Below are 56,882 nucleotides of genomic sequence, written 5' to 3'. Positions count from 1 at the left end.
ATAGGTTGTCTAAGTTCCTTCGGTAGGTAGATTTAGGTATAACTTTTTCTTTTCTTTGGTGTATTTAGTTTCATTTTTCTTATCTGCCGACACATTGAATCATAAGTTCTTCTATAGCCGGCATCTCTTGATTTACGGTAAACCTGTGCCAATCCTTCATGCCGATGATAGCGGTGTTTATGTCGAATCAAATCCAGCTCTTCTTGTGTATGTTGATTAGGATGTGAATGTGGCCTTCTGCTACCATTCGCTAAGGATTGGACCGTACCATCATATTTTTTCCTCCAACGCCATACTTGTTGCCTACTGGTATGATATCTCCTGGCTGCCTTGGCATTATTATTATATTTAATAGCATACTCAACTATCCTTTGACGAAATCTCATCTCTTCTGTTATAATTGTTTTCATAAGGAAAGATCCCTCCGATTTTTGTATGTTATGGTAAACAACATTATATCAGAGGTCTTTCCTTTTTTATTGTTTTCTTGTCACAAATGTATTATCTCATATCATTATTGAAAATATTCTAATATTCCTTTGACAATTCCCTCAGCCAAATTCTCCATATAGTTTTCATCTATAAACTTAATCTCCTCTTGAGGATTTGATAGATATCCAATTTCTATTAATAGAGAGTTGCCACTGATTCCTCTAAAGACATAAAAATTGCCTTCCTTTACTCCCCTTGTAGCTATTTGTCTATCTTTTAAATTTTTTAATATATATGAACCTAATTTTTCGCTATTATAATCCTTTCTAAAATGGAATATTTCGCAGCCTTTCATCTTTGAATTATAAAAATAATCCATATGAAGACTTATAAAAAAATCTGGGTCTAATTTATTGGCCTGCTCTATCCTTTCGGTGATTAGAACTTTTTCATCCTTTTCTCTAGTTAGATAGACTGTAACTCCCAGGTCTTCTAATTTAGATTTTAATTTAAGGGCTAGTTTAAGGACTAAATCCTTTTCCAGCAGCCCTAACGAATCTCCTCTATGTCCTTCATCTTCTCCCCCATGGCCTGGGTCTATTACTATTATTTTCCCATAAAGGGGTCTTTTTATACAGGGAAGCTGAAATTCTTTAATTTCTACCCCTGTGTAGTAATATTTCAATATTTCTATATGGGAATAGCCTTCTTGGGCCATCCTTTCTGCTCCATATTGGCAAAGGCCTATCCCATGCCCCTTGCCCCTAGAAACGAATTTAACTCCTGTTGGGAATATGGCAAATCTAGTAGAGTTTAGATCTAAAAGTTCCATCAATTCTTTACCCGAGAACCTTTTATTGCCTATTTTAATGGATATTACTCTCCCATATTCATCTCTTTCTATGTCCTCCATAAAACCTGATATTTCAGACTCCACATCTATATCCATTTTGGGAAAATTTATCTTTAACAGATTCTCTATTTCTTCTATACTAAAGTTCTTTTCATCTTTCCAATATATTGAACCTTTACAATAGTCACATAGGACTCGGCGTAGATAGATGATCTGATTATCTATGACATTTTCCGAGTTCTCCGTACTCCCTCCACAGGCTAGATGGTACTTGGCCTCTATAGGCTTGTCATTAAATAGGATTACTAAACCTTTAGTCTCCTCTACGGCTTTTATTATTTTTTCAACATTTTTATCCTCTCTATTATCCCAAATATTTTCAAAATTTCCCCCCTCTAAGGATTTGGAAGATTTTATTAGATTAGTCCTTATGACGATGGCCTGAGCCTTTAAAGCCTCTATATGAAAGTTTAAACCCATCTCCAAATTCAATAATATGCCAACCATTTTTTCTAGGGGCATTTCTATTTCCTCATTATTTTCCTTATTAATATATCTAATCTTATAATAGGTCTCCATCATATTACCCCCTATACCTTATTAATACATATTATGAAAAAAAGTTTGAGAAGTGATAAATATGGTATAATTGTTATGTATATGGAATAAGGGAGTGATGAGTTTATGAAAGGTACTATTGTATCAGCCTGGGTGAAGACTAGTAAGAATCTTTTTGGTGAAGATTTAGTTAATGAAGCCTTAACCCATGAGGGTATTAGCCCTAATAAGGTTTTTACTCCTTCAGAGGATATTGAAGATAGTAAAGCCTTGGGAATTGTAGATTACATAGCCAATTCTTTAGGAGAAAAGTCTTCAGAAATTTGGCGCCAGATTGGAATAGACAATATAAATACTTTTTCAAAGGATTATCCCGCATTTTTTAAGTTTAAAAATCTATATTCTTTCTTAAAGGCCATGTATGATATCCATGTGGTGATGACTAAAAGAATTCCTGGAGCAAAACCTCCCATTTTAAGTGTAGAGCCTTTGGAAAGAAACAAGGCCATAATGAGCTATTCTTCTCCTAGAGAGATGTTCGCTTATTTCCATGGCATGTTGGAAGGAGCTTCTAAATATTTTGAAGAGGATATTCAGGTTGAAACCTTAGAGAAAGGTAATAATTATACCAAGATATCTATTTCCTTTCCAGAGGAAGTCTATAATAAAAAGGTATATAAGCTAAACAAATTTTTATCCTTTGGTTTCATAAGGAGTTTTGAGACTAAAATAGGCTTGGCATCCCTTTTATTAGCTGGTATTCCTTTAGCCCTTTTATCCAATTATGTAGAAGGTAGAATCCTAGTGTCCCTTATATTAACTCTTTCCTTTTTAGTCCCTATAATAATAGGCAAAGTCCTTTTAAGACCATTAAAGAATGTATTTGAATCGATAGGTGATGTGGAAGAGAGGGATCTATCCTTTGAGAGAAACATTTCTACTAATGATTTTCTGGAGGATATCAATAATAGGCTAAATAATATTAAGGCTAGTATTAAGACTGATTTTGTAGGATATAAAGCTACTACTGATGAATTAAATGTATTTGGGGATAAGTTTAACCAGATATCTAATAATATGAGTATTACATCCCAGGAGATTAATTCGGTAGTAGAACAAGTAGCCCATGGTGCTATTAGCCAAGCTGAAGAAACAGAAGGTGCAGCCTATAGGTTGAATAGTAGTATTAAAGTTTTAAACAATATTGGGGAAAGAGAAAATAAAGGCAAAGAAGAATTAGAAACAGCAGTAAATAAAATAAGTAATGGATTTGAAAACCTAAAGTATAGTTCGGATAGTCTAAACAAGGTAATGGATGAATTTTCCCTTGTAAAGGAAAAGGGAATAATCCTCCAAGATAGGGCTAAAAATGTTACAGAAATAGTTGAAACCGTAGAAAGAATAGCAGAACAAACCAATTTGTTGGCTTTAAACGCTAGTATCGAAGCTTCTAGAGCTGGAGAATATGGTAAAGGGTTTACCGTTGTAGCCATGGAGATAAGGAAATTGGCAGAGGGTTCAAGGGAGGCAGTCCAAAGTATTAACGATATACTAAAGGCCTTCGTAATGGAGATTGATGGACTAGTAACAGATATAGAGGAACAATATAATGTGTTAGATGAAGAGAAATCTAATTTAAACCATCTTTCCATAGAAACTAGCCATACTGTGGCTTCTATCCAAAATGTAGCCAATTTAATAATTGAATTGATCAATGAATTGAATAAAGAAACTATGGCTATGAACCAAATATCTGAACATATAGAATCCTTAGCTGCCATAGCTGAGGAGAATTCTGCTTCTAGTGAAGAGGTAAGCGCCAATGTGACAACCTATACCGATGAGATAAAAAGCATGACAAAAAGGATAGCAGAATTTAAGAAGGTATCTGAAGACTTTAGTGAGGATTTAGAAAAATATGTGATATAAGAATAAAGTTGGTTTTTACAAATCCTTGTAAAAACCAACTTTTCATTTAAATATTTAAGAGCGAGGAGGCTATTGAAAAATAGACTATTAAGCTTAGAGCATCTACTATTGTAGTAATTAGTGGTCCAGCCATAATAGCTGGGTCTATATTTAACTTTTTAGCTATCATAGGCAATATACCGCCTATTACTTTGGATATTACTACCGTTACAAATAGAGTAGCAGATACTGTGAAGGCCACCAAGGCTCCTACATCATCAAATAGATAAATCCTAAAGAAGTTGACAATAGCTAAGGCTATTCCAACTACTGTACTAATTCTAAATTCCTTCCATATGACTTTTCCCGCATCCTTTAAATCTATCTCCCCTAATGCTAACCCACGAATAATTAAGGTTGAGGATTGGCTACCAGAATTACCTCCTGTATCCATTAACATGGGTATGAAAGCCGTTAGCACTACTACTGTTTGGAGTATATCCTCGAATTTCCTTATTATACCCCCTGTGAAGGTGGCAGAAATCATCAGGACTAATAGCCATATAATTCTATGCTTTGCAAGACTGAAAACACTAGCATCCAAATACTTTTCCTCTGTAGGAGACATGGCTGCCATCCTTTGAAAGTCTTCTGTAGTTTCTTGATCGATTACATCTATTATATCGTCGACGGTTATTATCCCTGTTAATCTATCTTCTTTATCTACCACAGGTAATGCCAAAAATCCATATCTTTTAAATATACCTGCTACAGTTTCCTGGTCATCATGGGTATGGACATATATTACATCCCTGTCCATTATATCCTCAATAGTTTCTTCTTCATCACTAATAACCAATTTTCGCAGGGATACTATGCCTTCCAATTTCCTATTTTTATCCGTCACATAACAAGTATAAACTGTCTCTTTATCTAGACCTGTTTCCTTGATATGATCTAAGGCGTCTTTTACCGTCATTCCCTTTTTCAAGTCTACATATTCTATGGTCATTATGCTGCCTGCTGAATCTGGTGGATACCTTAGGAATTCATTGATTAAATTCCTCTCTTCTTCTTTTGCATGTAATAATATCTTCTTCACTACATTAGCAGGCATTTCCTCTATAATATCTACCATATCGTCAAAAAACAGTTCTTCTACTATGTTTTTTAACTCTTTATCTGTTACCATACCAATTACGTTTCGCTGTTGTTCTACGGAAAAATGGGCAAATACATCTACAGCCAAATCTTTGGATAGCATTCTAAATATCAGTAAAGCAGTATGAACATCTAGTTCTTCTAATAGTTCAGCTATATCCACTACATTCATTTCTTCCAATTCTCTTTTTAACGTAACATATTTCTTTTCCTGGATTAATTCTTCTAATTTTCTTTCATCCATATTAACCCCCCTCGGAAGAACTCTAATCTATGGTAATGACTAGGGTTCTCCCTATTAAATTTTTGTCTAATAATATCTACACTAAACCTAGGCAAAGGACCAGAATCCACTAATCATCACCCCCAATGTTCCTCCTAGGGAAATTCATTTTTGTACAATTATAGATTATAAAATTTCTCTTAACTTTTCAAGAAAAACTTTTCTTTTATATTATTGTAACACATAATGTATCTTTTATTAAGTTTTTGCTTTTTAGAAAAAAATAAGGAATAGGCAATATTTAGTTGCCTATTCCCTTAGGGGTTATTAATTAACAGGATGAAGTTCCTCTATCTGGTATTATTGTGAAACCTTTCCTTAGCCAATTATCACTATAGTCTATAGTGAAAGAGCCAAAGCTCTCTGTTAAATAATCTTCTATTAAGAATGTATATTCGCCAACATCTACAGAGGCGTCTCCTTCTTTCAACTCATCCAGAGCCAAGCCAAATGATGGTCCACCTCAACCATAGCCTGCAATATAAATTCTTAAAGGTTTTTTATCTTTTCTTGATTCCATTACTTTTTTAAGCTCATTTTGAGCCAGTTCAGTTATTTCAACCTTCATTGTCAATCCCTCCTATATTTGTTCTACTATACCTTATATACCCCGCCTAGGTATCTTTAATCATTGTATACTATTTATAAAAAAATTTCAACCCTCTAACTAAAGTTAGAGGGTTTTTGTTATTTACATTGCTCTTCCTGGTATTATTACATCTATTATACCTATTACTAAAGCTCCAATTATTGCTCCCCATACGGATATGTTAAATCCTGGAACTATAAATTTGGTAGCATAAAGAATAATTGCGGCTACAATAAAACCGGTGATACCTCTACCAAAAGGTGTTGCGTTGACTCCAGTAAATTTTTGTATAAGGTAGTCTAATAAAGCTATGACTACTGCCGCTAAAATTAAACTCCATAAACTATTTATAGAAAATCCAGGTGTTAGGAATGCTGCAATTCCAACTACTATCGCAGTAACCAATATTCTTATTAAGATTTCACCTATGTCCCAATCATTAGTCCTATTGTCTGTCCTATCTCTATTTTTGTCATTATTATCCATTTCTTCACCTCCTGGTATAAGAATATCCATTTTTAAATTTTTTATACATTTTTAAATAAATATTTTATTTATTTTGAACATATGGTATATTTATACTGTAAAGGGTATATGATTTATGGTAAAATATAAATTAGTTTAAATGCAAGGAGGCGACAAGATGGAAATCACTAAAGATATGCTGATAGGGGAAGTAATCCGTAGTAAACCAGAATCCATAGACACTCTATTGAGATTTGGATTAGGATGTGTTGGATGTCCTGCCAGCCAAATGGAAAGTATAGAAGAAGCCGCAATGGTTCATGGTATAGATTTGTCTCAATTATTAAAAGCCTTAAATGAACAATAATAAAAAACAGTCTCCCCTTTTAAAAACAAAAGGGGAGACTGTTTTACTTACCTAATTATTTTATTTGTCTAGCAATTGATCTATTTTTGCTTTGTCAAAACCCACTATTTCTTCTCCATCAATTAACAATACTGGAACTCCCATATGTCCCATACTCATTAATTCTTTTCTTGCATCTCTATCTGTTTGAATATTTTTTTCTGTAAAAGACACACCTTTTTCTTCTAAATAATCCTTTGCAGCTACACAATATGGACAGGTATTGCTAGTGAAAATTACAACATTTGACATTTGAACTCCTCCTTAAATATACTCATTTCCTTTATAATACATATTATACCCCAGCCGGGTATATTGTGTCAAATTTTTTCTTTATGGTTATATGCTACCCTATAAGCAACCTGGTTAATCATAATAATTTATTAAATCCTCATGGATCCCAATTGACATGGCGGGAATATAGTACTATAATTAGTAGGACTACATAATCTCATTATGGTAATTTTTGGGATATTTTTATTAAAAGGATGATAGATATGGTAAAAAATTATATGGAAGTTTTAGTCGATGAAATTTATGAGGAAGTAAGGCATAATTATAATCCTTGTGAATGTGAAAATTGTGATGATAATATAAAATCCATTGCCTTAAATAACCTTCCTCCAGTATATTTCATGTCTACTGCCAGCGAAGGAGAGAAGAAGGCTTTTTTATTGGATAGGCAGAGGAGAATCACAGTTCTTGCGGCTCTTACCCAAGCTAAGGAACTTTTATGTAAAAAATGTAATAGTAATAAAAGTAATAAAAAGATGAGGGAAACTATATAACCCTCATCTTTCTTAATCATGTTTAACATGATCTAATCCTTGCTTAAATAGCTGGAGAACATGGTCATCATCTAAAGAGTATATGACGGTTTTACCTTCTTTTTTAAATTTTACAAGTCTTAAATTCCTAAGGAGCCTTAAATGGTGGGATATTGCCGATTGAGTCATGTCCAATAAATTTGCAATATCACATACGCAAAGAGAAGATTTTGATAAAACATATATTATCTTAAGCCTAGTAGGATCTGCCAAGGCTTTAAAGGTCTGGGCTAATTGATTCATCACTTCTTCTTTGTATAGACTATCCTTGATCTCTTTTAGCGTTGCCTCGTCGGTAACAGGTTCTTGACATATTTTCTTTTGAACTATAGTAATTTACCTCCCTTCTTAGGGTTTATGGTTTAATAGGATGGTACCATTGGATTTATAGGGTATATTACTTTGCCCGTTATAGGATCTATATATAGAATCCAATAACCTATCCCATCTAGGGAATCATACCAAGTATTAAACCCAGTAATACCTTTAAAAGGATGTTCTTCTTGTGTAAACTTTCCAGGTACTCCATAAACATAATATTTTGTTTCCTTTCCTTCTTTGTATAATCCAAATAGATAATGGCCATATTTTCTTATTTGGTTCATACAGGTAGCAGAATTATGCAAAAAAGGATATTTGTAGTCGGAACTCATCAAATAATTATAATAAGGTAAGAATCCTCTATAGGGTTCAGTGCCGTCGTCTTCTATTCTCCACCAACTATAATTGTGAAGGTATATCTTTAGGGGCTGTACCTGTGGAAAGAATCTCAATATGCTCAATATATATTTGGTCATTTGGTTTCTGTGGTGTAATCGCCTAGCATATTCTAAAGACTCATAGCTCTCCATATATGGATCTTTTCCATCTACTGTAGTTTCTGGTTCTTCTTCCTGAAGGTCAGTGCCCTCCCCTACATTATCTTCAGCAGCTTCCAATTTATCTAAAGATGGTTCTTCAAATACTTCCTCTTGTACTTCTTCTTCAATGATTTCTTCTTCAATCGCTTCTTGTTCCTGGTGGTCTAAAACCTGAACTGTATTTACTATTTCCTCATCTATTAGCTCTTCCTCAGGTAGATGGAAATCTTTCTGTACATCTTGTTCAACGTCTTCTTCAATTATTTCTTCCTCTATTAATTTTTCTTCTTCTATTAATTCTTCTTCCGGAAGGTCAAAGGCCTCCTCTACATCTATTTCTTGCTTTTCTTCTGATAATAGTCGTTTTATTGACCTATCTAAAACTTTATTGTCTTTATCAATATAACCACCTAATAATACATATATACCCCTTCTTATAAGGATAGCATCTATTTTGTCTATTGAAAAGCCCTTTGATTCTAATTCCCTTAGATTAAGGGTAATATCCCTCCTTAATCTGCCATGATCATCTGCAAATATTCTACCTAAATCCTCCTCATAGACTTGACCATTTTCCTCCTTCAATAGATATACCCGATAGTATTCCTCCTTTTCACAATTTTCTACATTGAAGTTTATAATCCCTTTGTTGCCTCTAATTTCTACTTTTGCATATCCCTTTGGGTTTATATTGCTAATATTTGTATAATCGTTTTTCAATATAATATACTTTCGGAAGTATGTATATTCCATTGACATAAATAACCCTCCTTTTTAATCTTTATACTAATATATGTCTAAGGAGGGCAATGTTTTACTAATCTTGATAAAATCTTCAATTTTTAAATTTTCTGCTCTTTCCTGTAAAGGTATATTGGCTCCTTTTAGAACCTCTTTAATCTCTTCTTTATCCAGTCCCCAAGGGTTGGATGATAGGGAGTTTAATATGGTCTTCCTTCTTTTACTGAAAGCAGCTTTTACTACTTGGAAAAATATTTCCCTATCTATTTCAGGTAGGTCCCTTTTTATATTCAATCTAATTACTGCAGAATCCACCTTAGGTTGAGGCATAAATACGGTTTTAGGTACTGGAATCAGTATTTCTGGCTGGGTATAAAATTTTACAAAGACGGATAAGGACCCATATTGTTTACTACCTGGAGATGCTACTATTCTATGGGCTACTTCCTTTTGTATCATTATTATTATGGATTCAATATTTAAATCTTCTTCTATTAGCTTGGCTATTATAGGGGTGGTTACATAATAGGGTAGATTGGCTACTACCTTAATAGGGCCCCCTGCCATTTTTTCTTCTATTAATCTGTTAATATCTACCCTTAATATATCCCCATGGATTATTTCTATATTAGGATAATCCCTCAATGTTTCATCTAGTATAGGAAGGAGACTTTTATCCAGTTCTACAGCAACTACCTTTTTTGCATTTAAAGCCAATTCTTCCGTCAAAGTTCCAATACCAGGTCCTATTTCCAAAACATAGTCTTCTTTTGTAATATTTCCTTCTTGGCCAATCTTTCTGACTATATTTCCGTCTATGAGGAAGTTTTGACCTAGGCTCTTTGAAAACTCGAATCCATATTTATCTAAAATTTCCCTTATATATTTAGGAGAGTACAATCTTTTATCCTTCATATTCTTCCATCATCTCCAAAGCTTCTATAAATTCTTCCTTAGTTATGCCAAAATTGTTTAGCCTATTGAGAAACTGTTTAGAGTTCCCATAACCTATTCCTAAAATATTTCCTAATGTCTCCCTTTTCCTTTGACTATTTAGACTACCTATTAATCCTAATTCTATCAAATCCTCTTTTATAAATTCTTCTCTTTTCTTCATGATTATAGGTCTAGCTTTTTTAATGGCCTTTGCTATATCCTCTTTTGTAGCATTTTCTACTCCTACATCCCCCTTTTTCAAGGCTTTTCCCTGTGGTAGGAAGGCATGTTTACAGTTTTTTATATACTTGCTCAAATTTTTCCTTATTTTTTCTCCGGCATAGTCTGGATCTGTTAAGATTATTATCCCTCTTTTTTCAGCAATTATCTTTAGATTTTCAATAAACTTTTTATCATATCCAAATCCACCAGTGGCAATTACCTCAGCCTCTACTGCGCCTTTCACCGCCGTTATATCGTCTTTTCCTTCTACTATTATGATTTCCTTTATCATATAAAAACTCCTCTTTATTTTAGGTCCGAGACCCTTCACTGCCTTCAGAATAACACTGTCCCTCTGTCATCCTGAGGCTTACAGTATAAGAAGGACCCTCAAAGCATCTAGCTTTTAGTTCAACAGACGAACAAAGCTCCTCTCTACAATTGTGTATTGCACATTGTGAATTGTCCATTGTCTTAACTTATTCTAAATAGTTTTTTTGTATTTTCTGATGTTTGTTTTGCTACTTCTTCAAAACTGATTCCTCTTAGTTCTGCTATGGTTCCTGCTACGTATCTGACGTAGAAGGGTTCGTTTCTTTTGCCTCTATAAGGTTCTGGTGTTAGATAGGGGGCGTCTGTTTCTATCATTAGTTTATCTAATGGTACAGCCTTTGCCACTTCCTTTGACACCCTAGCGTTTTTAAAGGTTACAGGCCCTGCTAGGGATATATAGAAACCTAATTTAATATATTCCATAGCCATTTCTACACTACCTGAAAAACAGTGCATTACTCCTTCTAAGCTGCCATCTTGAGCTTCTTTTAATATATCGAAGGTATCCTTCGTGGCTTCCCTAGTATGGATTATTACGGGTAGATCCACTTCTTTAGCTAGATTCAATTGTTCTATAAATCTTTTTTGTTGGATATCCCTAGGGGAGTTATCATAATAATAATCTAATCCAATTTCCCCAATGGCTACTACCTTTTCCCTATTAGTAAAGGATTTCAATATTTCTATAGTAGATTCATCCATTTCTTTAGCTGAGTGAGGGTGTACCCCCACTGCAGCATAAATATTATCATATTTTTCCGATAGGGATACGGCTTTTATACTGGAATTTAAATCAGCTCCAGGGTTTATGACCAAATCTACCCCTAGTTCTTTTAAGGATTTAATTAATCTATCTCTATCTTTATCAAATCTTCTGTCATCTAAATGCGCATGACTATCTATTAACATCTTTTCACTCCTTATGATATGGTAGCTCCAGATTGTATATCTTCTAAGGTAGATACGAGAGTTAGTTTACCATCCTTTTCTGCTGCCAATATCATGCCTTTTGATTCTTCGCCTCTAAGCTTAATAGGTTTTAAATTGGCAACGATTACTACTTTCTTGCCTACTAAATCTTCTGGTGAATAGAATTCCTTTATACCCGAGACTACCTGTCTTTCTTCATCTCCGACTTTTAATTTCAGAATTAATAGCTTATCTGCCTTTGGATGGTCTTTAACTTCTACTATTTCCGCTACTTTCAATTCTATTTTATCAAAATCCTCTATAGTTATAAACTCTTCCATTTCTTTTTTGCTCCTTTGCTCAATTAATTTTTCATTGGCTTCATTTAACCTATCTAGTTCTTTTTTAATATCCAGCCTTGGAAATAGGACTTGGCCTTTTTCTATTTTAGTTCCTGATTTTATTTTACCCCATTCCTTCGCATCTTGCCAATTAATATTATCTTTAAATCCAATTTGTCTAAATATCTCCTTAGAAGTCCTTTCCATGAATGGATTTAAAAGCAAACCTATAATCCTTATACTTTCAGTTAAATTATATAATACGGTATTGAGTCTTTCCTTCCTTTCTTCTTTTGCCAATACCCAAGGTGTGGTTTCATCTATATATTTGTTTGTCCTTCTAACCACTTTCCATATTTCTTCTAAGGCTTGGCTGTAATTTAATTGATCCATATTATATTCTACCTTATCTGCTGCTTTTATGGCTAGTTCTATTAAGGATTTATCTATATCTTCCTCTTTTGAAGGTTTAGGAAGAATTCCTCCATTATATTTTTCCACCATAGTAACAGTTCTACTTACTAAGTTTCCTAAATCATTGGCTAAATCCGAGTTCAATCTTTGTAAGAATTTTTCCCTTGAGAAGGACCCGTCTTGGCCAAAGGAAAACTCCCTTAGTAGGAAATATCTAAAGGCATCTATGCCATAAAGGTCTATTAATGGTTCTGGATAGATTACATTCCCCTTAGATTTTGACATCTTATCGTCTTCAAATAGTATCCAACCATGACCAAATACCTTATGGGGTAGTTCTAAATCTAAAGCCATTAGTAAAGCAGGCCATATAATGGTATGGAATCTAACTATTTCTTTTCCTACTAAATGAACATCTGCAGGCCAATATTTTTTGAATTTTTCATCCTCCTCCGTTCCATATCCTAAGGCTGTAATATAACAGGATAAGGCATCGGTCCAAACATATATTACATGTTTAGGATCAAAGGGTACCTTTATACCCCAATCGAAACTAGTTCTAGATACACAGAGATCTTCTAGACCATCTTTAAGGAAATTATTTATCATCTCATTTTTTCTTGATTCAGGCCTTATGAAGTCGGGATTATCTTCATATAGTTTTAAAAGACTATCCCTATATTTTGAAAGTCTAAAGAAATATGCCTCTTCTTCTGCTAAATGGGTTGGCCTACCACAATCGGGACAATTGCCATCTACTAATTGGGATTCTGCCCAAAAGGACTCACATGGAGTACAATAATATCCTTCATATTTTGATTTGTAGATTTCACCTTTTTCATATAGTTTTGTAAATATATCCTGTACTACTTTTACATGGTGTGGATCTGTAGTTCTAATAAATTGATCATATTCAACCTCTAACATCTTCCATAATTTTTTTATATCTGCTACTATACCGTCTACATATTCCTTAGGTGATTTATTGTGTTCCTTTGCCTTCTCCTGAATCTTCTGTCCATGTTCATCGGAGCCAGTAACAAGATAGGCATCATAACCTTGGGCTGTTTTAAATTTTTTCAATGTATCTGCTGCTACCGTTGTATAAGTATGCCCTATATGAAGATTGTCACTGGGATAATATATGGGTGTTGTAATATAGAATTTCTTCATTTCCATTCCTCCCTCTATTTATTTTTACATTAATACCAAAAAAACCTCCATCTCCATATAGAGACGAAGGTCTGAATGTCGTGTTACCACTCTAATTCGTTTAAACTTCACAGTTTAAACCTCCATAGGTTACCTCTATAACCCGGCACTTGGTAACGGGTGCTACCGTTACAGTTTACTGAATTTCAACTGTAAAGTTTAGGGGCCATGTTCAGATTAATCTTCAATGCTGGCTTTCACCTACCCCAGCTCTCTAAAATTTCAGATTAAACCTACTCTTCCCTTCATTACCTTTAATATATACTGGTTTATTTACTTCAACAATATACAGGAAAATTTTACTTTTGTCAAGTTAATTTATTTATTGTGACCAGCCTCCTTCTTATACATATAATGGTATTAGTTATATAAAAGGAGTGATTTTATGTATCCACAAGATTTTGAACAAAGGCATCCAGCCGTACCACCTTTATATCCAATGGATCCATGTAGGCCTAAACCTTATGAACCAATGCCTATGCCCTATGAGCATATGCCAATGGATCCCTATGCACCTATGATGCCATATATGCATTGTCCCATGATGGACCCTAGATTTAGAGATTGTGTCAGGGTTTGTATGATGCAATGTGGCAGTTATCCAATGCAACCCGCATATCCAATGGATATGCATTATGAAACAATGAATATGGATGAACCAATTGCATATTATCCAGGAGAAATAGAGTAGAAGAAATGTCCTCAACAAGAGGACATTTCTTAATTATTACAAAAACTTAATAATTCTTTATAGATTAACAATACTAAACTCAAAAAAAGTAAAATATTTACATCTTCAATATTGCTTAATGCCGAATTTTACCATCATTTCGAAATTTACAGAATATATTAAATTGTTTGGGAAATAATAAATTTAAATTCCGATTTTATCTAATTTTTGGCTTTTTATTGGAATAATATGGATAAATATTTGACAGTAAAATCCTTTTTGAATAGAATACTATCTAGTCAAAATATAGGAGGTAAAAAAAGATGGAAGAATTTCCAGCCAAAAAGGCTAACCATTTTAAAATGTTGACTGTCCTCGCTATAACTGCAAGTTTATCTTTGGGAGTATATATGCATACAGCTAAGGATATTACTATCTCTATTGATGAAGAGAAAAGAGAAGTGACAACCTATGCTGATACAGTAGAGGAGTTACTTAAACTAGAAGATATCGTCTTAGACAAGGATGCATATATAAACGTTCCTTTGGACACTAAATTAGAAAATAATATGAATATAATTATAAAGACATCTAAACCTTATATATTAGCCTTAGGGGATAGGAAAGGGGAAGTTAAATCCGTTCATGTTAAGGTCCAAGATATATTAAAGGATTTAAATGTGGAACTGGGGGAAAAAGATTATACTTATCCTAGCCTTGATGAAGAGGCTATCCCTGGCACAGAGATTGAAGTCATTAAGGTTGAGGAAGTAGTTGAAGAATTTGAAGAATCCATTCCCCATGAAAAGATGGTTAAGAAAACCGATAGGTTGGATATAGGTGTAGAAAAAGACATCCAAGAGGGAAAAGATGGATTAAAAAATATAAAGGTTAAAAAGGTATTTGAAAATGGTAAACTTGTTTCAGAAAAGATTATAGGGGAAGAAATTGTTAAGGAACCCATTCCTAAAATAACAGAAAAAGGAACTAGAAACACAATAGCTTCCTCTAGAGGAAATATAAGATATAGAAAAACTATTACTATGACAGCAACAGCATATGATCTATCCTATAAAAGTACTGGTAAACGACCTGGGGACAGATACTACGGTATTACAGCCTCTGGCACTAAGGCCAGACCTGGAGTTGTAGCCGTTGACCCAAGGGTAATACCTTTAGGTACCAGATTATATGTGGAAAGCCTTGACAGTACCAAAGATTATGGTTTTTGTATAGCTGAGGACACAGGTGGAGCTATTAAAGGTAATAAAATCGACTTGTTTTTTAATACAGCTAGAGAAGTCAGAAACTTTGGTAGACGAAAAGTGAAGGTTTATATATTAGATTAGTTTTGTCAATTGTAAAAAGTTCCACATATGAATATTGTGATAAATATGGATATTATGTAGGATATCAGGGCTGCTTTTAAAGTGTGGCCCTGGTCTTTTACTCCGATGGAACCAAAGTATAGAGCTATGGTATAGAATATGGTTTCTGAGGAGCCCATCATGACGGAAGCCACGACTCCAGGAAAGGAATCTGGCCCATAATAACTTATAATATCCTTTACTACACCTAATGCTCCAGAGCCAGATATAGGTCTTATGAAAATCAAGGGCAAAATTTCCTTTGGTATGCCTAATAATTTGGTTATGGGTGCTAAAAGATCGATAAACATATCTAAAGCATTGGAACCTCTAAATATGCCAATGGCTATGAATATAGCTATTAAATAGGGCATAATCTTAATGGCGGTTTTAAATCCTTCCACTGCCCCTTCAGTAAAAGCAGAATAAATATCTACCCTTTTTATATATCCGTGGCTAAGGATAATGAGTACCATAAAAGGTACTATTCCTAAGGAGATAATCTCTAACATTTTTTTCCCCCTTCAAATATTTTTCCAACTATTATAGCTACTATGGTGGATAGGAAAGTGGCTAATATGGTAATCCCTATTATCCCTGTAGGATTTTTAGAGCCATAGTCGTATCGCAGTTTTACTACCGTTAGGGGCACTAATTGTAGAGAAGACATATTTATTATTAAGAACATGGCCATGGCGTTGGTGGCTTTCTTTTTATTGGGATTTAAGCTATCTAATTCTTTCATAGCCTTAAGGCCAAAGGCAGTGGCACCATTTCCTACTCCAAACATATTGGCTATAAAATTCATCAATACCCACCTTTCCGCTGGATGGTCTTTAGGTATATCAGGAAATAATAGCCTTACTATGGGTCTAAAACCCCTTGATATACTCTTTATTAAACCAGATTTTTCTGCAATATTCATCATACCTAACCAGAAACACATTATACCAATAAGGCTTATTGCAAAGGTAACCCCCTCTTGAGCTTCCTTTAAAATAATATTATTTAACTCCCCTAAATTACCTGTAAATGCTCCATATAAAATACCAATAAATATCATTAGAAACCATACGGTATTGATCATAAAAAAAACCCCTTTCATAGAACTATATGAAAGGAGTTTGAGTAATATTTATAGAATTTAATTATTGTACTTTCAGAATATTGAATAAGTTCCCTTAACGGTGCCAGGCACCGTTAAGGGAACTTATTGGGAGTTTATTTTTTATATATGTTGAAAAATGGGGTTTTTTCTTTTTTTAATAGTCCTTTTTCTACTAAGTCATTAAGTTTTTCCTCAAAGAGGCCTATAGGATAGGTAAGACCTGTTTCCGATTCTATTTCCTTTATTACGTTTATAAAATCGTCCCCATTGATGGGTAGTTTATCTACTATTATTTCTAAAAATTTATTATCGTCTTCCTTGGCTTTATTTTTCAGTTCATCGAAAGGATTTTCTCTATGGGGGCTGGTAGTATTGGCTGCTCTAATTCTGGCAAATATAGTCCTTCCCATGGAGGCCTCCGATATGAATACATCCCCTGTTCTTAAATAGGGTAGCCTTCGTGCTTCTTCTTCTGTTATATCTGTTTCCTCTTTTATAGTTTGTATATCTGAAGCTCTTACGGTTCTAAATATGAATTTAGTATTCAATTGGGCGGTTATGGTCTCATCTAATAAAGTTGGTCTTTGGGTAGCTAATATTAGGAAAGCACCATATTTTCTACCTTCTTGGGATATTTCCTTTAATATGGATTTAGATGGGGAATCATAGCCTTTTGGCGCAAAATTATGGGCTTCGTCAGTTACTACTATGAAAGGCGGAAAATAGTCTGCAGTGGTCTTCTTATATAAGGCGTCTTTATAATCCCTTCTCTTATGGTATAGATTGTTTAATAAATAGGTGCTAAATACTTGGAGTATCCTAGTGCTACCTTGGATTACTATTAATTTACCCATATATAATCCTTCTTCAATGGGTTTAATATCCTTGCTAAATATTCCTTCATTGTCCAGCCTATTCAATCTCCATATAATTCCCCTAACGGAACTATAGGGACAAGTTTTATCATAGTTTAAATATATTTCTTTCCTCTTTTGCCAGCCTTGTCTTTCTAAATCGGAACTACTTTCTTCTATCCTTCTAACTATTCTATCTAAGGAGCCTTCTTCTTGGGCTTCAGCTAACATTTTAAGCCGGTTATAGAAACTATTATAGGAATCATTCCTTTTAAATAATATATCTACCACATTGCTCATAGCATCTGTTAATGGACTGGATGCATCTAATAAATTTTTTATATCCTGATGGGATAAATCTTCAAATCGAACTCCTACATGGAATCCTACTTGTAAGCATTTGAATTTGTCCTTATAATCATCTATTTTTTCTTTAGGCATATATTGACCTATTTCACTAAAATCCATTTCAAAATGAGGATCTAATACTATGGTGGGAATGTTTAAATCCATTAATTCCTCCAACACTACCCTAAGGCCAAAGGATTTCCCTGAGCCAGAACCGCCAAATACTCCAATATGAGGATATTGATGCATAGATTTTATATCGAATATATAGGGAATATCCTTTTGCTTTCTTAGTTCTCCTTCCTCAAAGGTATATAGCAGGTCTTTATACTTTTCATCCATATTAGCTGCCATTTGATCTGTATTCTTTATTATTCCTAATACTAGGCCTTCATCTGGGGAGGATTTTATCATTAAATCCTTTACTTCATAAAATGCAGGTACCCTTACATTGGACCCGGTTTCTACTGGATACAGAGCTTCGTTTAAAAGCCTTATCTTTCCTATGTATATGGTATCCTCTTCTATATTGTATCCTATGGCCTTTAAAGACTCTATTACAGAACTATCGGCTAGCTCCCCATGCATACTTAGGGGCATATATCTATTATAGGTCTTAGCCTCTACTACTTCTCCTATTAAATCTCCTTGATAAGGGTCTACAATGATTAAAAATTCATTAATCCTAAAATTCCTGTCTTTAGAACCTATATATACTTCTTGTTGAGTAGTAATACCAACTACTTGCATTTTCACACCTCCTATAATGTCCTCTTATCTCTTTCAGATATGAAGAACTTCTCCAATATTTCCCTATCTAAATAGGATTCAAGTAATCCTCTTATCATCTTATCGGGTATTCTAACTTCACAATCTACTATATCTATCCATAGAGGTACTCCTCTGCCATCCTTAGGGGTTAGACTAAAGACTAGTCTTGCCATATCCTCTAAATATCTACTTTGGCTATCTAATATATCCATACCTATTACATTGGGAGCTTCTGAAGTTCTCATAAATAGGGAGGAGAAGCCTTCCTCGGCTTTCTTGGTTACTTCCGCTTGAATTGGAACCATTTCTCCATATTCTAATAGACCGTATAATAATTCTCTGTCATGAAGGGGTTCCTTTATGGATAGGGCTTTATTCTTTATGAGTAATTCTCCTATTATGGAGGTCTTAATATCCTTTATTACCCCTATTAATATTATATCCTTTTCTTCGCATTCTTTCCTTAACTCCATCCATTTATCGAAGCTTTCTATATAGTATCGAATGAGAGAACCATCCATTATTACTGCATAGGGGTTAAACTTACGGACTCCTTCCAATGCCGCCTCTACTTCTATGGTGGAAAGCTTTTTGCTCCTTATGGATTGGTCTATTTCCATAGAGTTTTCTAAAATATCCTTCTCTTCCTCTTCAGAATATAGGGGAGTGTAGAAGTCGGTTTTGTATATGGGTTGATTCCTATGGACCGTTGACTTAGCTAATCCTTGGTATACTTCCACAAAATGGGGATAAGCCCCGCCAACCCTGTTGTTAGAACCATCTACCCCCAATATCCCTCCTCCTTGTGAATAATAGGATAGTTCATCTGTAGTTAGCTTCTCTAGTTTTTTAATCGGTCCTACATTTTTCTTTATAAAACGTCTAATAAAATCTTTATCTAAAGATAATAGATCCTTATATTTATCCAGTAAAACCTTATTTAGATAAAGGATCTTGTCCTTTAATTCTTCATTGATATTATACATTTTTTCACCTCTTATTAGATGGTAGACAAAATATGAAATTATTTGCATATATTTTAACATTAAGTGTTGACTTATTTTGGCAGTTATGGTATTCTTTTATTGTAGAATAAAGTCGATTTAACAATTAATATAGGAGGAATGATTTATGAAGTCAACTGGAATAGTAAGAAAGGTAGATGAATTAGGTAGAGTTGTTATACCAATTGAACTAAGGAGAAATTTAGATATTGAAGTAAAAGATGCATTGGAAATATTTGTTGACGGAGAACATATTGTTCTGAAGAAATATGCTCCCGCTTGCATCTTCTGTGGACAAGCTAAGGACGTTATTACCTATAAAGGCAAAAATATCTGTCCAGCTTGTATGGAAGATTTAAGAAAGTAATATTAATGCCCGCCTATAATGACGGGTATTTTTATTCTATATTTATGCTCTCCTTATAGACTAAGTTCCTAGATATCCCCCTATCTTCAGCTACCTTTTTTACCGCATCTCTTTTAGACAGACCTTCCTCCATATATAGTTTTATATGTTCTTTTATATTAATACCTTCAAATAAATCCTCCTCTTTTATTTCTGCCCCTTTTACTATTAGGACAAACTCTCCTTTGGGCTTTTGGGTTTCAAATTTTTCTATTCCTTCGGATAGATATCCTCTAAAGGTTTCCTCATGTAGCTTGGTTAATTCTCTTGATATGGATATCTGTCTATTGCCTAAAACCTTCTCCATATCCTTTAATAGGGTTAATAGCCTATGAGGGGCTTCATAGAGGATTATAGTCCTGGTTTCGGATTTTAATCTTTCCAATTCCTTTATCCTGTCCCTCTTTTTAGAAGGCAGGAAACCTTCGAATACAAATTTATCTGTAGGAAGGCCAGAGATTACTAAAGCAGCTATAGATGCAGTAGGACCTGGTAGGACTATTACCTCTATTCCCTCTTCAATACTTAAACGGATTAGATCCTCTCCTGGGTCAGATATGCCAGGCATACCTGCATCGGTGACAAGGGCAATATTTTCCCCAGATTTTAGTTTTTCTATTAATAATTCTCCTTTAGATTTTTTATTATGTTCATGGTAGGATATTAAAGGTTTTTTTATATCATAATGGTTTAATAATTTGATAGTATGTCTAGTATCTTCTGCTGCGATTAAGTCCACTTCTTTTAAAATCCTAATAGTTCTAAGGGTTATATCCTCTAAATTACCTATGGGTGTAGGACATATATAAAGAATTCCTCTATTCATTTCTATTCTCCTCAATTTTTACTAAAAAAGACCCTGCTTTAGGGTCTTTTCTATTTTTGAATATTATTCTGGTTGAGGTGCATCTACTGGACATACGTTAGCACAGGAACCACAGTCAATACATTTATCTGGATCTATAACATAAATATCTCCTGCGCTTATAGCTTCAGTAGGGCATTCAGCCTCACAAGCGCCACATGCAATACATGCATCGGTAATTTTATATGCCAAATGTTTCACCCCCCAAATTGCTTGTCTAATGCTACGATATAATTTTATCAGATTATATTCAATAATAAAAGGGTAAATATAATAAATTAGGATTATTTTTTACTCCAAATTATCAAAATCCTCTTCTACATCTTCCACTTCTTGAGCATACTGGGGATCCCTCTCATTTGTAATTATTATTTCATCTATTTTATGATTGAATAACTCCTCTGTATCGTCATCAAGTCTTACTTTAACCTTTACCATTTCCAATAATGTATAGGTATCAATTATGGTGCCTTTGCCTTCAGGGGTTATGACTATAGTGCCTACTGTTGGCATTTTTTCCAATAGTTTTTCATATACCTCCTGTTCATACTTTAGACAACACATAAGCCTTCCACATAGTCCAGATATTTTGGTTGGATTTAAGGACAAGCTTTGTTCCTTGGCCATTTTTATGGAAACGGGTTCAAATTCCCCTAAAAAGGTAGTACAACATACAGGCTTCCCACAAGGGCCTAATCCTCCTATCATTTTGGCTTCGTCCCTTACACCGATCTGTCTTAATTCTATTCTAGTCTTAAATATGGCAGCTAAATCCTTTACCAATTCCCTAAAATCCACTCTACCATCGGCAGTAAAGTAGAAGATAACTTTATTGTTATCAAAAGTATATTCTACATCTACTAATTTCATCTCTAGACCATGTTCATCTATTTTTTGTTGGCATATTCCAAAGGCCTCTTGGGCTTTATCCTTGTTATTTTGATGGGTTATAAAGTCCTCCTCTTCAGCTACCCTTAGTACTTTTTTTAAAGGTGGGACTATTTCCTCCTCCGTCACTTGTTTTGGTCCTACTGTTACATGCCCAAATTCTATACCCCTTGCTGTTTCTACTACTACGTAATCATCTTTATTTACATCTAATTCATCAGGGTCAAAATAATATATCTTCCCTGCCTTTTTAAACCTCACACCTACTACTGTTATCATATATTTAAACCTCCTGCATTCCTAAAAGCATTGTTTCCATAGCTAGTTGGTAATTTACATTTCTATCAATATTTTGTTTTGTCTCCATTATATTATCTATTATATCATTAATCCTATCTATATTTAAATAGGATTGGTTAGATAATAGAGGAATTTTATCCCTGTTAGTTATAAGGCCTGAATCCCCTACCTGTTGAAAAATCATTAGATCCCTGAACCAATAGAGTATAATATCCAATATTTCTTCGTAATCATCTTTATTTTTTATAAAGAAGTCTATGGAGTTGAATATTTTAGCCTTATCTCCCTTTAGTATAGAATTAATTATTTCGATTATTTCATTCCGCTTTTGAAAAAAATCCTTGGATTGAGAAAGGGTAATGGATTTCCCTATACTTCCCTTTGTAAAATCTGCAATAAAATTGGCTTCTTCTACGGTCTTATCATATTTTGTCCTTAAGAATTCTATAATTTTCCCCTTTTCTACCGGATAGAATTTAATTATTTGACATCTAGATAATATTGTAGGTATAAGATTATTACTATTGGAAGTTATTAAAATAATATTAATATAGGATGGAGGCTCTTCTAAGGTTTTTAATAAGGCATTTTGGCTCTCCATCCTCATTTCATGACTATCATCTATAATAATTATCCTTCTTTTGCTCTCGAAGGGAGCTATATTGATATTCTTAATTAAATCATCGATTATCTTTTTCTTGATTAAGCCTTTTTCTGGTTCAATTAATTTTAAATCTGGATGATTCCAATTATTGAATTTTAAACATGAATTACATCTATTACAAGGCTGAAGGCCTTCATTCTTACAAAGTAGGGTTTTTGCAAAGGTTAATGCAACCTTTTTTTTACCTAAAGATTCTTCTCCCTCAAATAGATAACAATGGGATATATGTCCCTTGTCTATAGCATTTTTAAAATTTTCTACTATTCTTTCATGACCTATTATTTTGCTAAAATCCATGAAATTCCTCCAAGCTATATCTTCTTAAAATCTTCCATATTCAATATGAATATATTAGCACCACCTATATTTATTTCTTCTTTTCCTTTATTGACTTTTTTCCCTTTACATTCTTCTTCTATGGCCTTTATGACATCATCTACCTTTTCATCCTCAACTCCTATTAATAGGGTAGTGTTTCCCGATTTTAAAAATCCACCAGTAGAAGATAGCTTAGTAGTTCTGTATTTTTTAGTCATCAGGCTTTTTATTACCTTTGTTGAATAATCGTCTTGAACTATGGCAATTATAAGTTTCATCTTAATTCCTCCCATTTATATTTTAATATGCTTTTCTACATCCAATATAAATAAGGTGGCTCCTCCAACTTTTACTTCCAAAGGATAAGGTATATAAGTGTCTCCTGGCATGGATACGGTTAATAAAGATGTAGTAATATCTCTAGTCTTACAATTGTCTTCTATTATCCTTATTACTTCATCAACAGAATCATCTTCAACTCCCATTAAAAGGGTAGTATTTCCTGATTTTAAAAATCCTCCTGTGGAAGCTAATTTAGTAACTCTGTATTCTTTTTCCATAAGATCATCTACCAGACTTGGTGCATCTTGGTCTTGAACTATGGCTATTATAAGTTTCATTTTTCATTCCTCCTTTTAAGGATATTTTCTATATAATATATACTTTGTTCAAAAACCTCTTCTATAGATTTAGTGGCATCTATTATTTGGGTATTCTCTGGATACATGTCTAATAGCTTCATATATCCATGGTATACTTCCCTGTGAAAGTCTATTCCTTCTTTTTCTAATCTATCCCCTCCCCTTTGTTCCGTCTTTCTATTTAGAGTAGTTGCTGGATCTACATAGAAAAATAATGTTAAATCTGGCCTAATGCCTTTGATGGCAAAATCGTTTATCATCCTTACCTCTTCTATACCTAATTTTCTACCTATGCCTTGATAGGCTAAACTTGAAAGGATGAATCTTTCACAAAGAACTATTTTTCCTTCCTTCAAAGCTGGTAATATCTTTTCCTGGACATGTTGACCTCTAGAGGCAGCGTAAAGAAGAGCTTCCGTTTCAGCAGCCATATTCTTATTTTCCTCATCTAATATAATTTTTCTAATCTTCTCCCCTATTTCAGTACCCCCTGGCTCCCTAGTCCAAATAAAATCCATTTTTTTCTCTTTTAAATAGGTAACTATATATTCCATGATGGTACTCTTCCCTGATCCATCTGGTCCTTCTAATGTTATAAATATTCCTTTCAATATTAAGTCATTCCCTTCCTAATCTACTACTTCTATCTTTTCTTTATTATAGCCTATAAGCCCTACTATTTCTATACCTTTATCCATTAAAAACCCTATATATTCTATCAGTTCTTCCCTAATCAGTTCTCCTGGACATATAAGAGGTATTCCTGGCGGATATGGGGTTATGAAGGAGGCAGATAGTTTGCCTATAGAATCCTTTAAATCCAAAGTCTTTTTTTTGCTATAAAAGGCCTCATATATTGGTAAACCTATTTTAGGTTCTGGCATATCCATATTTATATGGTTTACTTCTTGGTAGAATGTGTTTTTAGCTATCCCCTCTATGCCCTTTATTAGGACCTCAAAATCCCTTCCATCATTCATGGGGCTGGTTAATGCTAAACAATATTGGTAATCTTCCATCTCCAGGTAAATATTGTAATTTTCCCTTAATAAGCTACTAACCTCCGGTCCAGTTATTCCATCTATTTTAAATAGTATTTTGGTAATATCCTTGTCGAAGATGGTTTTATCCTCTTCATCTCCAGTGAATACAGAAACCCTTGGAATTTCTCTTAATCTTTTTATTAGTTTATGAATCCTTTCTATATTCTTTTCCAGTCTTACCTTTCCTTCCCCTTCCATATAGGCCCTGGCTATTTCCAAAGAAGCCATGAATAAGTAGGAAGGGCTAGTTGTCTGATAGAGAGAAGATATGGTTTTTAATTTTTCTATATTTACCCGGTCTGTACCTACATGAATCATGGAAGTTTGGGTAAAACTAGGTAAAGTTTTATGAATGCTTTGTACCGTCATATCTGCACCCCCCTCTAGAGCAGATATGGGTAATTTTTCTGAAAAGGCAAAATGGCTACCATGGGCTTCATCTATTAATAATATTTTATCATATTTATGGACTATTTCTGCTATCCTTTTTATATTTGGGCAGATTCCATAGTAATTTGGATATGTTAGGACTACTGCTTTAATTTTTAAATCTTCCTTTAGCTTTTTCTCTATTGTACCTGGTTCTATACCTGTAAATATGCCATACTTCTCATTGTAATTGGGATATACGTATTCTATGTCCAATCTATTTAAAATAGCTCCGTTATATATGGATTTGTGTGAATTCCTTTGGATTAATATCTTATCTCCAGGACTGGTTATAGTTCCTAAGGCTATATAAATGCCTCCTGTAGTGCCATTTATGGAATATAAGGTATCCTTTGCACCAAAGGTTTTGGCTGCTAAGGATTGACTTTCTTTAATGATTCCCCTAGGATCATGAAGGTTGTCCATTCCAGGTAGTTCTGTAATATCTATTTGGGGAATATATTCTTTCCAATTTGCTAAAGTGTTTTTCCCTTTATGGCCTGGAGTATGGAAGGAAATTGGGTTTTTATCTTTTAATTTCTTTAGTTCATCAAAAATAGGTGTTTCCATTAATTATCACCTGCCATTGATTATTTATATTAATTATATATTATTTATAAAAATTTTTAACCCCGTAGGTCATTTTACGGGGTTTAGGATTGTCTTACTGTATATATATTTTTTTAAAATTAACTTTATTGTCTCCTTATAGTAATCGTACTTTTTATTAGATATGGAAATAGTGCTTATGGCGGTAAAACAGTCTTTACACAGATTCGTCCCTAGTAAATTAACGTTATTCTTGCTCTTTTCATTACAAAGTATGCAATTCATATAATCAGCCCCTCGCTAATTTATTTACTAGGATTATTGCCTTATAATTATATACTATTCATGGAAAATCCCTTTTGTGCTTGGCAAGGGAAAATTTAATATAGAATATTTATCTTTTCACCACATTTAACACATCTATTATCCTTTATTCCCTTTACTTCCCCTCTATCATACCTATTAATAAGCTGATTAGTGCAGTTAGGACAATAGGTGTTATTGTCGATCCCCCATACATTTCCTATATATACATAATCTAAATATTTTTTGGCAATTTCTTTAGCCCTTACAAGGGTGTCGTAGGTGGTCTCTGGCAGTTTCATCTTGTAGGCAGGAAAATATTTAGATAGATGGAGAGGTGTGGCTTTATCTATACTTCCAATCCATTGGGCTAATTTATCTATTTCATCCTCGGAACTATTTTCCCCTTCTACAATTAGAGTAGTTATTTCCACATGGGTAGATTTTGACGCCAATTCAATAGTTCTTTGTACTGGTTTTAAACTGCCTTTACATATTCTTTTATAATAGTCATCTTCTATGGACTTTAAATCTATATTCATTCCGTCAATATGGGGTAGCAGCTGTTTTAAAGGTTCTTCATTTATATACCCATTGGTTACCAATACATTTTTTAACCCTTCTCGTTTTGCAAGCTTGGCCATATGGTATACATATTCATAGGATATACTGGGTTCATTATAGGTGTAGGCAATACCAATAGAACCTCTAGATTTCCCCAATAATATAATATCATCATCTTCTATCTCCATAGTAAGAGAATCTTCGTGGGCTATTTCCCAGTTTTGACAAAAATCACAGGCTAGATTACAACCAAAGCTTCCTATGGATAGAATATTTGAACCAGGATAGAAATGGTATAAGGGTTTCTTCTCTATGGGATCATAGGCATAGGAAGTAATTTTCCCATAGTTTAAAGATATAAGGGTTCCGTTGATATTTTTCCTAGCTTTACAAATCCCTATATTCCCATCTTGGATGGTACAGTTATGAGGACAAAGGTGACATTTTACCATATTATTTTCTTTTTTTTCATAATACATGCATTCCATAATATTACCCCCTTAAAAATGCCTTATTACCTCAAAACGTTCTAGTTTAAAATCCTCAAATTCTGGTATACCTGCTTTATTTAAGGCTATTCTAACCTGTTCTTGGGGAGTATCTATCCCTTCTAAATTAGGCAACAACAGCCCTTTTCTAAATCCTTTAGATACTATGACCCCATATTTTCCTACATCTAATTCTTCTAAAGAGGAAATGGGTTCCGGCTCCATCAATACATCTACCGAATATACTAGCTGGGATAGTTCTTCTTCCTCTACTGGGTCAAAACGTGGATCTCTTAATCCGGCGCTAATAGCATTTTCTATAATCTCCATGGCTAAATTTTTTTGCGTAGGTTCTATGGTGCCTATACATCCCCTTAATATTCCATCTTTTTTTATGGTTACAAAGGCTCCCTGCCTAGTATTTAATAATTCTTGGCTTAAATCATCAGGAATTTCCATTCTTTCCTTGTGTCTTACATAATGTTCTAAACTAGCCCTAGCTAATCTTACATATTCATCTTCTTCCTTTCTAGTTTTGGTAATCCTTTGTCTTTCCATCTGAATTAAGTCTTCAAATATCTTACTTTCATTCTCCTTGCCCAATACTGAAAATTTAGCATTACAATAACCTACTCCAAAGGGGCCTTCATAGGATAGGATTTCCGGTTCTATTTTAAATCCATCTAAAAAGCCCGAAAGTATCATTAGTGAGCGAAGACCACATTCTCCAGCCTTTTCACTTAAACTTAAGTCGAAAGATACAATGGATTTAAAATCTCCCTTTCTTAAAAGTTCAACTAACTCTTTGTCAAATTTTTCTCCATAGGGGGAATAGGAGTAGGGACCTTCATTAGATAGTTTATGGGATAGGTCTCCACTGGCGATAAAGGCAACCTCTTCTTCCGATTCCAATACTAGGTTTTGGATCAGCTGTCCAAATCTATATAATTCCTTAGGCGATAGTAAACCATAGGTTATGTGGATAAGTTTAAAATCCTTATACTCTTTATCCACAAAGTATAGAGGAACTAAGGCCCCATGGTCTAGTTCTAAGTCTATATTAAAATCCTTAGCCAAATCTTCGTCAATTTTTGCAACGGGAATATCTTCTATACCACTTCTTTTTAAAATATTGTTTACCAGTTCCAGATTGTTTTCAAATTGAAGTTTTAAATTGGCCACTCCAAAGTTTCTAAAATCTCCTTTTAAATATTCTTGTGTAGATATGGAGATGGCATCTCTAAATAAAGGACCATGGGGTGTTATAATGATTATAGTACTAGGCCTTCTCTCCTTTATATCCTTTGCTAATCCTTTAGACCCTTCTAAGGTTTTGTTAGCTCTTTTCTCTTGCCCCCTGCCTATTTCCTCAACTATGATAGGAGGATGGGGAAATAGGTAGGCTGATAGTATTTTACCCATTTTTTTCACTCCTTGTTTTTTAACATTTTTTTTAGTCCTTTTAGTATCTGTTCATTGGGGTTAAATAAAAAATTCATCCTTCTATTATTGTCTATAAATCCCCCAATATATACTTCTTTTCCCTTCTTATCAAAGGTAAAATTATATGTATATTTTTCATCTTTATAAGGTCTAATATAGATTAAATTAAGCCGATCTATTCTTAAAATTTCGAATCTTCTTTTTCCTATAACTCGATAAAATATCAATTGGCCTTCTTCTATAATGTAGGAGTATTTGGAAAAATATTTAATGAGTATAAAACTGCAGCTTATTACCACTAAAAATATAATTGCTATATTGGCAATATAAGGGGAAAGATCTTCTACATATCTATTCATAATGAAGATGATAAAGTCGATTAGAATTACAAATCCGATTATTACCAAAAATGTTTTAAAGGTCGATCTCTTTTGCCTTTCAACTATCTGCTCCATAAACATTCCTCCTTAACCCTATTTTAAAGGAATAAAGAGATAATGGCAAATACTAAAAGAAAAAAAACAGATAAGCCTAATTTAGCTTACCTGTTCTTTATGGTATATATTATTCTTCTTCTGGTTCTTCTTCTGATTCTTCTTCGCCAATTACTGGAACTTCGTCTGCATCTATTTCTTCTACATCTTCTTCTAGTTCTTCTAATTCTTCTTCTGATGTAGGCTCTATTAGACTGGCTATTACATCATCTGCTTCTCTAAATACAACGATGTCTTCGTTAGTAAATATATCCAGGTCTGATACAAAAACAGGAGTATTGAAATCGATATGGGATACATCTACTTCTATTGATTGTGGAATGTCCATTGGTAAACATTCTATTTCGATTTCGTCTAATTGTTGTATTAATATAGCTTCTTTGTCTTCAATATTCTCCCTGCCTACTAAGATGATAGGAATAGTCAATTTAACTGTTTCATCCATATTAAGTTTTTGAAAATCTACATGTAGATATTGTCTTTTAAAGGGATGAACTTGCACTTCCTTAATTAATACAGGCGCAATATTCCCATCTAATTCTAAGTCTATTAAAGTACTCATTCCAGCACTTCTATATACCTTATCAAAGCTACGTCTATCCACTTGGATATGTTCTGTTTCTTCGCCTTTGCCATATACAACTCCTGGAACAAAGTCCCCTTGGCGAAGTTTATCAACTTTGTTTTTTCCCAGTCCTGTCCTTCTTTCTACTTGTATTTTAATTGCTGCCATGTAGCTACCTCCTTGCTAAATATATTATATAATATATTTATATCAGATATGGACAATATTTGCAAACAAAAGGACAAAATTACAATATATTTTGCATAATTAGCAGTAAAACTATACCTGGTATGCCAAAGATACCAGCAATTATAGCCGTTAATGGGTTGATGACTATGCTTATACCTATAAGGCCACCTATTAAATTAACTATTAATAATAGTATTCCGCCTAAGACTCCATTTACTATTAATTTTATAATTATCTTGATGGGAATGACTAATAGTATACCAATAATATATAGCAAAAATAGCCCGAAGATGAAAGCAAATATTGAACCGAAACCCATAATATCCCCCCTCATTATATTCTTTATTATATAATAGGGGACAGGTTGTGTAAATATTACCTAATATTTCTTTCCTTTACCTTTTTTAATAAATAAATATATTTTATCCTAGAAGCTTCCAATTCATATATGGCATGATCTACTAGGTCCGGATCTGTCACCGATTGAAAATATACCTCCTTGTTTTTCCATTCTTCCTGGGCCTTTTTTAAATTCTCTAGTATCTTTTCCTCTTCCGTTTTCTCTTTAGTTATAAATTTTTTCGATAGGATATTGGCATATTCTATTATCCTTTGGGCTTTCTCTTTATAATAATTCTTTGTTTTTTCCATAATAATACCCCCATGTTTTTATTATCCTTATTTTTGCCAAAAACATAGGGGTTTATACTATCTACTACACCATCTACCACATCTTCTACTCTTCCTATTACATACTACCTGGTCTGATTTACATGAAGGGCATAGACTTTTGTCCCTTATATAGTTAATTCCATAGGTTTTATTGCAAGAATTACATTTGATTTCACAAAAATTAAAAGCAAAATTTCCCCCTTTTATATTAATAGCTAACCCTTGGGTTAAAGCTGTAGCTATCTTCTTTCTAGCACTATCTAAAATATTTTGGAAGGTTTGCCTAGATACTCCCATTATATCGGCACATTCCTGTTGAGTTAATCCTTCCATATCTTTTAACCTGACAGCCTCTAATTCTTCTAGTTTTAATCTTACCTCTGTAATTTCTTGATTCTCTTTACTAGAAGGCACGAAATAGGTGGTATCGGGGAGAAATTCTACTTTCCTGCATTTAATTGGTCTTGCCATATAAATTCCCCCAAATACTATTTAATTTAACCCGCTAACTATTCTATTGCCAATTTGTTCAAAGGTATCCTTTACCTCTTCCGTTAATTTTGAATTGCTATTGACAGAGATATTGGCTATATCCTTCCCCATAGGAAGTTCACCTAATAGCTCTAAATCATATTCTTTTAAGAAATTAAGAATATTTTCGCTTTCGAATATCTCAATCTTTTTGTTACAATCGGGACATAGTACATAGCTCATATTCTCTACTATACCTAGTATAGGAATATTCAATCTTTTAGCCATATTTATAGCCTTTGCCACTATCATGGAAACCAAATCTTGAGGTACTGATACCATGATTATACCAGATATTGGAATAGATTGCATAACCGTTAAAGCTACATCTCCCGTTCCTGGTGGCATATCTATGATTAAATAATCTAACTCCCCCCATAGTACATCGGTCCAAAATTGTTGTACTATACTGGAAACTATAGGTCCCCTCCAGATAACTGGATTATCTTCTTCTTCCATTAGAAGGTTTAAAGACATTATCTTAATGCCGTCTTCGGTAGTTATAGGTATTATTCCAGAATTATTGGCTACAGCCCTTTCACCTTCAATTTGGAACAATCTTGGAATACTAGGACCTGTAATATCTGCATCCATAACCCCTACTTTATATCCTTTGTCCCTCAAATCCTTGGCAATTAAAGCAGAAACTGTAGATTTCCCAACTCCACCTTTACCACTCATGACGCCAATTATATTCTTTACAAAATTATTGGGATTGTTTTTTATAGTACAAGTATCTTGAGAAGTACAATTATCCTTTGATGGGCAATTGTTGCAATCGGCCATTTTTTTCATCCCTTTCTTAGTCTTATTGGCATATGCCAATATAATTGTAACCTTATTTAAATTCCCTGTCAATAAGGCTAAATAAATTTTAGTATCCTAGCATTTTCTTCAATTCTTTCACTTTGGGAACCTTACCAATGGATTTAACTTCCCCATCTATTACTAGGCCTGGAGTACTCATTACCCCATAGCTGACTATGACTGCCAAATTATCCACCTTTTCTATATCCGCCTTTGCATTTAATTCTTTTAATGCTGTTTCTAAATTTTTCTCCAACTTTTCACATTTAGAACAACCAGTACCTAAAATTTTAATTTCCATACTCTTTTCACCCTTCCTTATATTAATAGGAATGAAAGACCATTAAGTCCATATCCTACGATTATTATCCCCAAAGTTACAATAGCCACAAAGGTAGCTAATAATTTGGGTTTTACTACCTTACTAAGCATAACCAGAGATGGAATTGATAGAGTAGTAACTCCCATCATAAAGGAGATTACAGTGCCAATCCCTACTCCTTTAGCAATTAAGGCCTCTGCTATGGGGATGGTGCCAAATATATCCGCATATATTGGTATGCCGATAAAAGTTGCTATTAATACGGAGAAGGGATTCCCTTCCCCTAGAACCTTTTCTATAATGGACTGAGGTACCCAATTATGAATTCCCGCTCCTATACCTACTCCAATTAAAATATAGGGCCACACTCTACCCACTATTTCCTTTACCTGGGATTTGGCAAACTCTATCCTATCTTTACGAGTTAATTCCTCTATTTCAATATCCACATTCTCTACGCCCCATACATAGGATTCCACGTATTTCTCCATTCTTAATCTATTGATTAAAACCCCACCGATAACTGCTACCACTAGTCCTACAGCTACATATACTGTTCCAACCTTTGTTCCAAAGAAGGACATGAGTAACATAAGAGAAGCTAAATCGATCATAGGTGAGGAGATTAAAAATGAAAAGGTAGCTCCTAAAGGTAGTCCTGCCGACACAAAGCCTATAAAGATAGGAATACTGGAGCAGGAACAAAAAGGAGTTACAGTTCCCAATAATGCTCCAAATATATTTCCTTTTAATCCCTTAAATCGGCCAATGATCTTCTTAGTCCTTTCTGGCGGAAAGTAACTTTGTATGAAGGATATGATAAATATCATTACTGATAATAGTATGAAGATCTTTATGGTATCATATATGAAAAAATGGATACTTCCACCTACTCTAGTTTCCATGGATAGTTTAAAAACCTTTTCAACTAATAACTCAACTAAATTCCATAGCCATTTCATCTTCAATAGCTGATCGTTGAGCCAAGAGAATATATTCATCTAAATCACCGCCTATTCTACTTACATATATTTGCCAATTCAATATATTTGGCTGCTGCTTTACTCTTTTCCAAATCTAACTTTAATACCGGATAGTTTCCTAAATTGTCAACTATTTTTGTTAGTATGTCTTCAAACAGTTTATCCTCTAGATTTAATGAATAGAAAGTATATTGTTCTTTTTTTTCATCCTTTACCAGCCCCATGTCCCTAAGTCTAGCCAAATGTTTTGAAACATTAGGCTGAGATATATCAGTTATTCCAGTGATTTGACATACACAGAATTCACCATGGTATAAGAGCACCATAATTCTAAGCCGTGTTTCATCGGAAAGTAATTTAAAATAATTTAATAATTTATCCATTTAACTCTCTCCTTATCTTAATATCATCTTTTTTCCTACTATTTCTTCCCAAGTCTTGAATATAGGCCTTATTATCTTAGGTCCTATTTTAGATATGATAACCAATTGAGAATTTTTTTCTCCTTTGTCCGTTAGTTTATAATCTATCCTTTTACCTACTACATCTACTTGATTCCAACCGTCTTCTAGCTGGAAAAATCCTTTTACTCTATAACAATCGTCTTTAATTGAATCTATGAATTGGCTAAGTTCATCTTTAGTTAATTTGCCTTCATAGGTTAATATTAGAGTTTTAGGCCTATTTTCTGGAGTATTGGTGGTGTCTTCTACCCCAAGCCAATCTTCTTCTAAAAGATCTTTTTCTAAAAAATCATAATCTATTTCTCCATTTATGGATTCTACTATATCTACTTTAGGATTTATTTCTTTTATTTTTTCCTTTATCTTATTTAATTTTGATTCATCTATTAAATCTACTTTACTTAATATCGCTAAATGACAAAATTTAAGCTGTCTTTCTACCGTTTCTATATCTTCTATCTGATCTAGAAAATTTACTCCATCTACTATACAAATGGCTCCACTATAATCGTACACATCCCCTTTAGCTGCCTTTACCGCCTCTAAGAATTCCCCTATATTGGATGGGTCAGCTAGGCCAGAACTTTCAACAAATACATATTCCATATCCCTATCTGCCATTTCTACTAAAGCGGAAACAAAGGAAAGCTGTAAACAAGAACAGAATATGGAGCCTCTGTTTATCTCTACCAGTTCCATCCCTTCTTTTTCGATTATAGTTCCATCTATGCCTACTTTACCAAATTCATTCATTATTACTGCAACTTTTTTACCCGTCAAATTCTTTAAAACATTGGTTAAAAAAGTAGTCTTTCCTGCCCCTAAAAAACCTGTAAGTAAATATAATTTTGTTTTATTTGCCATATATATTCCTCCTTGGAAATGAATTTAATATATTATATGCCTATATGCCTATATGGTTATATAAGTATAATACCTTTGTTATTGTAATTTGTCAATAGTTTAACGCTAAATAATTAATTTAGTTTTGGAATAGAAAATACAAATTTAAAACAAGCCGAGAAATCCCGACTTGTTTTTAAGAATCTACTTTTTTTAGTTATATTATTATTTTCTATAATACTATTTCACCATTTTTAATTCTTTCAGCTAAGTCCTTTACCTTACCTTCTATAATCCTAGCGGTTTTAATAAATTCTTCATCATCTTTCCCTGTTGGATCTTCTAGTCCCCAGTCTTCTTCATGTTTAGAAGGTAGATATGGACAAACAACATTACATCCCATTTTTATTACTATATCTACTTCTGGTATATCCGTTAACAACTTAGAATATTGGGTTTTATTCATATCCACTCCATATAAATCCTTTATTATCCTCACTGCATCTTGATTGATTTCTGGTTTTGTTTCTGTACCAGCAGAACAGGAGTCAAAAATACCTGAAGCAAATAGCTTGCCTAATGCTTCTGCCATTTGAGATCTGCATGAATTATGAACGCATATAAATGCTACTTTTGGTTTCATATTGTTTTTCCTCCAAAGATTTATTCATTTTGACATTTTTTCAACCTTATCCCTTTTTATCAAAACTGTTGAAATCAGAGCTGTTAATGGAATAGTGAGTACTAACCCAATACTTCCCGATAGAGAGCGAACTATTTCTGTTGCAATAATATCTAAATTTATAATTTTAATCATGGATGTTTCATAGGCCATGAATAATAGTAATAATGGTATGGAACTTCCCGTATATGCTAATATCAATGTATTGGTCATAGTTCCCATTATATCCTTTCCTACATTCATTCCTGAATTGAATAGTTCCCTTTTTGTAAGATTCTCATTGGCATTGTGGATTTCTTCTATAGATGAAGCTATGGACATTCCCACATCCATTATTGCTCCCAAAGCACCTAATATTATTCCGGAAAATAATAGACCTCTAAAATCGAAATCCACACCTTGTGGTATGTACATGAGCATAGTAGCTTCTTCAGCACTAAGTCCAGTTAATCTTACCTGACTACCAACAAAATAGGCTATAAGCCCAGAAATAATGACACCACTGCTAGTACCTACAATTGCAGATATACTTTTGCTATTAATTCCTCCAATAAGAAAAATGGTAATTATAGTAACACCAATAGATACTAGAACAGAAATAGGAATTGGATTTATTCCCTTTAGCATCAAGGGTAATAATACCTTCATAATCATAAATATAGTAATAGCCAATGTTATTACAGCCTTAATCCCCTTTTCTCTACCAATAACTATGATTAACAGTACAAACAAACCTAGAAGGTAGAAAATATAATTCTGCCGAGCATAGTCTGATACATAGACTTCTACAAGGTCATCATCATATTCTTCAATACCTACTACTACTTTATCTCCCTTTTTTACCACAATATCATATGCTATATTATCCGACAGATGATTTTCAGTTTCAAATATTTTTCCTTTATATTTTCCACTAATGATCTCTAACTTCACATATTGAACTTGGGTTAATATGCCCTCTACTTCTTCTATTACTTCCCCTTCCTCTACTTCCAAAACAATGGCCCTTTCCATATATGTGTCCACAGGTTCCATGTATTCACCATGAACATTAGAGGGAATTAACACTACCAGCAAAAGGACGATCCATAAATTATTTTTCATATTAAGCCTCCAATATTTTATTGCTATAAATATTATAATATATTTAACTATATTTTGTCTTCCATTACCTTATGTTATATTATATTTTATATCCGTCTACATACAAGTATTTACTCCAGAAAAAGTTTCTTAATCTAACTCTAATTTCATCATTCTTTGCCCTTAGTTGTGGTATGCAATATACTTTAATATCTCCTAAACTATACAAATTGTATAAGGATTCATCTTCTGGTCTTCCCATCTCAACAGATAGTTCTACTATTGGTACTCAACAATTACTAGCTTCAAAAAGATTAATTGTAATAGCCTTATCTTCATTGGCTTTTTTTATGTATTCTTTAGCTCTTGAATCAATTATAATTTTCATTTTTATCCCCCTTAAGTTTATTTACTTTATTATACTATAGAGGGGTATGATGTCAATTAATATTTAATCTAAAGATTGTCTTCAACTCATTTTATTTTCCCCCTAGCATATAAATGAATATATATAATCCTATGTTTCATGGTAACGGGGTGGTGTTTTGAGAAAAAAAGGCTTTGTCTATGGATCGATTTTATTAGTCTTAGTAAATTTTATTATTCAGATTATCAATTTTGCTTATGATGTAATGTTGTCGAAATTCCTAGGAGCAGAAGCTATGGGTTTGTTCCAGATGGCCATGTCCATATTGATGATTTTTCTAATTTTTTCTACTGTCGGCATTCCAACGGCAGTATCTAGATTAGTGGCAGAACAAAATTCTCAAAAAAATCATTATGCCATTGAAAAAACTTTAAAGGTAGCTCTGATTTTAACCCTATTTTTATCTATTATATTTAGTTTAATCATAATCCTATTTAGTGAAAATATTGCATTAAGGGTCTTTAGAGATAAAAAAATGGTTTCAGCTTTATATCTATTAATTCCAGCTATTGTGGTTATATCTATAAGCTCAGTTTTAAGAGGATATTATTATGGATTGAAATTGATAATGGTCCCTAGTATTTCACAGATTATCGAACATGTAACTAGGTTTGTTATTGTGCTAGGGTTTCTCTACTATATCTGCCCTGTTGAACCAATTTATGGAGCATTCATTGCAATTGCTGGTATTGCTATAGGAGAAATATTCGATCTAATATGGCTTATATACATGCTTAAGCCTTGGAAAAGAAAGAACCAATATATTAAACCCAATAAGATTTATATAAATACAATTCTCAGGCAAATATTACCTATAGCTATGCCTATAGGTATATCCGGATTATTAAATGTTATACTTAGATTTATTAATTCTATATTAATCCCACAAAATCTTATGAAAATTGGATATACAAATAGGGAGGCAGTAGCAACCTTTGGAAGGATTACGGGTATGACTATGCCTTTAATCATGCTTCCCTTTATCGTAACATCGGCTATGGTAATAAATCTAGTTCCTAATCTATCAGAGCAGATGGCATTGAAAAACTATAGGAATGTAAGGCATAATATTATATTTTCCATAAAAATTACTTTAATGGCAGCTATTCCCCTAACGGGATTATATATTTTCTTTTCTGAACCATTAGGTTTTTACCTCTATGGAGATTTAAAAGTTGGTCAATTTATCAACCTTATGGCCTGCGGGACCATATTCAAAGCATTGCAACATACTTTTTCAGGAATATTAAATGGTTTAAAGAAACACATGATAGTTACCTTGAATAGACTATTAGGTATGGTTATTCAAGTATTAACAATATACTACCTAGTAGGAAATCCCTGGTTTGGGATAAATGGCTTTTTCATAGGCTTTTTATTGTCGGGTATTGTTACTTTTGTTTTGGATACTATTGCCATTAGAAAAGTGATCAAATTAAAAATAGATTGTGTAGATATAATTTTCAAACCTTTACTGGCTACGGCTATTATGGTCCTAATAATATACAATGGAATAGAACTACTCTATGGATATGGTTCCAATAATGTATGGGCTTTTCTATTTAGTCTAATAATAGGCGTCTTAGCCTATATATTTGTCCTATATATTACTAAGGCAATTCCAAAAAATTCATTTAGAAAGTTAATAGAAGGATAAGCAAAGGGAAGAAGTTTTATCTTATCCTTCTACCCCCTACCTCTTCTATGTCTGTGTCCACCTCTATTACAAGGAATACATTTGTCCCTGTCTATTTCACAAAGTATATAATCTCCGCCTTCTATCCTCAACATCTTGCCATTTACTATGCTATCAGCTACCTTTCGTTTGGCTTCTGAATACATTCTTTGAACGGTGGAACGAGCTACATCCATCCTTTCAGCACATTCTGTTTGTTCCAAGCCTTCTAGATCTATGAGACGAATAACTTCATATTCTTCTACAGATAGAATTATTGATTCTCCACCATAATTACTATTCACTGGACCAAATACTTTATGATTGGGTAATCCACAAACTCTTCTTCTCTTTCTCGGTCTAGCCATTCTTTCCATCTCCCTTCTATTTATATTCTAACATAATAAAAGGATGAGTTACCTCACCCTTTTATTATTCGTTAAAGTTTTCTAGAATTTCTTCTATTTCCTTTAGTCTAGATTTTAAAAATGTTTTTTCATTTTCTAATAGGACTTTTTCTTCTTCTGGATTACTGGCATAATCATCCCAAGCCCCAAATCTTCCTACGCCTCTACCATAACCATATCCAAAATCCACTCGTCTAGCACCAAAGCCTCTTGGTCTACAATAGCCCCTGCCCCATCCAGTCATTGGACCCATTCCCATTGGACCAGTACCGTTTCTTCTTGGCATAACCTTTCCTCCTTTAGTTTTGGGCTTATGCCCATTTACTTATATTATACATGTTTTTGGGCATATGTCAATAACTTTTTTTAAAAAAAAGCCAATTTAAATTGGCTTTTAATTACAATGGCCTTCATGGCTATGTTCTTCGCAAACTGAACCAGTAGATTTTAATTCTCCATTTATATAGGCTTTTATTACATCATCACAAGAGCCTTTTGCTCCTACTACTATATCTATTCCGTTATCTATAAATAATTGTTGAGCTGAACCTCCCATGCCACCAGAAATTATTAAATCAATTCCTTGTTCTTTTAAAAATATGGGTAGAAACCCTGGTCTATGGCCTGGATTTGGAACAAATTCACTATTTAAAACCTTATTCTCTTCTATTTCATACATGGTAAATCCTTCACAATGTCCAAAATGTCCACTTACATTTTTTCCTTCTGATGCAATTGCTATTTTCATCATAATACCTCCTAAAAATTAATATATTTTTCTTTTATAGTCTTCCACATCTCTCTAATAGCCAAATTAGCTTTACTATCTTCATAATATATTATGGGTTTTAAACTATTAATGGATTCTACGATCTCTTCATCAAAGGGAATTTTACCCACTACAGGAATTTCCTCTTCTTTACAGTAGTTCTCTATTTCTAAGGACATATCTTCATTAATATCGTATTTATTGATACACACTATAGAATCTATGCCAAAATGCTCAGTTAATTGATGGACCCTAATGAAATCTTCCTTTCCAGATTTAGTAGGTTCCGTCACAATAAGTACCAAATCATTGTTGGTAATAGAAGCTATTACTGCACACCCAATACCAGGAGAACCATCTAATATAGTTATTCCCGATTTAGATTCATGTTTTTCTGCCTTTTTCCTAAGACGGGATACGAGTAAGCCTGAACCGTCTCCCCCTATTTCCATATCTGCTCTAAATATTTTACCTGTAGGGGTTTGAGTCTCATAAATATCTGCAGTTTTTTGTTCTACTAAATTAATGGCATCTACTGGACATATTATTTGGCAAGCTCCACAACCTTCACATTTTAAAGGATTTACCTTTCCCATATCAATGGCATCGAATTTACATACTTGATTACATTGACCGCATTGGGTACAAATATTTGAATCTACTTGAGCTATCTCATTTCCAGAAAAGTATTCCTTATCTATATCTTCACCATCATAGTATAAAAACATATTGGAGGCATCTACATCGGCATCTATACTAATAGAGCCTTTTTCTAATTCTGCTATGGATATGGCTATGGTGGTTTTACCTGTTCCTCCTTTTCCACTGATAATGCCTAGTTTCATAATAGTTCCTCCTCTATTTTTTCTTTAATATAAAGGAAAGTTGTTTTGTATTCCTCATGATCCAATAAAGTTTCTCCCTTTGAGTAACTTTCTGCTATTTCTCTTTTATATGGTATATGCCCCAGTAGGTTAATATTTTCTTCATCAATATATTTATTCAAATATTGATTTTTTTCATCATATTTATTTATGATCAAACCAAAAGGGATATGAAGGGTTTTGACTAATTCTACTGCCATCTTCAAATCATGTAATCCAAAAGCCGTTGGCTCTGTAACTAAAATAGCCCTATCAGCATAATGTAGGGTATTCACTACATTACAGGAAGTTCCTGGTGGACTATCCAATATATTTATCCCATTTTGTGGTATATCTGATAATAGTTCTTTTAAAATAGGAACAGCTATAGGTTCCCCTATATTTAATATCCCTCTTTTAAGAACCATATTACCTTTTATTCCTTCTTCTATTATGCCAGTAATCCTTTTTCTGTATGCAACAGCTCCTGTAGGACATGCTAATCCACAAGCCCCACAGCTATGACATAGTTTGTCGAATAATATAATTTTATCTTTTCCTCTGGCTAATGCATTAAATTTACAAGCCTTTACACAATCTCCACAAAGGGTACATTTACCCTTGTCTATATCTGGTACTTCTACTTGGACATCTTTAACCTGGGTTTTTTCTGGTTTTAAAAATATGAATCCATTAGGTTCTTCTACATCACAATCTATATAATTTGCCTTCATCAATAGGGCTAAATTAGTGGAGATTGTGGTCTTTCCCGTTCCTCCTTTCCCGCTTAAAATTACAATATTCATTTAAAAACCACCCTTTCGAGAAGGTCCAGATTCTTTAATCTCTTGAAGTTTCCCTTCCTTGTACATTTCAACCAGTAATTTACATGGAATGCTATTTCCTTTATACATTTTTATATCGGAGCTTTGTAAAAGATTAAAAGCATTAGGTCCTATATTGCTGCTGATAACTGCTTCTACAGATTCATCTATCAATTGTTGTGCAGCTGCAATTCCAGCCCCGCCTCCAGAGCTTTCTCCCCTGTTTTCCATAATATTAAATTGATCTGTATCTAGATCGTAAATAATAAAATAGGGGCTTCTTCCAAACCTTAAATCTAAATTATTGTCTAAATCCTTACCACTTGCAGACAATGCTATTTTCATTTCATCTCCTCCACACTATAGTTATTGGCATATGCCAATTAAATTGTATTACTATATTTAATTTTTGTCAATATAGGAAAAGCTTTTCTTGAAACTCATAACGGAAAGTTCTTTTTAATTAATATTTTATAAGGGAGAAACTTCCTATTCGTTAAAAAAATGAGTCAAGATTAATCTTGACTCATTTTTATCGATTATTTATCTACTTCATCTACAGTCCACTCTTCCCATACCTTTCCAACTAGTCCTGGACGTGGCTTTAATGTTTTCTTGCCTGGTTTCCATCCAGCTGGAGTAACTTCAGTTCCCTCGGATTCCCTTACTAATTGGAATGCTTTAATTTGTCTTATAGTTTCACTTATATTCCTTCCTACCGGAGGAGTAAGTACTTCAAAACCTTGAACTATTCCATCTGGATCGATTATAAATCTACCTCTTGTTTCTACTCCACTGTCTTCGTCATAGATACCATATTTTTTCCCTACTGATCCATCTTGGTCGGAACCCATTGGGAATGGAATATCTCCATCTATCATCTTGGATAATTCATGTTCGTTCCACATTTTATGAACAAATACGCTATCTACACTAATGGATATAACTTCTACTCCTAATTCTTGTAATTCCTTATATTTGTCAGCAACTGCTGACACTTCAGTAGCTCAGACAAAGGTGAAATCTCCTGGATAGAAACATAGCAATACCCATTTTCCTTTAAATTCAGAAAGGCTTAAATCAACAAAATTTCCATTATGATATGCTGGGATAGTAAAATCTGGTGCTGGTTTTCCAACCTTAATCATATAATCTTCCTCCTTAATAATTGATTTTTCTTCAGTCTTTTCCTCTTCAATAATATCTTTTTTTATTGCTGGTCTTTGACATCCTGCTTTAAATTCTTCAGGCACAAAAACACCTCCTACATTAATAAATTCTATCAAGTCTATGTGATTGATAAGAATTATCTATAATACCTTTACCCTCTAATTATGGGCATAAACCATTTTTAGTTAAATTTTTGTCGATAAATATGGATTGGGTATTATTTAATCGGTATTTACATTACGCTATACCAGTTATATCAGTTGATAGGAAGGTGATACTATTATCTTTTTCATAGTAGCTAAGGATAATTTGGGCCTTAATTATAAATTTACCGTTGAAGGTTAGGGAATTAGTAATGATGGGCAAATAGAATATTTACCTTTGGACATAAGGTATGGAGAAACAGAGGTGTTCTAGATAAATTATGAGTCAGATGATAGTTTAACTGCTATCACCTGACTCATTTTAAATACTCAAGTATTCCTTTTTTTATAGCAAAAGCTAATTTCTCCTTATATTTGTCATCTTTTAGTAACCTATTATCTTCTACATTAGTTATAAATCCTGCTTCTACCAATACTCCTGTATATTTGGTTTCCCTTAGTATGTAGAAATTCTCCGATAATACTTCAGATATTAAATTATCATCTTTTAAAAATTTTTCATATAGGTATATATCTACTGAACTGGATATTGCTTCTGCTAAATTTTTGCCTTCTTCAGAACCTGGGAAATGGTATACTTTCACACCTCTAGCCGAAGGACTTTTACTGGAGTTTACATGTATGCTTACATAGACTAAAGGTTTGCTGCTATTGATAATAGATTGCCTTGCGTTTAAATCCCGTCTATATCTGGATGAATTGATATTGCTTAAATCTTCTAGGGATTCATCTTTTTCCCTTGTCATAACTACATTGAATCCCTCAACTAATAATTCTTTTTTTAGCTTTAATCCAATATCAAGGTTAATATCCTTTTCTAGAATATCCTTTGGATTACCAGTACCTCCATCTATACCTCCATGACCTGGATCGATTACAATGGTTTGTTTAGATCTATAGCTAAATATTTTTAAAACTTTAGAGTTTTTAAAAATTATTATCCCTATAATTAAAAATAATAGCAAGGCCATTAAAATCAAAATTTTCCTATTCAATTTGATTACATAAATTCTCGATTTTCTATTCATTTTCCCACCCTATAGAAGAATTGTATCATGCTTATTTATATAATTATTTTATATTTAAATATTATAGAACAAAAAAAGGAAAAAAAGAGATTATTCTTCTAATCTCATTTTCTCCTTGCAAAATCAACAAACCTGAATTTGTCCGGTCTATGTCTAGATTCGGTATATTGGAATAAATTCATATCGTCTAAATAGGTATAAGATTTAACCACTACTACCATATTATAGCCTTCTAAATCTAAGTATTCCTTATCTTCATTGGATACCTGTTGTACGGTTATCTCCTTTTTAGCGAATCCAATGGTTAACCTTAGATCCTTTTCTAAATATTCATAGATTGAACTTTTACATACTTCCTTGGTCAAATTAGGCACATATCGGTTATTGAAATAATCCTTGTCCAAAATTATCTTTTTATTATCGATTTCTCTAGCTCTTATAACTCGCCAGATTAAATCCTCTTTAGATAGTTCTAACTTTTTCACTAAAAATTTATCTGGTTCGATAAGGTCTAATTCATGAACTATAGTTTTAGAGCTTACACCCATTTTTTCAGATAATTCCTTAAAGGTTATTATTCCCGTTATAGGAAAATCTAATTTGTCTATATCCAGTACAAAAGAACCTTTCCCTTTTATTTTATGAATATATCCATTTCCCTCTAATAGATCTAAGGCTTTTCTTACTGTATCCCTAGATACATCATATTTTTGCATTAACTCATTTTCAGAGGGAAGTTTTTCTCCAGGTTTTATTATTTTATTCTCTATTGAATCCATTATATCGTTATAAATACTTAAATATTTGACTTCCATTCTATATCACCTTAATTAATAGTACCATTACCAAAATTATTTTTCAATATAATATACTATGGATTCATAGGGTCTTAATTTTAGGTTTTCAATATCCTTACTAGAATCTTTATAGTTGGAAATCAATATCTTTATTTTCAGCCCGTCTAAGTCCATATCCTCTGGTAGTTTAAATAGGGTTTCCCCTTTATAGAAATTGTTAATGACTAGGAGCTTTTCCTCCCCATAGTTCCTCATATATGCAAATATTTGATTATGGTCCTCATAAAGAGGTCTGAAACTACCGTGAGAAATTATATTGTACTCCTTCCTTAATCTTATTAATTCTTTATAATGATAAAAAATGGAATCCTTGTCCTTTAACGCTTTCTCTACATTTATATCTTTATAATTAGGATTTACGGAAATCCAAGGCTTGGCTGTAGTAAATCCTCCGTTATCCTCATGGTTCCATTGCATAGGAGTTCTAGCATTGTCTCTGGATTTAGACTGTAAAATGGCCATTATCTTATCATGACTTATGCCTTTATCTTTCAATATATGATAGTATTGTATGGATTCCACATCCCTATAGTCTTCGATTTTATCAAAATAGGAATTGGTCATACCTATTTCCTCTCCTTGATATATATAGGGTGTTCCTCTCAACATATGGAGAGCAGTGGCTAGCATTTTAGCCGATTCCTCTAGGTATTTTCCATCGTCACCAAATCGGGATATAGCTCTAGGTTGATCGTGATTACACCAAAATAGAGCATTCCATCCATTGCCTCTTTCCATACCTAATTGCCAATCTATTAATATTCGTTTTAATTCTATAAAATCAAAGTCCATTAAAGACCATTTATCTCCATCTTTATAATCCACCTTAAGATGGTGGAAATTGAATACCATGGATAATTCTTTTTCCTTAGGGTTTGAATACCTGATACAGTTTTCAATATCCGTGGAAGACATCTCCCCTACAGTAATTATATCTTTCCGTGGACCAAAGGTATTTCTATTTAATTCCTTTATATATTCATGGACTCTAGGGCCATCGGTATAGAATCTTCTGCCATCTCCTTCTAAATCGTCTTCGAATTCATATGGTTTAGATATTAGATTTATAACATCTAGTCTAAAACCTTTAACTCCTTTATCTATCCAAAAGTTAACTATATCATATACTTCTTTTCTTACCTTTGAATTATCCCAATTAAGGTCTGCTTGGGTTTTGTGGAATAAATGAAGGTAATATTCATCAAATTCTTCTACATATTGCCATGCAGAACCGCCAAATTTAGATAACCAATTGGTAGGCTCTTTTCCATCTTTAGGCTCTCTAAATATATAATAATTTTTATATTCTTCATCTCCGGCCAAAGCCTTTTTAAACCATTTATGTTCAGTAGATGTATGGTTAAAAACCAAATCTAACATTATACCTATTCTATTTTTTTCGGCTACCTTTACCATTTCTTCAAAATCTTCCATGGTTCCAAATTGAGGATCTATATTTCTATAATCTGCTACATCGTAGCCATTGTCCTTTTGAGGAGATAGATAGAAGGGTGTAAGCCAGATATAGTCTACTCCTAACTCCTTTAGGTAGCCAATTTTCTCTGTTACTCCTTTTAAATCTCCAATTCCATCTCCATTGGAATCCTTAAAGGATTTTGGATATATTTGATATATTACAGATTTTTTGAAATCTTTCATAGTAAGTTCTCTCCTTCGTATATTATATCTAAAAAAGAAGGAGGTTTTAGCTCCTTCTTTTAGTTTTTATCCTTTATGCTTGGCTAGTTCCTTATTTGCCCATTTTTTATTCTTGGATAATACCATAGTCAATCCAAAGGGTACTATTATGGCTATTAGCATGGCGATGGCAAACTTACCCATATGTTGAGGTTGAATGGAAAGTATTCCTGGTAATCCTCCAACACCTATGGAATTGGCCATAACTCCCGTTCCTACAGAGAAGATGGCTGCCAATGCTGAACCTATCATAGCCCCTAAAAATGGATAGCTATATTTTAGATTTATTCCAAACATGGCTGGCTCTGTTACCCCTAAATATGCGGATATTGTAGCTGGTATAGAGACTTGCTTTTCTTCTTCATTCTTCTTATTTAGGAATATAATAGCTAAAACTGCAGAACCTTGGGCTATGTTGGATAGAGCTATCATAGGCCATAGGTTAGTACCGCCAAATTCACTCATCAATTGTAAATCTATTGCATTGGTCATATGGTGGAGTCCTGTAATAACTAAAGGAGCATATAGGAATCCAAATAAAGCTGCAAATAACCATTTAACTGTTGAGGTTAATCCACCATAAACTCCATTGGATATAACTGTACCTATTTTCCAACCAACTGGTCCTAATATTATATGAGCTACTAATACAGTAGGTACCAAGGATAGAAATGGTACTACTATCATTGAAATATATTCTGGAACTACTTTACGCAGTTTCTTCTCTAGGAATACTAGTAAATATCCTGCTAACATAGCTGGAATAACTTGAGCTTGGTATCCTATCATTTGTACTTGAGCAAAGCCAAAATTCCAGACTGGTATTTCTGCTCCACCTGCTACACCATAAGCATTTAATAGCTGGGGAGATACTAAAGTAATTCCTAATACTATTCCTAAAATTTGTGTGGTACCAGATTTTCTAGCTATAGACCAAGTAATGCCTACAGGTAGGAAATGGAATATGGCTTCCCCTATTAACCATAGGAAATGATGGGTACCTGCCCAAAACTGGGAAACCTCTGTTAAAGTTTTGGTTCCACCTTCTAGCATCTTTATATCTCCAATTATATTTCTAAAACCAAGTATAAGTCCTCCAACTACAATAGCGGGAATAATTGGAGCAAATATTTCTGCTAAATGGGATACCAACCTTTGTAGAGGATTTAAGTTTTGTCTACCTGCAACTTTGGTGTCTTCCTTTGTAGCTTCTTCTATATCTGCTATTTGGATTAATTCATTATAAAATGTAGATACTTCATTTCCGATTATTACTTGAAATTGACCTGCTTGTGTGAAGGAACCTTTGACAGATTTTATATCTTCAATTTTGTCTATATCTGCCTTCTTAGGGTCTTTCAATACAAAGCGTAATCGTGTAGCACAATGGGACACGTTTACAATGTTTTCTTTACCACCGATATATTTTATCAGTTGATGAATATCATTGGTAAACTTAGACATATTATTACCCCCTCAAATTTTTAAACCAATATTGGGAAAACCTTTTACTCCTGTACGTACAAGTGCTGTTATTTATAGTATAACCTGTACGTACAAGTTTGTCAAGAAGATAAATATTAATTCTATACTTACCTATCCATTATAAAAAAATACCCTTTTATTTCAACTCCCATTTTATCTAAAGTATCCAATGTAGCGTAATCGAATACTATTATATTCTTTGGGTTTTTCTTTACCATTGTTTCTCCTAGACTATGTTCAATGGTTATTGTTTCGTTTTCCAATTTAGCTTGGGACTCTGAAGTTTCTGTATTTACTTCTTGGTTTTTTGAACTACATCCACTAATTATTAATACAAGTATTGTAAATATGGTTAATAAAATTGTTGTTTTTCCTCTCTTCATCTTTTTACCTCTTTTCTTTAATATTTTGAAATAGAAATTAATAATAAACGCAAATTCTGTTATTCTTTATATCTTGAATATTAAATTCTATTTTATAAATATCTTCTAAAATTTCCTTGTTTATTATTTCATCAACCCCTCCTTCCTTTGCAATCCTTCCGTTGTTTAAGATTACAACATAATCGGAGTAACAGGATGCAAAATTAATATCATGGACAACTAGGCCCACTGTTTTTCCTAGTTCATCAACTAACCGCCTTAAGGTTTTCATTATCTCTACCGAATGTTTCATATCTAAATTGTTAAGGGGTTCATCTAAATGGTTCATACAAACTTATCCCTTCTAGAAATAGCACTTTCCGTAGGCTATAATAATCAAAACTATTATAATATTGCATTTAAAAGGATTACTGGAGTTACTCCTTTAAAGTATAGGAATCAGTTGGCACCATAAATAATAAAACTGGGTTTTATCCCAGTTCATTCTTTTTGTTTAAATAATCTTTAATTGCATTCTTCTTCTATAATATTTTTTAATTAAATACAAATAATAATTATATATCAAATTATTGGACTGGAGGAATTATATGAAGATTAGAGGTTTTTTTGGAGATTTGAAAACTGCTAATGAAACTGTGAATAAGCTTAAAGATTCTGGCTTTGAAAATGTTTATGTAGATGCTAATGACCATTATATAGGAAATAGAGATGTAAAGACGGATTTGCCTGGAACTGCTGGCGGAGAAAGTCTAGCTGATCTGGTTTTAAATTCTGGAGCTGATAATGTGGATAAGGGAAATTCTCCGTTGGCTGCAGCTAGCCCTATGGTCAGTGGTATGGCAGGTTTTGAGGAAATTACAGATTTTAATTATTGCGTATTTGTTGAAGTTGAGGGCAGTGATTCAAACAAGGCAGAAGATATAATTAAAGATATGGGTGGAACTTTGGAAGATCCAAATGTTAGTAGAAATAAGGCTATATCAGGAGCAGATATTATTATAGAAAAAGCTATAGATCAGATTGATAATAGGGATTGAGAAAGCGGTAGAATATTCTACCGCCCCATAATATCCGCCTTCGTTGACAAAAAAATATGCTAATAGTATAATTAACTATGTATCAAACAAGAACAGTTGAATAAAATTGAGGTGCTAAAATGTACCAAGAATTGCTAGAAAAACTCAAATCATTAAATAGCGTTTTAAAAGAATCTCGTTTAAATGATGATTTTTTAAAAGTTATTTGTGTCCAATTGAGCGATATTTTAACATCTAATGTTTACTTATTTAATGATAAGGGTACTATTGTCTCTTATTCTACTAATAAAAAATATTATTGTAAATTTAATGATAATGCATTAAAGGCATATTCAATACCTGAAAGTTATCTTAATTTAGCAAAAAAGACAAAGAATCCTATAATAAATATTTATACTGAAAATCCATTATGTACATGTCCGGGAGTCGAAAAATGCATCTATAAAAATAGATATACATCTATAATTCCCATCTATTATAATTATAAAAAAATAGCTGCTATACTTTTGATAAAATACGATAGCTCCTTTAGTCAAGAGGATCAAATTATTTGTGAACATGCTTTTGCTATTATATCCTTAGAGATGATAAAAAATGAAATTATTGAAATTAAAAAAGATGCTTTAAATATGGCTTCTGCACAAATAGCAGCCAATACCTTATCTTACACGGAAGCCAAAGTTGCTAAAGAGATCTTTAATAAAATTGAAAATAACGAAGCTATAATAAATGCTAATGAAATTTCAAATGAATTATTTGTTACCAGGTCTATAATCAGCAATGCTTTAAACAAAATGGAAAGCGCTGGAGTAATTATAACTAAATCCCTTGGAGTTAAAGGGACATATATAAAAATATTAAATCCCCATATTTCGGAAGAACTTGATAAAATTAATAATTAACATTAACAATATTAGCTCGTTACAAAAATATGTAACGAGCATAATTATTATATTTTTATCTATTTCAACCGTCCTTTATATTAATAGTATTTCTTCCTGTCTATTGCTTAAAAAAAACACCTTATCTTTATAACAGATGTCTTCTTCTAGGAATATATAGACCCTTTGATTATCCCACTCCTTAATTTCATCGCTTACATTTAATTCAAGGGCATAACAAGTATTGTTTTCAATAGTTCTTTCTCCAGTTCCTTCCACAAATACTTGGTTATTGAAAAGCCCAATATTTGGTCCTACCCCATGCCCAAAAGTTCCAATTGGATGGGTATAGAGCATAGGCTTTACTGACAATGTACTTGCATTAGATAAAGACTTACTTAAAACTTCATTTCCAGTGATTCCCGAATTAATATTTTTTATTACTATATCTTGAAAATCATTACATTTTTCCATAAGCTTTTTTAAATAATGGGGCACTTGTTTTTCATTTTCTTTCCTTATATATCCTAACCATTGGATATCAGTATTAAGATTTAAATATTTGCAATTCAAACCAATATCACAATGTAGCAAATCCCCTTCTTGTATTACTGTATTGAAAATTCTTGGATTATCTACACCCTTTCTCTGCAAATCCACATCGGGTCCAAACCAATAATCACAATTCAATTTTGCAATTATTTCTCTCATTTCCCATTCAATTTCTGTGGTAGTCGTTTCACCTATCTTAATAAATTCTTTATTAAATACAGTTCTTATAATATCGTGAGTTACTTCTACTAAAGTTTTCATGATATCAATCTCAATGGGAGTCATCTGTGCTAACCATTTTACCGCTAATTCATTAGCGCTAGTTACCTTTTTTACAAAGTTTTCATCAACAGAAGCGGCGAATTTTTCATAAATTGAGTAGGATATTCCATCACATTGTCCAAATTGGTCGCTAAAATTTAATCCAATTACATTAGGGTTTAGTTCATTCAGTAATCTATTTAAGGTTATCCACTCTTTTTCTTCTTTCAATTTATAATCCTGATATATCTTATTCATTTCTGGAGATGTAATACCAATAGAATAGCTTTGTATTCTGTTGGTCTCTTTATCATATTTAAATATTAGAAAGTTTAGCCTTCTAGCTCTAGGCATATCCCAAGTTGTAAATGTGTTAAATATTGGGTCTTCTCCATATTCTTTGCTAATTATAATCCATGTATCTATATTAGTGCTTTTCATGGCTGAAGGAAGGATTTTATCAAGCCTTTCTTTAAGTATCTCAGTAGATAATTGGCTTTGCTTAGAAAGGGGCAGTATGCCCTTATGGATTAGCTTAGATTTAATCTTATTTATTTTATCAGTTGATACATTAGTCATTTTAATAATCATCCCTTTCCCTGTGTTCAGGACTAAAAATTGGTTATCCCTTTGTTATCAGCTAATTCTATTAAAGCATTTCCTATTCTCCTTAAGGCATTTTCTAATCTTTCTTCATCTGCTAAAGCTCCTTGTACAATCCTTATATATCCTTTGCCCTGTTCTCCATAGTGTCCTCCTGAATTAACAATCACTTTTGCATTTCTTTTCAGATAGTCAGTAATGAATTCTCCACTACCCAATTTAGAAATATTAACCCAGGATAAAAATCCAGATTCAGGCTTTTCTACATGTACACCTGGAATGCCTCCAAGGATCTTGCAAACCATATCTCTTCTTCTAAGGAAACTGGCTTCCATTTCTTTAGTATACTCATCATTATCAAATGCAGCTATTGCACCAATTTGTGAAAAAGTATTTGTTGCTCCTACAACTGAAACAGCTGAACCGTAATAGGTATCCATTATGTGATCCTCTGCTACTATATATGCAACCCTAAATCCACTCAATCCCATTCCCTTTGATGTAGAAAAAACCGTTACTGTTCTCTCCCACATCCCCTCTAAAGAAGCCAAAGTAACCATTTCCCTCCCATCAAAAACAGGGAATTCAAATGCTTGATCAACGATCACAATCAAATCATTTTCTATAGCGAATTGTGCTAATGCTTCTAATGACCTTCTTGTAAATACTGTAGTTGTAGGATTGTTTGGGTTAGTCAATACTATCATTTTTGTTCTAGAAGTTAATCTATCTTCAAAATCATTTATGTTTATTTGATAATGATATTCTTCTTTTAATGGTACAGGAACAACTTTCCCACCCATTATCTCTACATTCTGAAAATTATTTGGATAACTAGGGTCTGGTATCATTACTTCATCTCCAGAAGATATAAATGGTAACATGGCAAAATATAAACCCGAGTCGGAACCAGGAGTTATCATGATATTTCTATGAGGATTTGCATCTATATTGTTGTACTCCTTTAACTTTTTACTAATCCTAATTCGTAGTTCTTCATTTCCGATTGGATGGGTATAATGATTTGCTCCTCCCTCTTTTATTGCTTTTACCATTGCTTCTATTACATGAGGGGGAGTTGATGGATCTGGGTAAAAGGGGTCTGCCCAAGCAAGTAAATCAATCCCTTCCTTTTCAAGGGATGATATGGAAACACTAACGTCTGCCTTTGTTACTTCGCTAAATAATCCCCCCTCATATTTTCTAAATGCTTCAGTCATTTTAGTCTTCATCTTATCTATACCTCCTCTATGAATTAAGTTAACTCTTAAAACATTTAACTATTTCAAAATTTAATTAGTATAAAAAATGCAACCCTCTGTAAGTTGCCAATTTTGATAAAATAATTACAATCTATACAAGCCAATACAAGTATGACATAGTCTCTATCTTAATGGATTTTATTCATTCTATCATATGAATGCTTTTGCCACAATGGATTGGAAAGAATATAATGTTTTCTGAATTGTTAAGCAATAATTATAACTACCTGTTTTACTGGTGATTATAATTGCTGTTTTACAGTTCACTAGAAGTACAATGTATAGATAAGATAAAGGATATGGATTAAAGAAGCAGTAGAACGTTCTACTGCTTCTTACATTAGTGATTATTTAGCTTGTTCTAATGAATTTTTAACTGCTTCTTTCCAGCCTTCAGAAGTTTCTGTGGCTGTGGCTATGGCATCTACCTCATAGCTCTGCTTTTCTATCATTTCTTCTGCCAAATCTACCCTAAATTGTTTTAAATTTGGCCTGTCACCTTCGCCAGTCCATTCATCATAGTCAACTTCTTCCCCATCTGGTGTCATTCTTTTAAGTACTATATTGGTTATTTTACCGCCTTCTATAGTAACTTCGGCTTCCTCGTATCCAAATTCTCGCTTTTCACTTTCTCCAATATAGGTTCCATCTTTATAGGTCACTTCCTCATTAGAATTATCGGAAGAACCACAACCAGTTAATGTTACTGTCAATGAGGCAATTACTAAAACAGCCAAAAGTACCTTTGTAACTCGTTTCACCAAATTCCCCCCTTCCTTTACACATACCTTATTAAATTAAATACCCTGACTAAATATTTAGCTTAACTTTTTAGCCTAAGGTACAATTGCCTACCCCTTTTGTCTGGCCTTTTTTATTTGCTTCCTTTTTTAATCCATTGAGCAACCATTACTGTTCGTCTTGCTTGATGTTTTACTGCTTCCTTTACATCTTCTATCATCTTTCCATCCTGATCTATGGTTACACTAGTTCCATAGGGATTTCCTCCTGCTACATATATGGATTTATCAGTATAACCGGGAGTAACAATTATAGCTCCCCAATGCATCATAGTTGTGTAGAGATTTTTAATTGTGGCCTCTTGCCCTCCATGGGCATTGCCAGCTGAAGCCATAGCAGATACAACTTTGTTCGTTAGTTTTCCTTGTGCCCATACTCCCCCCGTAGTATCTATAAACTGTTTCATTTGGGATGCAACGTTTCCATAACGGGTTGGCGTACTAAATATATAAGCATCAGCCCATTCTAAGTCATTTGCTGTAGCAACTGGTATATCTTTTGTTGCTTCAACATGGGCTTTCCATGCTGGATTAGAATCTATGGCTGCTTGTGGAGCTAGTTCCTGAACCTTTAATACCCTTACTTCAGCGCCAGCTTCCTTTGCCCCCTCTTCTGCCCATTCTGCTAACTGATAATTAGTTCCTGTTGAACTATAGTATATAATCGCTAATTTTACTCTATCCATTAAACAATTCTCCTTTCCAAAAACCCTTATATTAATCTATCATTTTGTCTTTTTTAAAGTTCATTAACATATTACCCTTTCTTTTATCTATTATTCATTCTTTTATTTTATTCCTAAATTGATATAAAAAAAGATGATCCCAAACAAATTTGAAATCATCTTTTCCTTGTCTATTTTATTTAACAAATTAGCAAAATATAGTATTAATTTAATCTTTATACTTTTTATATAAATTTCTAATTGTCTTTTGAAATGATTTTTCTATTTTCTCAGCCCTTACTGGTTTGCTAAATAAGAATCCTTGAGCTACTGTACATCTATTTTCCTTTAAAAACCTTAATTCTTCCTGAGTTTCAACTCCCTCGGCAATTAGATCTATGTTTAAACTTTTAGCTAATGATATCACCGCCTTTACTACTTTGTTTTTATTGGATTTTTTATGTACATCAGAGATAAGACTCCGGTCTATCTTTATACTGTTAATGCTAAACTGACATAACTGGCCTAATGAAGAATAGCCGGTGCCAAAATCATCTATTGCTAATTTAACTCCTAATTCATTGAGCTCTCCTATTGTATCTTCCACATATTCATATTTATGAGCAAAAAAAGTTTCAGTAATCTCCAATTGCAGATATTTTGGTTCTAATTGGGATTCCTCTAATGTTCTTTCGATAACTTTTATAAAACCGGGTTTTTCCAATTGTAAAGCAGAGATATTTACTGATATATATATGGGCTCATATCCTAAATCCTGCCATTTTTTATTTTGTTTACAGGCGTTTAATAATACCCAATCTCCAATTGGATGGATTAAACCGGTCCTTTCTGCTATAGGAATAAATTTAGCGGGTGGGATTATGCCCATCTCCTTATGTTCCCATCTAATTAACGCTTCAACTCCTACCAGTCGGTTTACACTTGTATCATAAATAGGCTGGTAATTTAAAAACAATTCTTTGTTTGGAAGGGCTCTTGTTAAACTATTTTTTATCCAAAAATATTCTTGTACCTCTTTATCTAATGAGTTTTGAAATTTGATAGGCATATTGCTATTGAGTTCTTTCGATTTATTCATAGCAATTTCCGCTTTTCTTACCAATGCAATGGTTTCTATACTATTATCCGGGTATATTGATATTCCTCCACTAGTTGTAATTTTAATTTCGTTAGCATCTATGTAAAAAGGCATGTTTAAACATTCAATAATTTTCCCGGTTAAACCATTTAACTTATCCATATCTTTAATCTTAGGAATCAATATTGCAAATTCATCTTCACCAAATCTAGCAACTATATCTTCTGGTCCTACACCTTCCTTTAGTCTCAATGCAAATTCTTTCAAAATATTGTCGGCAGCCAAAGGACCTAGGGCCTCCATTATTTCCTTAAATTCATTTATGCATAATATAATTACAACAATCTTTTCATCTAACCTGTTCTCCCTTTTGTTTTTTAATATTTCATAGTCTAGATTAGACAAAAAGAAATCCCTATTAAATAGCCCAGTTAAAACATCACATTTAGTCAACAGTTCTATCTTTTTTTCCCTTTCTTTAGCTTCTCTTATATCTGAATAGATACAATAAGCACCAATAGTTTCTCCCTCTATAACAAGAGGAAATCCCAATAACAGTACATCTAATAATTTTCCATCTTTTCTCCTTCTTTTTACCTCTTCTTTTATGAATTTTCCTCTCCTTATGGATTCTCTGAAGTTATGGGAAGCCTCATATAATGTTTCATCGCATAATAGCTCCGTAAGATCCTTTTCCCTTATGTCCTTAAGGTTATATTGAAAAACATCCTCAAATCTATTATTAATTTCTAGCACCCTATAATCCCTATCAACTATAGCTATGGCTTCAGGGGAATTATGAAATAGATTATCAAAATAAGCCTTATTCTTTTTATATTTACTTTCTAGCTCTACTCTTTCTTGGGAATCATGAATAATCGAAAATAACAATTCTTTATTGCCTAGTTTAATTGGTCCAGTATAGACTTCAACATTTCTTATTTCACCGTTGGAAAGTTTATGTTTAAACTGAAAGAACTTTCTTTCCTCTTTTTTTGCTTTCTCTATTTCCTCTTCTACTTCCTCTTCTTTTAACACATTTATATCTGCAATATTCATTTTAAGTAATTTATCCCTAATATAGCCATAATAAGAACAGGCTGCTAAATTAGCATCATCAATATTTCCTGTTTTAGCATCTATGATCAACATAGGAGTATGGTTGTTATTAAACATTTCTTTATATTTACAGTTATGTTTATTAAACAGATCCTTCATGGCTTTAATACCCCTTTCCTTTTCTTGATAAATGCGTATCTTGAATAAAATAATTAAAATAACAAAATTTACCTAATTTTTAATGTAACAGTTTGCTTATTTTGTTACATGTAAATTTAATATATAACGTGGTATTACTAGTATTTAATTAAGATTATGTTTTAAATTCATCGCATTTATTGTGTAATATAATGTAACGTTATACCCCCTTATGATTATATTTATTACTTTGGAAAGGAGCTAAATTTTAAGGTTCCGAAATCTTTTGAATTAAAAGCTTTGAAATAATAGTTCCTAATCTTATATATTAGTATACTATAAGATAATTAAGGACTAAAATGGTTAATTATATCCATTGATTTTATAGATTATAAAAAACTTATGGAATGTTTTTGAAATATTCCATAAGTTTTTTTATTTTTTTGAAGGATTAAGGAGACTTATGTCGAATAATATCTAATATATGGAAGAATGTATTATGAACTTGTTCATTTCATAACATGTAACAAAATAAGCATATTGTTACATGTTTATAAATCTTTAATACGTCTGTCAATAGATGTTAACAAAAAATACGGCCTGAAAATTCATTTTCAGACCGCATTTTATTAAATTAATTCTTATTTACATATTTCTTTATACAATC

67 protein-coding genes and 1 other annotated feature are annotated in these 56,882 nt (G+C 33.0%); of the genes, 10 read left to right on the top strand and 57 right to left on the bottom strand.

Annotated elements, in window-relative coordinates; translation table 11 throughout:
- Positions 1–32: 32 nt before the first annotated feature.
- Both CUL_RS19670 and CUL_RS0103740 read right to left on the bottom strand, forming a co-directional pair.
- Positions 33–410 carry a helix-turn-helix domain-containing protein gene (locus CUL_RS19670; RefSeq protein WP_025640526.1) on the bottom strand — a complete coding sequence of 126 codons (378 nt, stop codon included), beginning with the start codon at positions 408–410 and terminating at the stop codon, positions 33–35.
- A 104-nt stretch (positions 411–514) separates the two neighbouring features.
- On the bottom strand, positions 515–1,864 hold the full coding sequence (locus CUL_RS0103740) for an N-acetylmuramoyl-L-alanine amidase (RefSeq protein WP_005584692.1): 1,350 nt from the start codon (positions 1,862–1,864) through the stop codon (positions 515–517).
- Between the two features lie 105 nt (positions 1,865–1,969).
- Here CUL_RS0103740 and CUL_RS0103735 point away from each other — a divergent pair, with 105 nt between their 5' ends.
- Positions 1,970–3,772 carry a heme NO-binding domain-containing protein gene (locus CUL_RS0103735; RefSeq protein ID WP_025640524.1) on the top strand — a complete coding sequence of 601 codons (1,803 nt, stop codon included), beginning with the start codon at positions 1,970–1,972 and terminating at the stop codon, positions 3,770–3,772.
- A 46-nt stretch (positions 3,773–3,818) separates the two neighbouring features.
- On the opposite strand, the gene mgtE is transcribed toward CUL_RS0103735, so the two are convergent.
- The 3 genes from mgtE to CUL_RS0103710 form a co-directional block, all read right to left on the bottom strand.
- Positions 3,819–5,156, bottom strand: coding sequence for a magnesium transporter (gene mgtE / locus CUL_RS0103730; RefSeq protein ID WP_005584694.1), 1,338 nt, complete (start codon positions 5,154–5,156; stop codon positions 3,819–3,821).
- A 310-nt stretch (positions 5,157–5,466) separates the two neighbouring features.
- The gene (locus CUL_RS20110) at positions 5,467–5,763 is read right to left on the bottom strand and encodes an iron-sulfur cluster biosynthesis family protein (RefSeq protein ID WP_341537378.1); all 297 of its coding nucleotides are present in this window, start codon (positions 5,761–5,763) and stop codon (positions 5,467–5,469) included.
- A gap of 123 nt (positions 5,764–5,886) precedes the next feature.
- Positions 5,887–6,270, bottom strand: a complete 384-nt coding sequence (locus CUL_RS0103710; protein WP_025640523.1) for a phage holin family protein — start codon at positions 6,268–6,270, stop codon at positions 5,887–5,889.
- Positions 6,271–6,427: 157 nt separating this feature from the next.
- Between CUL_RS0103710 and CUL_RS0103705 the strand changes: the two genes are divergently transcribed.
- Entirely contained in the window at positions 6,428–6,616 is a 189-nt protein-coding gene (locus CUL_RS0103705) for a DUF1858 domain-containing protein (protein WP_025640522.1), read from the top strand.
- Positions 6,617–6,676: 60 nt separating this feature from the next.
- Here CUL_RS0103705 and CUL_RS0103700 read toward each other — a convergent pair whose 3' ends face one another.
- On the bottom strand, positions 6,677–6,907 hold the full coding sequence (locus CUL_RS0103700; RefSeq protein WP_025640521.1) for a glutaredoxin family protein: 231 nt from the start codon (positions 6,905–6,907) through the stop codon (positions 6,677–6,679).
- Positions 6,908–7,152: 245 nt separating this feature from the next.
- Between CUL_RS0103700 and CUL_RS0103695 the strand changes: the two genes are divergently transcribed.
- The gene (locus CUL_RS0103695; protein ID WP_005582931.1) at positions 7,153–7,443 is read left to right on the top strand and encodes a late competence development ComFB family protein; all 291 of its coding nucleotides are present in this window, start codon (positions 7,153–7,155) and stop codon (positions 7,441–7,443) included.
- A gap of 12 nt (positions 7,444–7,455) precedes the next feature.
- On the opposite strand, the gene CUL_RS16585 is transcribed toward CUL_RS0103695, so the two are convergent.
- The 6 genes from CUL_RS16585 to metG all read right to left on the bottom strand — a co-directional run bounded on the left by CUL_RS16585 (position 7,456) and on the right by metG (position 13,417).
- Positions 7,456–7,725, bottom strand: coding sequence for an ArsR/SmtB family transcription factor (locus CUL_RS16585; protein ID WP_081722748.1), 270 nt, complete (start codon positions 7,723–7,725; stop codon positions 7,456–7,458).
- A gap of 119 nt (positions 7,726–7,844) precedes the next feature.
- On the bottom strand, positions 7,845–9,101 hold the full coding sequence (locus tag CUL_RS0103685) for a hypothetical protein (protein WP_025640519.1): 1,257 nt from the start codon (positions 9,099–9,101) through the stop codon (positions 7,845–7,847).
- Positions 9,102–9,128: 27 nt separating this feature from the next.
- Positions 9,129–9,998, bottom strand: coding sequence for a 16S rRNA (adenine(1518)-N(6)/adenine(1519)-N(6))-dimethyltransferase RsmA (gene rsmA, locus CUL_RS0103680; RefSeq protein WP_025640518.1), 870 nt, complete (start codon positions 9,996–9,998; stop codon positions 9,129–9,131).
- On the bottom strand, positions 9,988–10,533 hold the full coding sequence (gene rnmV, locus CUL_RS0103675) for a ribonuclease M5 (RefSeq protein WP_005582928.1): 546 nt from the start codon (positions 10,531–10,533) through the stop codon (positions 9,988–9,990). Before rnmV ends, rsmA begins: the two co-directional genes overlap by 11 nt.
- A gap of 182 nt (positions 10,534–10,715) precedes the next feature.
- Positions 10,716–11,483 carry a TatD family hydrolase gene (locus CUL_RS0103670; RefSeq protein WP_005582927.1) on the bottom strand — a complete coding sequence of 256 codons (768 nt, stop codon included), beginning with the start codon at positions 11,481–11,483 and terminating at the stop codon, positions 10,716–10,718.
- 11 nt (positions 11,484–11,494) lie between these two features.
- The gene (gene metG, locus CUL_RS0103665; RefSeq protein ID WP_025640517.1) at positions 11,495–13,417 is read right to left on the bottom strand and encodes a methionine--tRNA ligase; all 1,923 of its coding nucleotides are present in this window, start codon (positions 13,415–13,417) and stop codon (positions 11,495–11,497) included.
- Positions 13,418–13,467: 50 nt separating this feature from the next.
- Positions 13,468–13,708: a binding site (T-box leader), on the bottom strand.
- 127 nt (positions 13,709–13,835) lie between these two features.
- Between metG and CUL_RS0103660 the strand changes: the two genes are divergently transcribed.
- Both CUL_RS0103660 and CUL_RS0103655 read left to right on the top strand, forming a co-directional pair.
- On the top strand, positions 13,836–14,141 hold the full coding sequence (locus CUL_RS0103660) for a hypothetical protein (RefSeq protein WP_005582925.1): 306 nt from the start codon (positions 13,836–13,838) through the stop codon (positions 14,139–14,141).
- A 302-nt stretch (positions 14,142–14,443) separates the two neighbouring features.
- Entirely contained in the window at positions 14,444–15,469 is a 1,026-nt protein-coding gene (locus CUL_RS0103655) for a resuscitation-promoting factor (protein WP_005582923.1), read from the top strand.
- 5 nt (positions 15,470–15,474) lie between these two features.
- On the opposite strand, the gene CUL_RS0103650 is transcribed toward CUL_RS0103655, so the two are convergent.
- The 4 genes from CUL_RS0103650 to CUL_RS0103635 all read right to left on the bottom strand — a co-directional run bounded on the left by CUL_RS0103650 (position 15,475) and on the right by CUL_RS0103635 (position 19,554).
- On the bottom strand, positions 15,475–15,999 hold the full coding sequence (locus tag CUL_RS0103650; RefSeq protein WP_005582921.1) for a spore maturation protein: 525 nt from the start codon (positions 15,997–15,999) through the stop codon (positions 15,475–15,477).
- Positions 15,993–16,574, bottom strand: coding sequence for a nucleoside recognition domain-containing protein (locus CUL_RS0103645; protein ID WP_005582919.1), 582 nt, complete (start codon positions 16,572–16,574; stop codon positions 15,993–15,995). Before CUL_RS0103645 ends, CUL_RS0103650 begins: the two co-directional genes overlap by 7 nt.
- 134 nt (positions 16,575–16,708) lie before the next feature.
- Positions 16,709–18,547 (bottom strand): ATP-binding protein, encoded by a 1,839-nt coding sequence (locus CUL_RS0103640; protein WP_005582918.1) that lies wholly within the window; start codon positions 18,545–18,547, stop codon positions 16,709–16,711.
- A gap of 11 nt (positions 18,548–18,558) precedes the next feature.
- The gene (locus CUL_RS0103635; RefSeq protein WP_025640516.1) at positions 18,559–19,554 is read right to left on the bottom strand and encodes a DNA double-strand break repair nuclease NurA; all 996 of its coding nucleotides are present in this window, start codon (positions 19,552–19,554) and stop codon (positions 18,559–18,561) included.
- Positions 19,555–19,699: 145 nt separating this feature from the next.
- On the opposite strand from CUL_RS0103635, the gene CUL_RS19860 reads away from it, so the two are divergent.
- The gene (locus CUL_RS19860; RefSeq protein ID WP_005582916.1) at positions 19,700–19,939 is read left to right on the top strand and encodes an AbrB/MazE/SpoVT family DNA-binding domain-containing protein; all 240 of its coding nucleotides are present in this window, start codon (positions 19,700–19,702) and stop codon (positions 19,937–19,939) included.
- A 31-nt stretch (positions 19,940–19,970) separates the two neighbouring features.
- Here the strand turns inward: CUL_RS19860 and rsmI are convergent, their stop codons facing one another.
- The 23 genes from rsmI to CUL_RS0103520 all read right to left on the bottom strand — a co-directional run bounded on the left by rsmI (position 19,971) and on the right by CUL_RS0103520 (position 36,129).
- Entirely contained in the window at positions 19,971–20,804 is an 834-nt protein-coding gene (rsmI, locus tag CUL_RS0103625; RefSeq protein WP_005582915.1) for a 16S rRNA (cytidine(1402)-2'-O)-methyltransferase, read from the bottom strand.
- A gap of 63 nt (positions 20,805–20,867) precedes the next feature.
- Positions 20,868–21,035, bottom strand: a complete 168-nt coding sequence (locus CUL_RS0103620) for a 4Fe-4S ferredoxin (protein WP_005582914.1) — start codon at positions 21,033–21,035, stop codon at positions 20,868–20,870.
- 99 nt (positions 21,036–21,134) lie between these two features.
- Complete coding sequence (locus tag CUL_RS0103615) at positions 21,135–22,010, bottom strand: PSP1 domain-containing protein (RefSeq protein ID WP_005582913.1); 876 nt, start codon at positions 22,008–22,010, stop codon at positions 21,135–21,137.
- Between the two features lie 4 nt (positions 22,011–22,014).
- Positions 22,015–22,992 (bottom strand): DNA polymerase III subunit delta', encoded by a 978-nt coding sequence (holB, locus tag CUL_RS0103610; protein ID WP_025640515.1) that lies wholly within the window; start codon positions 22,990–22,992, stop codon positions 22,015–22,017.
- 14 nt (positions 22,993–23,006) lie between these two features.
- Positions 23,007–23,291, bottom strand: a complete 285-nt coding sequence (locus CUL_RS0103605; RefSeq protein ID WP_035142790.1) for a cyclic-di-AMP receptor — start codon at positions 23,289–23,291, stop codon at positions 23,007–23,009.
- Between the two features lie 15 nt (positions 23,292–23,306).
- Complete coding sequence (locus tag CUL_RS0103600; protein ID WP_005587853.1) at positions 23,307–23,633, bottom strand: cyclic di-AMP receptor DarA; 327 nt, start codon at positions 23,631–23,633, stop codon at positions 23,307–23,309.
- The gene (gene tmk / locus CUL_RS0103595; RefSeq protein WP_005587852.1) at positions 23,630–24,265 is read right to left on the bottom strand and encodes a dTMP kinase; all 636 of its coding nucleotides are present in this window, start codon (positions 24,263–24,265) and stop codon (positions 23,630–23,632) included. The genes CUL_RS0103600 and tmk overlap by 4 nt, the downstream gene beginning before the upstream one ends.
- 18 nt (positions 24,266–24,283) lie before the next feature.
- The gene (locus tag CUL_RS0103590; RefSeq protein ID WP_005587851.1) at positions 24,284–25,696 is read right to left on the bottom strand and encodes an aminotransferase class I/II-fold pyridoxal phosphate-dependent enzyme; all 1,413 of its coding nucleotides are present in this window, start codon (positions 25,694–25,696) and stop codon (positions 24,284–24,286) included.
- Between the two features lie 69 nt (positions 25,697–25,765).
- Positions 25,766–25,960 carry a sigma factor G inhibitor Gin gene (locus CUL_RS20105; protein WP_005587850.1) on the bottom strand — a complete coding sequence of 65 codons (195 nt, stop codon included), beginning with the start codon at positions 25,958–25,960 and terminating at the stop codon, positions 25,766–25,768.
- 95 nt (positions 25,961–26,055) lie between these two features.
- Positions 26,056–27,030, bottom strand: a complete 975-nt coding sequence (gene amrS, locus CUL_RS0103585; protein ID WP_035142788.1) for an AmmeMemoRadiSam system radical SAM enzyme — start codon at positions 27,028–27,030, stop codon at positions 26,056–26,058.
- 12 nt (positions 27,031–27,042) lie between these two features.
- Entirely contained in the window at positions 27,043–28,452 is a 1,410-nt protein-coding gene (gene amrA, locus CUL_RS0103580; RefSeq protein ID WP_025640512.1) for an AmmeMemoRadiSam system protein A, read from the bottom strand.
- A 5-nt stretch (positions 28,453–28,457) separates the two neighbouring features.
- On the bottom strand, positions 28,458–28,928 hold the full coding sequence (locus CUL_RS0103575) for a DUF6106 family protein (RefSeq protein WP_005587847.1): 471 nt from the start codon (positions 28,926–28,928) through the stop codon (positions 28,458–28,460).
- A gap of 109 nt (positions 28,929–29,037) precedes the next feature.
- Positions 29,038–29,700, bottom strand: a complete 663-nt coding sequence (locus tag CUL_RS0103570) for a 50S ribosomal protein L25 (protein ID WP_005587846.1) — start codon at positions 29,698–29,700, stop codon at positions 29,038–29,040.
- A gap of 79 nt (positions 29,701–29,779) precedes the next feature.
- Positions 29,780–30,040: a pro-sigmaK processing inhibitor BofA family protein gene (locus CUL_RS0103565; protein ID WP_051403491.1), complete on the bottom strand. Its 261-nt coding sequence runs from the start codon at positions 30,038–30,040 to the stop codon at positions 29,780–29,782.
- 56 nt (positions 30,041–30,096) lie between these two features.
- Positions 30,097–30,372, bottom strand: a complete 276-nt coding sequence (locus CUL_RS0103560) for a DUF2508 family protein (protein ID WP_005587844.1) — start codon at positions 30,370–30,372, stop codon at positions 30,097–30,099.
- A 57-nt stretch (positions 30,373–30,429) separates the two neighbouring features.
- Complete coding sequence (locus tag CUL_RS0103555) at positions 30,430–30,864, bottom strand: DUF134 domain-containing protein (protein ID WP_005587843.1); 435 nt, start codon at positions 30,862–30,864, stop codon at positions 30,430–30,432.
- 21 nt (positions 30,865–30,885) lie between these two features.
- Positions 30,886–31,710, bottom strand: coding sequence for an Mrp/NBP35 family ATP-binding protein (locus CUL_RS0103550; RefSeq protein ID WP_025640509.1), 825 nt, complete (start codon positions 31,708–31,710; stop codon positions 30,886–30,888).
- Positions 31,711–31,798: 88 nt separating this feature from the next.
- Positions 31,799–32,032 (bottom strand): thioredoxin family protein, encoded by a 234-nt coding sequence (locus CUL_RS0103545; RefSeq protein ID WP_005587841.1) that lies wholly within the window; start codon positions 32,030–32,032, stop codon positions 31,799–31,801.
- Between the two features lie 17 nt (positions 32,033–32,049).
- Entirely contained in the window at positions 32,050–33,054 is a 1,005-nt protein-coding gene (locus tag CUL_RS0103540; RefSeq protein WP_005587839.1) for a permease, read from the bottom strand.
- Positions 33,055–33,071: 17 nt separating this feature from the next.
- Positions 33,072–33,419: an ArsR/SmtB family transcription factor gene (locus CUL_RS0103535; protein ID WP_005587838.1), complete on the bottom strand. Its 348-nt coding sequence runs from the start codon at positions 33,417–33,419 to the stop codon at positions 33,072–33,074.
- A 12-nt stretch (positions 33,420–33,431) separates the two neighbouring features.
- A complete protein-coding gene (locus CUL_RS0103530) occupies positions 33,432–34,364 on the bottom strand; it encodes a CobW family GTP-binding protein (protein ID WP_025640508.1) in 933 nt (310 codons plus the stop codon).
- 211 nt (positions 34,365–34,575) lie between these two features.
- Complete coding sequence (locus CUL_RS0103525; protein WP_005587837.1) at positions 34,576–34,986, bottom strand: arsenate reductase ArsC; 411 nt, start codon at positions 34,984–34,986, stop codon at positions 34,576–34,578.
- A 24-nt stretch (positions 34,987–35,010) separates the two neighbouring features.
- Complete coding sequence (locus tag CUL_RS0103520) at positions 35,011–36,129, bottom strand: YibE/F family protein (protein WP_005587836.1); 1,119 nt, start codon at positions 36,127–36,129, stop codon at positions 35,011–35,013.
- A gap of 524 nt (positions 36,130–36,653) precedes the next feature.
- Here CUL_RS0103520 and CUL_RS0103510 point away from each other — a divergent pair.
- The gene (locus CUL_RS0103510; protein WP_025640507.1) at positions 36,654–38,192 is read left to right on the top strand and encodes a putative polysaccharide biosynthesis protein; all 1,539 of its coding nucleotides are present in this window, start codon (positions 36,654–36,656) and stop codon (positions 38,190–38,192) included.
- Positions 38,193–38,221: 29 nt separating this feature from the next.
- On the opposite strand, the gene CUL_RS0103505 is transcribed toward CUL_RS0103510, so the two are convergent.
- The 13 genes from CUL_RS0103505 to CUL_RS0103440 all read right to left on the bottom strand — a co-directional run bounded on the left by CUL_RS0103505 (position 38,222) and on the right by CUL_RS0103440 (position 48,186).
- Positions 38,222–38,578 carry a DUF134 domain-containing protein gene (locus tag CUL_RS0103505; protein WP_005587833.1) on the bottom strand — a complete coding sequence of 119 codons (357 nt, stop codon included), beginning with the start codon at positions 38,576–38,578 and terminating at the stop codon, positions 38,222–38,224.
- A 64-nt stretch (positions 38,579–38,642) separates the two neighbouring features.
- Complete coding sequence (locus CUL_RS0103500) at positions 38,643–38,903, bottom strand: DUF5320 domain-containing protein (RefSeq protein ID WP_005587831.1); 261 nt, start codon at positions 38,901–38,903, stop codon at positions 38,643–38,645.
- A gap of 108 nt (positions 38,904–39,011) precedes the next feature.
- The gene (locus tag CUL_RS0103495; RefSeq protein WP_025640506.1) at positions 39,012–39,365 is read right to left on the bottom strand and encodes a NifB/NifX family molybdenum-iron cluster-binding protein; all 354 of its coding nucleotides are present in this window, start codon (positions 39,363–39,365) and stop codon (positions 39,012–39,014) included.
- An 11-nt stretch (positions 39,366–39,376) separates the two neighbouring features.
- On the bottom strand, positions 39,377–40,231 hold the full coding sequence (locus tag CUL_RS0103490; protein ID WP_025640505.1) for an ATP-binding protein: 855 nt from the start codon (positions 40,229–40,231) through the stop codon (positions 39,377–39,379).
- Complete coding sequence (locus CUL_RS0103485; RefSeq protein WP_025640504.1) at positions 40,228–41,055, bottom strand: nucleotide-binding protein; 828 nt, start codon at positions 41,053–41,055, stop codon at positions 40,228–40,230. The genes CUL_RS0103490 and CUL_RS0103485 overlap by 4 nt, the downstream gene beginning before the upstream one ends.
- Positions 41,056–41,418, bottom strand: a complete 363-nt coding sequence (locus CUL_RS0103480) for a NifB/NifX family molybdenum-iron cluster-binding protein (RefSeq protein ID WP_005587827.1) — start codon at positions 41,416–41,418, stop codon at positions 41,056–41,058. It abuts the gene before it with no gap.
- Between the two features lie 194 nt (positions 41,419–41,612).
- Positions 41,613–42,326 (bottom strand): thioredoxin-dependent peroxiredoxin, encoded by a 714-nt coding sequence (gene prxU / locus CUL_RS0103475; RefSeq protein WP_269077314.1) that lies wholly within the window; start codon positions 42,324–42,326, stop codon positions 41,613–41,615.
- A 377-nt stretch (positions 42,327–42,703) separates the two neighbouring features.
- Positions 42,704–43,435, bottom strand: coding sequence for an N-acetylmuramoyl-L-alanine amidase family protein (locus CUL_RS0103465; RefSeq protein WP_025640501.1), 732 nt, complete (start codon positions 43,433–43,435; stop codon positions 42,704–42,706).
- A 104-nt stretch (positions 43,436–43,539) separates the two neighbouring features.
- Positions 43,540–44,250, bottom strand: a complete 711-nt coding sequence (gene treR, locus CUL_RS0103460; protein ID WP_025640500.1) for a trehalose operon repressor — start codon at positions 44,248–44,250, stop codon at positions 43,540–43,542.
- Positions 44,251–44,286: 36 nt separating this feature from the next.
- Positions 44,287–45,951: an alpha,alpha-phosphotrehalase gene (gene treC, locus CUL_RS0103455; RefSeq protein WP_025640499.1), complete on the bottom strand. Its 1,665-nt coding sequence runs from the start codon at positions 45,949–45,951 to the stop codon at positions 44,287–44,289.
- A gap of 66 nt (positions 45,952–46,017) precedes the next feature.
- The gene (gene treP, locus CUL_RS0103450) at positions 46,018–47,454 is read right to left on the bottom strand and encodes a PTS system trehalose-specific EIIBC component (protein WP_025640498.1); all 1,437 of its coding nucleotides are present in this window, start codon (positions 47,452–47,454) and stop codon (positions 46,018–46,020) included.
- A gap of 128 nt (positions 47,455–47,582) precedes the next feature.
- Entirely contained in the window at positions 47,583–47,858 is a 276-nt protein-coding gene (locus CUL_RS0103445; protein WP_005587822.1) for a substrate-binding domain-containing protein, read from the bottom strand.
- 37 nt (positions 47,859–47,895) lie between these two features.
- Positions 47,896–48,186 carry an ATP-binding cassette domain-containing protein gene (locus CUL_RS0103440; RefSeq protein ID WP_025640497.1) on the bottom strand — a complete coding sequence of 97 codons (291 nt, stop codon included), beginning with the start codon at positions 48,184–48,186 and terminating at the stop codon, positions 47,896–47,898.
- Between CUL_RS0103440 and CUL_RS18285 the strand changes: the two genes are divergently transcribed.
- The 3 genes from CUL_RS18285 to CUL_RS0103430 all read left to right on the top strand — a co-directional run bounded on the left by CUL_RS18285 (position 48,178) and on the right by CUL_RS0103430 (position 49,797).
- Positions 48,178–48,312 (top strand): helix-turn-helix domain-containing protein, encoded by a 135-nt coding sequence (locus CUL_RS18285; RefSeq protein WP_005587821.1) that lies wholly within the window; start codon positions 48,178–48,180, stop codon positions 48,310–48,312. The two genes, CUL_RS0103440 and CUL_RS18285, sit on opposite strands and share 9 nt — an antisense overlap.
- Positions 48,313–48,445: 133 nt before the next feature.
- Entirely contained in the window at positions 48,446–48,895 is a 450-nt protein-coding gene (locus CUL_RS0103435; protein ID WP_025640496.1) for a hypothetical protein, read from the top strand.
- Positions 48,896–49,014: 119 nt separating this feature from the next.
- Complete coding sequence (locus CUL_RS0103430) at positions 49,015–49,797, top strand: HTH domain-containing protein (RefSeq protein ID WP_025640495.1); 783 nt, start codon at positions 49,015–49,017, stop codon at positions 49,795–49,797.
- Between the two features lie 75 nt (positions 49,798–49,872).
- On the opposite strand, the gene CUL_RS0103425 is transcribed toward CUL_RS0103430, so the two are convergent.
- From CUL_RS0103425 to CUL_RS0103405, 5 genes are all read right to left on the bottom strand, one after another.
- Complete coding sequence (locus tag CUL_RS0103425) at positions 49,873–51,168, bottom strand: M24 family metallopeptidase (protein WP_025640494.1); 1,296 nt, start codon at positions 51,166–51,168, stop codon at positions 49,873–49,875.
- 32 nt (positions 51,169–51,200) lie between these two features.
- Positions 51,201–52,424, bottom strand: coding sequence for a pyridoxal phosphate-dependent aminotransferase (locus CUL_RS0103420; RefSeq protein ID WP_005587817.1), 1,224 nt, complete (start codon positions 52,422–52,424; stop codon positions 51,201–51,203).
- A gap of 377 nt (positions 52,425–52,801) precedes the next feature.
- Positions 52,802–53,215, bottom strand: a complete 414-nt coding sequence (locus tag CUL_RS0103415) for an FMN-binding protein (RefSeq protein WP_005587816.1) — start codon at positions 53,213–53,215, stop codon at positions 52,802–52,804.
- A 113-nt stretch (positions 53,216–53,328) separates the two neighbouring features.
- Positions 53,329–53,940, bottom strand: coding sequence for an NAD(P)H:quinone oxidoreductase (gene wrbA, locus CUL_RS0103410; RefSeq protein WP_005587815.1), 612 nt, complete (start codon positions 53,938–53,940; stop codon positions 53,329–53,331).
- A gap of 208 nt (positions 53,941–54,148) precedes the next feature.
- Positions 54,149–56,236, bottom strand: a complete 2,088-nt coding sequence (locus CUL_RS0103405) for a bifunctional diguanylate cyclase/phosphodiesterase (protein WP_025640492.1) — start codon at positions 56,234–56,236, stop codon at positions 54,149–54,151.
- Positions 56,237–56,882 lie beyond the last annotated feature (646 nt).

Source organism: [Clostridium] ultunense DSM 10521 (assembly GCF_000511955.1).
Classification (GTDB): domain Bacteria; phylum Bacillota; class Clostridia; order Tissierellales; family Tepidimicrobiaceae; genus Schnuerera; species Schnuerera ultunensis.
Note: the sequence above shows the minus strand (reverse complement) of the source record. Positions and strands in the feature narration are given on the sequence as shown.

Coding starts and splice junctions, on each gene's coding strand:
- CUL_RS19670 (WP_025640526.1), bottom strand. CDS start 410: ATGAAAACAATTATAACAGAAGAGATGAGATTTCGTCAAAGGATAGTT.
- CUL_RS0103740 (WP_005584692.1), bottom strand. CDS start 1,864: ATGGAGACCTATTATAAGATTAGATATATTAATAAGGAAAATAATGAG.
- CUL_RS0103735 (WP_025640524.1), top strand. CDS start 1,970: ATGAAAGGTACTATTGTATCAGCCTGGGTGAAGACTAGTAAGAATCTT.
- mgtE (WP_005584694.1), bottom strand. CDS start 5,156: ATGGATGAAAGAAAATTAGAAGAATTAATCCAGGAAAAGAAATATGTT.
- CUL_RS0103710 (WP_025640523.1), bottom strand. CDS start 6,270: ATGGATAATAATGACAAAAATAGAGATAGGACAGACAATAGGACTAAT.
- CUL_RS0103705 (WP_025640522.1), top strand. CDS start 6,428: ATGGAAATCACTAAAGATATGCTGATAGGGGAAGTAATCCGTAGTAAA.
- CUL_RS0103700 (WP_025640521.1), bottom strand. CDS start 6,907: ATGTCAAATGTTGTAATTTTCACTAGCAATACCTGTCCATATTGTGTA.
- CUL_RS0103695 (WP_005582931.1), top strand. CDS start 7,153: ATGGTAAAAAATTATATGGAAGTTTTAGTCGATGAAATTTATGAGGAA.
- CUL_RS16585 (WP_081722748.1), bottom strand. CDS start 7,725: ATGAATCAATTAGCCCAGACCTTTAAAGCCTTGGCAGATCCTACTAGG.
- CUL_RS0103685 (WP_025640519.1), bottom strand. CDS start 9,101: ATGTCAATGGAATATACATACTTCCGAAAGTATATTATATTGAAAAAC.
- rsmA (WP_025640518.1), bottom strand. CDS start 9,998: ATGAAGGATAAAAGATTGTACTCTCCTAAATATATAAGGGAAATTTTA.
- rnmV (WP_005582928.1), bottom strand. CDS start 10,533: ATGATAAAGGAAATCATAATAGTAGAAGGAAAAGACGATATAACGGCG.
- CUL_RS0103670 (WP_005582927.1), bottom strand. CDS start 11,483: ATGTTAATAGATAGTCATGCGCATTTAGATGACAGAAGATTTGATAAA.
- metG (WP_025640517.1), bottom strand. CDS start 13,417: ATGGAAATGAAGAAATTCTATATTACAACACCCATATATTATCCCAGT.
- CUL_RS0103660 (WP_005582925.1), top strand. CDS start 13,836: ATGTATCCACAAGATTTTGAACAAAGGCATCCAGCCGTACCACCTTTA.
- CUL_RS0103655 (WP_005582923.1), top strand. CDS start 14,444: ATGGAAGAATTTCCAGCCAAAAAGGCTAACCATTTTAAAATGTTGACT.
- CUL_RS0103650 (WP_005582921.1), bottom strand. CDS start 15,999: ATGTTAGAGATTATCTCCTTAGGAATAGTACCTTTTATGGTACTCATT.
- CUL_RS0103645 (WP_005582919.1), bottom strand. CDS start 16,574: ATGATCAATACCGTATGGTTTCTAATGATATTTATTGGTATTTTATAT.
- CUL_RS0103640 (WP_005582918.1), bottom strand. CDS start 18,547: ATGCAAGTAGTTGGTATTACTACTCAACAAGAAGTATATATAGGTTCT.
- CUL_RS0103635 (WP_025640516.1), bottom strand. CDS start 19,554: ATGTATAATATCAATGAAGAATTAAAGGACAAGATCCTTTATCTAAAT.
- CUL_RS19860 (WP_005582916.1), top strand. CDS start 19,700: ATGAAGTCAACTGGAATAGTAAGAAAGGTAGATGAATTAGGTAGAGTT.
- rsmI (WP_005582915.1), bottom strand. CDS start 20,804: ATGAATAGAGGAATTCTTTATATATGTCCTACACCCATAGGTAATTTA.
- CUL_RS0103615 (WP_005582913.1), bottom strand. CDS start 22,010: ATGATAACAGTAGTAGGTGTGAGGTTTAAAAAGGCAGGGAAGATATAT.
- holB (WP_025640515.1), bottom strand. CDS start 22,992: ATGGATTTTAGCAAAATAATAGGTCATGAAAGAATAGTAGAAAATTTT.
- CUL_RS0103605 (WP_035142790.1), bottom strand. CDS start 23,291: ATGAAACTTATAATTGCCATAGTTCAAGACGATTATTCAACAAAGGTA.
- CUL_RS0103600 (WP_005587853.1), bottom strand. CDS start 23,633: ATGAAACTTATAATAGCCATAGTTCAAGACCAAGATGCACCAAGTCTG.
- CUL_RS0103590 (WP_005587851.1), bottom strand. CDS start 25,696: ATGGAAACACCTATTTTTGATGAACTAAAGAAATTAAAAGATAAAAAC.
- CUL_RS20105 (WP_005587850.1), bottom strand. CDS start 25,960: ATGAATTGCATACTTTGTAATGAAAAGAGCAAGAATAACGTTAATTTA.
- amrS (WP_035142788.1), bottom strand. CDS start 27,030: ATGGAATGCATGTATTATGAAAAAAAAGAAAATAATATGGTAAAATGT.
- amrA (WP_025640512.1), bottom strand. CDS start 28,452: ATGGGTAAAATACTATCAGCCTACCTATTTCCCCATCCTCCTATCATA.
- CUL_RS0103575 (WP_005587847.1), bottom strand. CDS start 28,928: ATGGAGCAGATAGTTGAAAGGCAAAAGAGATCGACCTTTAAAACATTT.
- CUL_RS0103570 (WP_005587846.1), bottom strand. CDS start 29,700: ATGGCAGCAATTAAAATACAAGTAGAAAGAAGGACAGGACTGGGAAAA.
- CUL_RS0103565 (WP_051403491.1), bottom strand. CDS start 30,040: ATGGGTTTCGGTTCAATATTTGCTTTCATCTTCGGGCTATTTTTGCTA.
- CUL_RS0103560 (WP_005587844.1), bottom strand. CDS start 30,372: ATGGAAAAAACAAAGAATTATTATAAAGAGAAAGCCCAAAGGATAATA.
- CUL_RS0103555 (WP_005587843.1), bottom strand. CDS start 30,864: ATGGCAAGACCAATTAAATGCAGGAAAGTAGAATTTCTCCCCGATACC.
- CUL_RS0103550 (WP_025640509.1), bottom strand. CDS start 31,710: ATGGCCGATTGCAACAATTGCCCATCAAAGGATAATTGTACTTCTCAA.
- CUL_RS0103545 (WP_005587841.1), bottom strand. CDS start 32,032: ATGGAAATTAAAATTTTAGGTACTGGTTGTTCTAAATGTGAAAAGTTG.
- CUL_RS0103540 (WP_005587839.1), bottom strand. CDS start 33,054: ATGAATATATTCTCTTGGCTCAACGATCAGCTATTGAAGATGAAATGG.
- CUL_RS0103535 (WP_005587838.1), bottom strand. CDS start 33,419: ATGGATAAATTATTAAATTATTTTAAATTACTTTCCGATGAAACACGG.
- CUL_RS0103530 (WP_025640508.1), bottom strand. CDS start 34,364: ATGGCAAATAAAACAAAATTATATTTACTTACAGGTTTTTTAGGGGCA.
- CUL_RS0103525 (WP_005587837.1), bottom strand. CDS start 34,986: ATGAAACCAAAAGTAGCATTTATATGCGTTCATAATTCATGCAGATCT.
- CUL_RS0103520 (WP_005587836.1), bottom strand. CDS start 36,129: ATGAAAAATAATTTATGGATCGTCCTTTTGCTGGTAGTGTTAATTCCC.
- CUL_RS0103505 (WP_005587833.1), bottom strand. CDS start 38,578: ATGGCTAGACCGAGAAAGAGAAGAAGAGTTTGTGGATTACCCAATCAT.
- CUL_RS0103500 (WP_005587831.1), bottom strand. CDS start 38,903: ATGCCAAGAAGAAACGGTACTGGTCCAATGGGAATGGGTCCAATGACT.
- CUL_RS0103495 (WP_025640506.1), bottom strand. CDS start 39,365: ATGAAAATAGCAATTGCATCAGAAGGAAAAAATGTAAGTGGACATTTT.
- CUL_RS0103490 (WP_025640505.1), bottom strand. CDS start 40,231: ATGAAACTAGGCATTATCAGTGGAAAAGGAGGAACAGGTAAAACCACC.
- CUL_RS0103485 (WP_025640504.1), bottom strand. CDS start 41,055: ATGAATATTGTAATTTTAAGCGGGAAAGGAGGAACGGGAAAGACCACA.
- CUL_RS0103480 (WP_005587827.1), bottom strand. CDS start 41,418: ATGAAAATAGCATTGTCTGCAAGTGGTAAGGATTTAGACAATAATTTA.
- CUL_RS0103465 (WP_025640501.1), bottom strand. CDS start 43,435: ATGAATAGAAAATCGAGAATTTATGTAATCAAATTGAATAGGAAAATT.
- treR (WP_025640500.1), bottom strand. CDS start 44,250: ATGGAAGTCAAATATTTAAGTATTTATAACGATATAATGGATTCAATA.
- treC (WP_025640499.1), bottom strand. CDS start 45,951: ATGAAAGATTTCAAAAAATCTGTAATATATCAAATATATCCAAAATCC.
- treP (WP_025640498.1), bottom strand. CDS start 47,454: ATGTCTAAGTTTACCAATGATATTCATCAACTGATAAAATATATCGGT.
- CUL_RS0103445 (WP_005587822.1), bottom strand. CDS start 47,858: ATGAAGAGAGGAAAAACAACAATTTTATTAACCATATTTACAATACTT.
- CUL_RS18285 (WP_005587821.1), top strand. CDS start 48,178: ATGGTTCATACAAACTTATCCCTTCTAGAAATAGCACTTTCCGTAGGC.
- CUL_RS0103440 (WP_025640497.1), bottom strand. CDS start 48,186: ATGAACCATTTAGATGAACCCCTTAACAATTTAGATATGAAACATTCG.
- CUL_RS0103435 (WP_025640496.1), top strand. CDS start 48,446: ATGAAGATTAGAGGTTTTTTTGGAGATTTGAAAACTGCTAATGAAACT.
- CUL_RS0103430 (WP_025640495.1), top strand. CDS start 49,015: ATGTACCAAGAATTGCTAGAAAAACTCAAATCATTAAATAGCGTTTTA.
- CUL_RS0103425 (WP_025640494.1), bottom strand. CDS start 51,168: ATGACTAATGTATCAACTGATAAAATAAATAAGATTAAATCTAAGCTA.
- CUL_RS0103420 (WP_005587817.1), bottom strand. CDS start 52,424: ATGAAGACTAAAATGACTGAAGCATTTAGAAAATATGAGGGGGGATTA.
- wrbA (WP_005587815.1), bottom strand. CDS start 53,940: ATGGATAGAGTAAAATTAGCGATTATATACTATAGTTCAACAGGAACT.
- CUL_RS0103405 (WP_025640492.1), bottom strand. CDS start 56,236: ATGAAGGATCTGTTTAATAAACATAACTGTAAATATAAAGAAATGTTT.